The following is a 57,671-nucleotide window of genomic DNA, read 5'->3' as shown; positions in this document are numbered from 1 at the left end:
CGAGGAGATGTACACCGGGCACACCCTGGTGAAGGTCTTCGGACGGCAGGAGGAGTCCGCGAGGGACTTCGCCGAGCAGAACGACGCGCTGTACGAGGCGAGCTTCAAGGCGCAGTTCAACAGCGGGATCATGCAGCCGCTGATGATGTTCGTGTCGAACCTGAACTATGTGCTGATCGCCGTCGTCGGTGGTCTGCGGGTGGCGTCGGGTTCGCTGTCGATCGGTGACGTCCAGGCGTTCATCCAGTACTCGCGGCAGTTCTCGATGCCGCTGACGCAGGTCGCGTCGATGGCGAACCTGGTGCAGTCGGGCGTCGCGTCCGCCGAGCGGATCTTCGAGCTGCTGGACGCCGAGGAGCAGGACGCCGACCCCAGGGCGGGTGAGCGTCCGGCGGAACTGCTCGGCAGCGTCTCGCTGGAGAAGGTGTCGTTCCGCTACGACCCCGACAAGCCGCTCATCGAGGACCTGTCGCTGAATGTCGAGCCGGGCCACACGGTGGCGATCGTCGGCCCGACCGGCGCCGGCAAGACGACGCTGGTCAACCTGCTCATGCGCTTCTACGAGGTGACGGGCGGCCGGATCGCTCTCGACGGGGTCGACGTGGCGAAGATGTCGCGCGACGAGCTGCGGTCGGGGATCGGCATGGTCCTGCAGGACACCTGGCTGTTCGGCGGTTCGATCGCGGACAACATCGCGTACGGCGCTTCGCGCGAGGTCACCCGGGAGGAGATCGAGGAGGCGGCGAGGGCGGCCCACGCCGACCGCTTCATCCGTACCCTGCCGGGCGGTTACGACACGGTGATCGACGACGAGGGCTCCGGGGTCAGCGCGGGTGAGAAGCAGCTGATCACCATCGCGCGGGCGTTCCTGTCCGACCCGGTGATCCTGGTGCTCGACGAGGCGACGAGCTCCGTCGACACGCGTACCGAGGTGCTGATCCAGAAGGCGATGGCCCGGCTGGCGCACGGCCGTACGAGCTTTGTGATCGCGCACCGGCTCTCCACCATCCGGGACGCGGACGTCATCCTGGTCATGGAGAACGGGTCGATCGTCGAACAGGGCACGCACGAGGAGCTGTTGGAGGCGCAGGGGGCCTACGCCCGGCTGTACGCGGCGCAGTTCGCGCAGGCGGTCGCCGAGGTCGACTGATCCCTCGTGGAAGTCCTGTCGTCACACTGCCGTCGTCGCCCGAAGGGCGGCCGCTCGGCGCCCGGTGCGTGCCGGGCGCCGAGCGGCGTGATCCGAACGAGAGGCCCTACCGCCTCCCCCGCGACAGCCAGTGGGAGGGGCACTAGTCGAGGTAGCCGCGGAGCTGGTCGGCGAAGGCGTGGTCCCGCAGTTTGTTGAGGGTCTTGGATTCGATCTGGCGGATGCGCTCGCGCGTCACACCGAAGATCCGGCCTATCTCCTCAAGCGTGCGGGGCCGGCCGTCGTCCAGCCCGTAGCGCAGCTGGACGACCTTGCGCTCCCGCTCGTTCAGGGTGGAGAGCACCGCTTCGAGGTGCTCGCGCAGCAGCAGGAACGCGGCGGACTCCACGGGGGACGCCGCGTCGCCGTCCTCGATCAGGTCGCCGAGCGCGACGTCGTCCTCCTCGCCGACCGGTGCGTGCAGCGAGACGGGTTCCTGGGCGAGCCGCAGCACTTCGCCGACCCGTTCCGGCGTCAGGTCGAGCTGGGCGGCGACCTCTTCGGGTGTCGGCTCGTAACCACGCTCCTGGAGCATCCGGCGCTGGACCCGTACGACGCGGTTGATCAGCTCGACGACATGGACCGGAACCCTTATGGTCCGCGCCTGGTCGGCGAGGGCGCGGGACATGGCCTGCCGGATCCACCAGGTCGCGTACGTCGAGAACTTGTAGCCCCGGGCGTAGTCGAACTTCTCGACCGCCCTGATCAGTCCGAGGTTCCCCTCCTGGACCAGATCGAGCATGGTCAGCCCGCGGCCGACGTAGCGTTTGGCGACGGAGACGACGAGCCGCAGGTTCGCCTCGATCAGACGGCGCTTCGCCGTCCGGCCCATGACCACCAACCGGTCCAGATCGACGGCGAGTCGGGAGTCCGGGTCCGGGGTGCTCGCCAGCCGCTCCTCGGCGAACAGACCGGCTTCGACGCGGCGGGCGAGTTCCACCTCGTCGGCGGCGGTGAGCAGCGGGACGCGTCCGATCTCCCGCAGATACTGGCGGAAGAGGTCGGAGGACGGACCGCCGGTGTCGGGGCGCCCGCGCGGCTCCGGCGGTTCGGGCAGCTCCGCCTGCTCCTCCATGACGTCGGCTGCTTCGGGTGTTTCCGACAGCTCGGGCGGTTCGGGTGCCGGCGGGTCCACCGTGGCCTCCGGATGATGCATGGCCCGGTGCTGCGCGGGGACGGCCGAGACACGCTCGGTTGTGGTCACGGTCCGGGTCTGCACGGGGGCGACCTCCAGGTGATCGCTGCCGGATCGCGGGGGATGGGGGGCCCACCGTGCAGTGGGCGGACCGCGCTCCGATGACTCAGGCACCGCCATCCAGTGTGGGGGAAGACACATCACTGCCACGAGGGGCGTGCGCGGACTTTCTGAGTCCGGTCCGTGACCGGCCGGTTACCGGAGGGAGCCCTCGGGGGGCGGTCAGAGTGCGTCGGCGCCGTGATTGCGCAGGGACTGCGCGTACTGCTGCAGCACCCAGACCTCGTTCTGCGCGGCCGCCAGGTGATCCGGGGCGACATTGCTGCCCAGACGGGTCAGGCTGCCCTGGACGTCGTTGATCCGGCGGTCCACGGCGCGCAGCCGGACCTTGACCAGATGCTCGCCCGCGTACGCCTCGTCGATGGACTTACCGTGGAAGACCTCGACGGCAAGCTCGGTGACCAGCTTGCGCACGGTGTCATTGGGGGCGGCGTCGAGGACACCGACCAGATACTCGCGGTTGTCGGCGAGGCCCTGTTCGGCGCCGCCCGCCTCCGCGATGCACTGGCGCACCGCGGCGTACGGCGGGGCGGTGAACTCGTCGATCCCGTAGGCGTCGAAAGCCGGGGAGACCAGGGCGGGCTTCTGCAGGGCGAGCTTGAGGAGCTCCCGCTCGGTGCGGTGGGCGGGGCTGCGGAGATTGAGCGCGGGGCCCGAGGGGCCCGCGGGGACCTGGGCCTGCTGGTGCGGGGGGCCGCCGCGGGAGGGTGCGGGTGCGGGACCCCGGTCGCCGCGGTCGCGGGCCCAGCGGGCGAGCTGGGCGACGCGCTTGACGACGAACTGGGTGTCGAGAATGCCGAGCATCCCGGCCAGCTGGACGGCGACCTCGTGCTGGGAGGAGCTGTTCTTGATCCGGGCGACGACGGGCGCGGCCTCGTCGAGCGCGGCGCCGCGGCCCGCCGGGGTCTCCAGGTCGTACCGCCCGACGATCTGGCGGAGTGCGAACTCGAAGAGCGGGGTGCGGGGTTCGACGAGCTCGCGGACGGCCTCGTCGCCCTTGACGAGGCGCAGATCGCACGGGTCCATGTTGTCCGGGGCGATCGCGATGTACGTCTCCGCGGCGAACTTCTGGTCGTCCTCGAAGGCGCGCAGGGCGGCCTTCTGACCCGCCGCGTCACCGTCGAACGTGAAGATCACGCGGGCGCTGCCGTTGTCCATCAGGAGCCGGCGGAGGATCTTGATGTGGTCGCCGCCGAACGCCGTGCCGCAGGTGGCGATGGCGGTGGTGATCCCTGCGAGGTGGCAGGCCATGACGTCGGTGTAGCCCTCGACGACGACGGCCCGGCTGGACTTCGCGATGTCCTTCTTCGCGAGGTCGATCCCGTACAGCACCTGCGACTTCTTGTAGATCGCGGTCTCGGGGGTGTTGAGGTACTTGGGGCCGTTGTCGTCGTCGCGGAGCTTGCGGGCACCGAAGCCGACGACCTCGCCCGACGTGTCGCTGATCGGCCACATCAGCCGGCCGCGGAAGCGGTCGATGGGACCGCGGCGGCCGTCCTGGGAGAGGCCGGAGGTGATCAGCTCCCGGTCGCTGAACCCCTTGCCGCGGAGATAGCGGGTGAGGTGGTCCCAGCCGGCCGGGCTGTAGCCGACGCCGAAGTGGGCCGCGGCCGCCTGGTCGAAGCCGCGCTCGGCGAGGAACTTCCGGCCGATCTCCGCCTCGGGACCGTCCAGCTGCTCGACGTAGAACTGGGCGGCGATCTTGTGCGCCTCGACCAGCCGGATGCGCTCGCCACGCTGGTGGGAGGGGTTGTAGCCACCCTCCTCGTACCGCAGGGTGATGCCCGCCTTGGCGGCGAGGCGCTCGACCGTCTCGGAGAACGAGAGATGGTCGATCTTCATCACGAAGGCGATCGTGTCGCCGCCCTCCTGGCAGCCGAAGCAGTGGAAGAGACCCTTGCTCGGGCTGACCTGGAAGGAGGGGGACTTCTCGTCGTGGAACGGGCAGAGCCCCTTGAGGTTGCCTCCGCCCGCGTTCCTCAGCTGCAGGTACTCGGAAACGACGGCGTCGATCGGGACCGCGTCCCGGACCGCCTTCACATCGTCGTCATTGATCCTGCCTGCCACGGGTGAAGTCTACGGGTGGGCTCGGACAGGACGGGTCCGTGATCGGTGTCGCGGGCGCCGGGTGGGATCGTGTGCACACCCGCCCGGAACGGAACCACAGCTTCCGCAAAGGGCTCAGACCAGGGAATCCAGCGGTACCGACGGGTCCGCGAGCGCGTCCGCGTCGACCGGCCGGCCGGCCTTGATCAGCTCCTGCACGGTCTCGGTGACGTCCCACACATTGACGTTCATCCCGGCCAGCACCCTGCGGTCCTTCAGCCAGAACGCGATGAACTCCCGCTTGCCCGCGTCCCCGCGGATCACGACCTGGTCGTACGAGCCCGGCGGCGCCCAGCCCGAGTATTCGAGCCCCAGGTCGTACTGGTCGGAGAAGAAATACGGCAACCGGTCGTAGCTGACGTCCTGGCCGAGCATGGCGCGGGCCGCGGCCGGGCCGCTGTTCAGCGCGTTCGCCCAGTGGTCCACGCGCAGCCGGGTGCCGAGCAGCGGGTGCAGCGCATTGGCGACGTCCCCGGCCGCGTAGATGTGCGGGTCGGAGGTGCGCAGCGAGGCGTCGACGGCGATGCCGCCGCCGTCGCTGCGGGCCGCGATGTCGAGACCGGCGGCCTCGGCGAGGGCGGCGCGCGGGGCGGCGCCGATCGCGGCGAGCACGTCGTGGGCGGGGTGTTCCTCACCGTCGTCGGTTCGGGCGGCGAGAACCATCCCGTCCTGGCCGATGATCTCGGTGAGCTTGCGGCCGAAGTGGAAGCGGACGCCGTGGTCGCTGTGGAGCTCGGTGAAGACCTGGCCGAGCTCCGGGCCGATGACCCGGAACAGCGGGGTCGCCTCCGATTGGACGATGGTGACCTCCGCGCCGTATCCGCGGGCCGCCGCCGCGACCTCCAGGCCGATCCAGCCGGCTCCGGCGATCACCAGATGGCCGTTGTCGCGGCCGAGCGCGGACAGCACGTTCTTCAGCCGGTCGGCGTGCGCGAGGCGGCGCAGATGGTGGACGCCCGCCAGGTCCGTACCGGGAATGTCGAGGCGGCGCGGTTCGGCGCCGGTGGCGAGCAGCAGCTTGTCGTAGTGGATGACCGTGCCGTCTCCGAGCTCCACGGAGCGGGCGTCGCGGTCGAGGGCGGTGACGGGCGTGCCGAGGTGCAGCTCCACATCGGCGCCCGCGTACCAGGCCGCCTCGTGGACGAATACGCTCTCGCGTGTCTCCTTGTCGGCCAGATAGCCCTTGGAGAGGGGAGGCCGTTCGTACGGATGGTCACGCTCATCGCCGACCAGGATCACCCGGCCGCTGAACCCCTCCGACCGGAGTGTCTCTGCCGCCTTCGCTCCTGCCAGTCCTCCGCCGACGATGACGAACGTGCGATGTGCGTCGACCACTTGATGCCTCCTCGGTGCTTGCTGCGCGGCGCCGCCAACTGCGAGCGTCCCGCACGCAGCGTGATGGCGAAAGAGGGTGTACCCCGATCAGGTCACACCCAGTGGTCACAGGCCAGTCTGCCGACCGGGACCGGCACCACGCGGAGCAGGGCCCCCGGACGGAGCCGGCGACACCTGGATACGGGGCCGGAGTGGGCGGGTGGCATGGGGTGTGCTGTGAGACAGCTGCTTTCACGGCGGCCCGGCTCCCCTGCGCAGTGCGGTATGTGCTCCCAGCACATCACCTGTGGCATTGCTGTGCGTCATCGCCGCGCCCCACTGCCGCAGGACATGCCCGAGGGATGTGCATGCGGGGAGGCCCCGGGGCCGTGCCGATGTGGGCGCCCTCTCGCCGTGACCGCGGCACGCAGCGCCCCGTCCGCGCCCGCTGACCACGCCTGGTCGGGGCGGGCGGCGGCGGCGGCGCGGGCGCGCTCCCGGGGACGGACATCGGCGCGGCAGGCTCTCACCCCTCCCGCGACCACCGCCCCCGCGAGGTGAGCGAGGTGTTCAGGGAGCGGGCCGACGCATCGGTGAGGGCGGCGATCTGGTCGACCAGGACCCGCTTGCGCGCGCGGTCGTCGGGCGCGTGCTCGTACAGCGCGCGGAACTGCGGTTCCAGGCCCTCCGGGGCGCGCGCGGTCAGCGCCGCCGCCAGTTCGGCGATGACGATCCGCTGGTCGGCACGGATCGCCTCCTGTTCGGAGCGCTGCATCACATAGCGGTCGGCCACCGCCTTCAGGACCGCGCATTCGCTGCGCGCCTCGCGGGGGACGACGAGTTCGGCGGCGTACCGTCCGAGGCGGCCGTGCCCGTACGCCTGCCGGGTGGCGGTCTCGGCCGCGAGGCAGAACCTGCCGATCAGCTGACTCGTCGCGTCCTTCAGGCGGGCCTGGGCGACGGCCGATCCGTCGTAGCCGTGCGGCCACCACTCCTGGGCCATGAGCCGGTCGAGGGCGTCAGCCAGCTCCTGCGGGTCGGTGTCGGCCGGGACGTACCGACCGATCGCGACGTCCCAGATCTCGCGGCGCTCCAGCTCGGCAAAGAGGCAGTTGGGGTCGATGTGACCGGCGTGCAGCCCGTCCTCGAAGTCGTGCACCGAGTACGCGACGTCGTCGGACCAGTCCATCACCTGGGCCTCGAAGCACTTGCGGTGCCGCGGGGCGCCCTGGCGGGCCCAGCGGAAGACCGGCAGGTCGTCCTCGTAGACCCCGAATTTCGGCGAGCCGGGGTCGGTGGGGTGGGCGCCGCGCGGCCACGGGTACTTGGTGGCGGCGTCGAGCGCGGCCCTGGTCAGATTGAGCCCGACACTGACCAGCTCGCCGGTCCGCACATCGCGCACGAACCGCTTCGGTTCGAGGCGGGTCAGCAGCCGCAGCGACTGGGCGTTGCCCTCGAAGCCCCCGCAGTCCGAGGCGAAGTCGTTGAGCGCCTGCTCACCGTTGTGCCCGAACGGCGGGTGCCCCAAGTCGTGCGCCAGGCACGCCGTCTCGACCAGGTCGGGGTCGCAGCCGAGCGCGGCCCCGAGCTCCCGGCCGACCTGGGCGCACTCCAGGGAGTGGGTGAGTCTGGTCCGGGGGCTGGCGTCCCAGGCGAGGCTGCGGGTGCCGGGCGTGACGACCTGGGTCTTCCCGGCGAGTCTGCGCAGCGCGGCGGAGTGCAGCACGCGGGCGCGGTCCCGCTGGAAGGCGGTGCGACCGGGCCGTTTGTCGGGCTCGGTGTCCCAGCGCTCGGCGTCGGCAGCGCCGTAGGGCGCGGTGCCGTGGTCCTGTGTGCCCTGCGTACCGTCCATGGTTCCGACAGTAATCGGCCGGACCGACAAGACGGCTCAGGCGGACGCCTGAAGAGGCCCGTCCGCCGCGGATTCATGCGCCTCACGTGCGCCGGAACGTGCCTGGCCGGCCGGCGCCCGGTCGTACCGGTGCAGGGCGTAGGTTGCCGGGTCGTTGCGCGGGGTGACGGTCTTTGCCGCGGGCTCACGGAGCGGCCGGCGGCCCGAAGAGTCCCTCCAGAATGTGCGCGACCCCGTCCTCCTCGTTGGACACCGTGTGGGCGGGTGCGGCGGCGAGCACGGTCGGGTGGGCGTTGCCCATGGCGTAGCCGATGCCCGCCCAGTCGAGGACGGTCAGGTCGTTGGGCATGTCACCGAAGGCGATGACCTCCGTGGCGTCGATCCCGCGCCCGGCGCAGAGCTCGGCGAGGGTGCCCGCCTTGGTGACTCCGGACGCGCTGATCTCCAGGAGTCCGCGTCCGCCGGAGTGGGTGAACTGCACCTCGCGGCCCGCCGCGCCCGCCCCTTCGCGGGCGGCGGCCAGCAGGGTGTCCGCGTCGAGCCGGGCGGACCAGGCGAGGAGTTTGGTGACGGGCACGTCGGTGAGCCACAGGTCGGCGAGGGACGGTACGGGCAGTTCGGCGTCGATGTCCTCGGAGAGCCGCAGCCGGTACGCCGGTTCGTACAGCACCTGGTTGCCGGTCTCCAGGGCGAATCCCACCTCCGGCACGGCGGCGGCGACCTCTGTGGCCACGCGCCGGGCGACGGCGACGGACAGGGCGCGGGAGGAGACGACGGTACGCGTCCCGATGTCGTAGACGAGCGCGCCGTTGCTGCATACCGCCGTCCCCGCCAGCCCGGTCGCGTCGGCGAGCCGGTCGACGAACCTGGGCGGTCTGGCGGTGACGAGGACGACCTCCGCACCGGCGCTCTCGGCCGTGCGCAGGGCGCGGAGGGTGCGGGGCGAGAGGGTCCCGTCGCGCCGCAGGAGAGTGCCGTCGAGGTCGGAGGCGATCATCCGGGGAAGCAGCATCGGACGATGCTACTGGGCTGGATCCGTGCGTGGCGGGCGTACGGCACGCTCCGCCTCCGCATGCCACCAGCGCGGCGGCGAGGGCGAATTGGGCCGCGACCAGGGCTGATCCGGGTGAAGGCCGAGCGGGAGGAGAGCTGTTGCGCGGATGCGGACGGTGATCCAGCCGTGCCAGTGCCCGTCGGGACCGGGGCCGCAGGCCAGGTCGCACCGCACGTCGTCGAGCGGGAACGGCATCCAGTCGATGCCCCGGTCACGCAGTCAGGCGCGGACGGCGGCCGCCGGGTGCGGGCGGCCCTTCACGTTCTCGTACGCGGCGATGGTCACCCAGTCGTCGGAGTGTGTGCGGGCGCTCGGCAGGTTCATGGCTGCAATGATGCCCGGCATGTCGACGGATCGTCAGTGGTTCACCGTGCGTCGACGGCTCGTCGGCGAAGAAGTCCGCAGGGCGGAGAACCCTTGCGCCCAGATACTCGTCCGACCAGGTGACGCACCGACACCGACAAGGGGATCCGATGCGAGGGAAGCGGCCGCAATGGCTGGGGCGACTGTGGCCGCGCACGCGGCGTGGGCAGCGCCGGGCCGTGCAAGGGGTCATGATCGCCTGTGTGCTGGGGCTGGCACCCAGCACGTGGATGTACTCCGTGGCCGATGCCCGGGTCCGGACGACCGCGGACGCGCCCGCGCAGCAGGTCGCCGTGGTGTTCGGGGCCGGGCTGTGGGACGGGAAGCCGTCGCCGTATCTGGCGAACCGGCTGCGGGCCGCCGCCGAGCTGTACCGGGACGGCAAGGTGAAGGTCGTGCTCGTCACCGGGGACAACAGCCGGGAGGAGTACGACGAGCCGGACGCCATGCGGACGTTTCTCGTCGCGCACGGAGTGCCGGACCGGCGGATCGTCAGCGACTTCGCCGGGTTCGACACCTGGGACTCCTGCGTGCGGGCCAAGAAGATCTTCGGTGTAGACCGGGCCGTGCTGGTGAGCCAGGGGTTCCATATCCGGCGGGCGATCGCGCTGTGCCGCACCGCGGGGATCGATGCGTACGGCGTCGGGGTCGACGCCAAACACGATGTGACCTGGTACTACGGCGGGACGCGGGAGGTGTTCGCGGCGGGGAAGGCGGCGCTGGACGCGATGTTCAAGCCGGACCCGCGCTTCCTGGGGCCGAAGGAGCCCGGGGTCGGGGAGGCCCTGACGGCCGGGACACTCCCTCAGGGGTGATCACGGCGCGGGCGGGCGGTGGCGCCTGCCCGGATCACCGGGGCCCTCCGGCAGGACACCGTCTTCATGCCGTTCCACTGGGCGGGTGAGGGCCGGGCCAACACGCTGACGAACCCGGCGCTGGACCCGGTGTCGAGGATGCCGGAGTTCAAGGTGTGCGCGGTGCGGGTGGAGGCTGCCGGCGGGTGAGCCAGCTGCCTCCGGGGATGAGGGTGCCGTTGGAGCGGAGGGAGCGGGCGACGGGAGCGGCGGCGAGGTAGACCCAGGCGCGGGCGGTTCCGGTGCCGGGTGGCTTCCCGGCCGGGAGGCGGACTTCTCGGGCGACCCTCTCGTACAGGTTGCCCGGGTGTCCGGGACCGACGTACTCCTCCAGCCGGTCGAGCTGTACGAGCAGCTCGGCGTAGCTCGCGGGCGCGGCGGTCACCATCGTGCCGTGCACGGTGCCGTGGCCCTCGATCGCGTACGGGTAGCCGGGGCCGTCGTAAAGGAGGGCGCCCGGCAGCAGGGCGGGCTGTTCCGCGATCGCCCGGCCGCGGAGGAACAGGTCGTGGTTGGGTTCGCCGGGGAGCAGCGTTCCGTAAACGAAGAAGGGCAGTTCGGGGGCGGTCTGCGGCATGGTCAGAGGGCCGTGGCCGGGGCGGTCTGGGACGTCAGCCAGTTGAGGTAGCCGGCGCTTCCGCGTACCACCGGCATGGCGATGATCTCCGGGGTCTCGTAGTCGTGCGCCGCCCGGAGGTGCTCCTCCAGTTCGTCGTAGCGCTCGGCCGTCGTCTTGAACAGCACCTGCCACTCCTCGGTGGTCTCGATGGCGTTCTGCCACCGGTAGACAGAGGTGACGGGCGCGGAGATCTGCGCGCACGCGGCGAGCCGTGCCTCCACCGCACCCTGGGCCAGGGCGTTGGCCTTCTCCTCGCTGTCCGTGGTGGTCAGTACGGTCAGCCATCCCGGCGATGTCACCGTCGGCCTCCTCGGTTCTTCTCGGTTCTTCTGCCTGTCGGGCTTCCTTCTTCGTCGATTGTCCGGGTGCTCCGGCCCGCTGTCCTCCCGCCGATCCCCCGAGACGGTATGGACATGACGGGTCATGAGCCGGGCGCCCATTTTGTGAGCTCCTCCACATCTGATGCGAGCTCAGATCACCGTCATCGCCCCGCGCGCACCGAGGAGTCCGATGAGGGCGAAGGATCTGCACGGGGCGGGCAGCGCGGAGCAGAACACGGTGGCCGCGACCTGGTCCGCGGTCTCGGTCGGCTGACCGGGAGCAGGTCCCGGAAACACTCGCTCCGGGACCTGCGTCCGGCCGAGAAGGAATCAGCCTCCGTACGGGCGAACCGCCTTGGCGTCCCGCAGCGCACTCCCCCACCAGCTCAGCTGGTCGAGCAGAGTCTTCGCCGCCGCGTCGACGGCCACAGGGTCCTTGTACCGGCCCTCGTCGTCGAAGAGAGCGCCCGCGTTGTGGAACGACACGGTGTCGCGGAGGGAGACGGCGTGCAGCTCGGCGAAGACCTGGCGAAGATGTTCGACGGCCCGCAGACCGCCCGACACTCCCCCGTACGAGACGAAGGCGACGGGCTTGGCCTGCCATTCGGCGTGATGCCAGTCGATGAGGTTCTTCAGCGGGGCGGGGTACGAGTGGTTGTACTCGGGCGTGACCACGACAAAGGCATCGGCGGCGGCCAACCTGGGCGACACTCCCGCCAGTCGGGCCCGCACGTCCGGTCCCGGGCGGTAGGTGAGCGCGAACGGGAGATCGAGTTCGGCGACATCGATCAGGTCGGTCTCGATGCCCGGGTGACCGGCGGTGCGGGAGAGGAACCAGTCGGCGACGACCGGGGCGAAGCGGCCCTCGCGGTTGCTGGCAAGGATGACCGCGACCTTCAGGGGAGATGTGGTGAGTTCCATGCGGCGAGACTCGTATGTCAACCATGGTTGAGGTCAAGCGCCGCCGCTCACCTCCGGCGTACGGTGGAACACATGACGACCGCCGCGCCCCTGTACGTCGAGTTCAACGGACACGCAGCAACGGCGGCGGATCTCCGGATCCCCGCCTTCTCCAACTACGGTCACTTCACCGCCATGCAGGTCAGGGACGGGAAGGTACGCGGCCTCGCGCTCCACCTGGCCCGGCTGGACGCCGCCAACCGGGAACTCTTCGGCCATGGGCTCGACGGCGGCCGGGTGCGCGAGCTGATCCGGCACGCGCTGGACGGCGCCGGGGTACGGGACGCCTCGACCCGGGTGCACGCCTTCCTGCCGCCGGGCGACACCGGGACGACCGTCATGGTCACCGTGCGTGGACCGGCGCAGAAGTCCACCGACCCGCACTGCCTGATGTCCGTTCCGTATGTCCGCACCGTCCCGCACATCAAGCGCCCCGGCGAGTTCGGTCAGACCTATTACGGGCAGCTCGCCGCACGCTCGGGCTTCGACGAGGCGCTGCTGATCGCACCGGACGGGACGGTGACGGAAGGGGCGATCACCAACGTCGCCTTCTGGGACGGCACTTCGGTCGTCTGGCCCGACGCGCCCGCACTGCTCGGCATCACCATGGCCCTGCTGGAGCAGGAACTGCCGGGCGCCGGGCTGGAGTCCGTACGGCGCCCGGTGACGCTCGACGGGATCGGCGCCTACCGGTCGGCATTCCTCACCAACTCGCAGGGCATCGCTCCGATCCGGCGGATCGACGACACGGAGTTCGTGGTCGTCGAGGAACTCATGAAGCGGGTGGGGTCGGCGTACGAGGCTGCGCCCTGGGACACCGTCTGAGAGCCTGTCGGGTGACCTCTGATCGGGCGGCCACGCCCTGGCACGCACGCTTCCCGCGTTGCCGAAATGCCCTAGTAGCTCCGCTACGAGGACCTTCCAGCGCCTTGGAATCGCACGCACCAGACCGCGTCCGCTTTCCGATCGAAGGTCACCCGACAGGCTCTGAGAGGGGAGCATGGGGCCCATGCAGATCCACATCGAGGGCTCGGACCTCCCCGGCCGCACCTGCGGGCCCGGCAGTGACTTCCCCGGCGCCCGGAACATCCATGTCGGCGTACAGCGCAAGGACAGGCCCGGCGAGCTGCTGGGCCTGCACCCCGGCGACGCACCGTCGGCCGGATGGACACTGGACTGCACGGCCACCGCGACCGACGACGGCATCACGGTCACCGGGCCGTACGTGCAGAACCGGCTCGGCGGGCGCTTCGTCTATCTGTCCTGGGGCACCGTGGACGACCACGGCGTCTTCTCCATGTTCCGGCGGGCCAAGCTGATGTTCGGCGACATCGATCCGACCGTGCTCGAGGCCGCCGCGCGCTCCGGACATCTCACCGCACGCCTGCGCCTCTCCGACGCCGAGGGACAGCCTCTCTGCGCCCGTGTCCGACCGCCGGTCGTCACCTGGACCCCACTCGCCCCCGAGTGACGGGACGGGACCGCCCCCATCGGGCCCAGGGGGGTGGGTCCGATGGGGGCGGCGGCCTGGGGCGGCGGGGGAAAAGCCGTCGCGTGGGGGGTGTCATGCGTGTGCCCGGGGCCGGCGAGGTCATGCATGTGACGTACACCACCCATCCCTCGTGGCTCGTCACCCGATCAGCACGGTGTGTCGCGGGGCCGGCCTCCTGCCCTCCCATCCCCGCTGTGACCTGCACGCTTACCTCTCGACAAGGAGCCCGGCCCGGACCGGTCGGGTGAAAGCTGACCCGGTGTCAGCATGCATGGGTGGCGCGCCGCCCGTTAGCTCTGCAACAGGAGATACTCGCCAGCGCCTCTGCTCGGAGGAACCCCCATGCGCAGTCCTGCCCGCCTCGTGACCGGCACCGCCGCCGCAGCACTCACCGCTGCCACGCTCAGCCTGTCCACCGCCGCACCGTCCGCGTATGCAGGGGACGTCGGTCAGCTGGAGATATCCCCGGCGGACGCGGCTCCGGGCACCACGGTCACGGTGAACACCGCCGCTTGCGGGAACGACGCGAAGGCCGCCGGAGATGCGAACTCCCTGGAAGCGGGGGACTTCACGCTGGCGTCCACCACCCGCAAGGAGGTGGTGGTCGGCACGTTCACGGTGCCGAAGAAGACCCACGCCGGTCCGTACATCATCGATGTGTCCTGCGAGAACGGCAGAGAGGTCACCGGAAGGCTGCGGGTGAAGGCGGCTGACACCGCGAAGTACGCCGCCGCGGGTTCCCCCGCCGGCACCGTGGCGGACAACGGCTACGGCAACAACACGGGCGGCGGCAACTCGGTGCCTTCCCTCGACGGCCTGGCAGCCAGGGGCCAGAGCCTCCTCGGGAACCAGAACCCCTTCGGCATCGGCAACTCCACCGGGAACGCGAGCGGGCGCGACAACGGGAACGGCCGCAACATCGGAAACGGGAACGGGAACGGGAACGGGAACGGGAACGGCCTCGACACCGGAAACAGCCAAGGCCGCGACACCGGGAACGGGAACGGCCTCGACACCGGAAACAGCCAAGGCCGCGACACCGGGAACGGCCTCGACAGCTCCACCGTGCCCACCTCTCCCTCCGGGCACGTCAAAACTGGTGTAGGCGGCAGCATCCGCCCGGACACCTCCCAGATCGCGGCGGGTGCCGGCGTTCTCGCCGCGTCCGCCGTCGGCGGAGCCTGGCTCCTGCGTCGTCGGGCGAGCGGCACGCAGGCGGGCAGCTGACGGGGACGTACCCACGTCCCCGTACCGCCACGATTCCGTCCCGGTGGCCGCGCGCCACCGGGACGGGACCCCCACTTCCTTCCTCACGTCCTTCCCCGTCCCGGAGGACGACACCCCGGAGGACGACCGTGTTCCAGAAGGCCAAGGGCTGGCTGGTCGCCGTCGCAGCGCTGGTCGGCGTCTGGCTGATCCAGCACGGCGCCGGCACCGTGCTGGTACCGCCGCAGCCGACCACCGCCCAGGCCTTCGCCGCCGGTCCCGGAGTGCAGCCCGGCTCGCCCGTCGCCGCCCCGTTGCGGCCCTCGACGCCCGTCCGTCTCCGTATCCCCAGCATCAAGGTGGACGCCCCGATGATGCGGCTCGGGCTCGGCTCCGACGGCAGCCTCGACGTGCCGCCGGCCGAGAACCGCAACGTCGTCGGCTGGTACAAGGACGGCACCCCGCCCGGCGTCAAGGGCACCGCGCTCGTCGCCGGCCATGTCGACAACGCAAAGGGACGGTCCGTCTTCTATGACCTGGGGACCCTGGCCAAGGGCAGCACCGTCGAGGTGGTCCGGCAGGACGGGACCACCGCCGTCTTCTCGCTCGACGCCATCGAGGTGTACAAGAACAAGAACTTCCCCGACCGGCGGGTGTACGGCGCCTCGTCGTTCGCCTCGCTGCGGCTGATCACCTGCGGCGGCGGCTTCTCACGGGACACCGGCTACCAGGGCAACGTGGTCGCGTACGCGCACCTCACCGGGGTGCGCTGACGCCGGTCGCCGGTCCACTCCCTGTCGTGGAGGAGGCCCTCAGGCCCACTGGTCGAACGCCAGCTTCGCGACGAGTGAGAACACCACGACCAGCAGCACACCACGGACGAACTCGCTGCCCTTGCGCAGCGCCATCCGCGCACCGAGCAGCCCACCCGCCAGGTTGAACACCGCCATCAGCGCGGCCAGCTGCCACAGCACGCTGCCCTGGTAGGCGAACATCGCGAGGGCGCCGGCGTTGGTGCAGACGTTGACGATCTTGGCGGTGGCCGACGCCGTCACCAGGTCGAGGTGGAGCACGGCGGTCAGCGCGAGCACCAGGAACGTGCCGGTGCCCGGCCCGAACAGCCCGTCGTAGAAGCCGATGCCGCCGCCGACCAGAACGATCGCGGTGACGGTACGGGCCCGGGCGACCTTCCGGTCCGTGCCCCCGCCCGCCTCCTTGCCGAACTGCGGCCGCAGCATCACGAACGCCGCCACCGCCAGCAGCACCACCATGATCACCGGACGGAGCACGTCACTGCTGATCCCGGCGGCGAAGAAGGCACCGGTCATCGATCCGGCCAGCGCCATCAGCCCGATCCGCACCGCCGTCCCGACCTTCACCGGCGCCTTGCGCACGTACGTCACGGCGGCGCCCGAGGTACCGACGATGGCCACCGCCTTGTTGGTGCCGAGGACATACGCGGCCGGGACGTGCGGCAGACCGAGCAGCAGCGCGGGCAGCAGGAGCAGCCCGCCACCGCCCACCACCGCATCGATCCAGCCCGCGGCGGCAGCGGCGAGGCACAGGACAACGAGGGTGGTCAGGGTGATGTCGGGCATGCTCGCGACCCTATGGACGCGATACATGTCCCGTCCAACTGCTTCTGCGGGATTGCCGGAAAATTGAGCCAACTCTGAGCTTCCGGGGCTCCAAGGCCCTCACAGACCCTCTTCGGAGGCACTGAGCGCAAGGTTCCTCCCGGGAAACAGCGGGGATCCGGTCGGGCAACACCCGCCGCGCACGCTTCTCACCACGGTGGTCGGACTCGGCAACCGGGTCCTCGCCCAGCCCGCGTCCTGCGGTGCGCTGCCGACGCTGTACGCGGCCACCGCGCCCGGGGTGCGCCCCGACTCGTTCACCGGCCCGAAGCTGCTGGGCCGGCGGAGTGCGCCCGCCCCGTCCTGGCGGACGGGCTGGAGGCGGAACGATGTGGCGAGCGGAACGCCTGTGGGTGGCGTCCGAGCAGCTCACCGGGGTGACCTGGCCGGGCCTCACCCCCTGAGGCCCGGGGCGTTCCGACGCGTCAGCCCTGCTCCTGGACGGCGGCCGGGTCCATCCACATGACCTCCCAGATGTGGTGGTCCGGGTCCTGGAAAGACCGGCCGTACATGAACCCGTGGTCGATGGGCTCGTTGGCGGGCGAACCGCCGGAGGCAAGCGCCGTGTCGACCAGCTCGTCGACCTTCTCGCGGCTCTCGGCGCTCAGCGCGATGATCACCTCGGTGGACTTCGACGCGTCCACGACGTCCTTCTTGGTGAACTCCTTGAAGCGGGGCTCGGTGAGGAGCATGGCGAAGATCGTGTCACTGATGACGAGACACGCGGTGTTCTCGTCAGTGAACTGCGGGTTGCAGGAGAAGCCGAGCTTGGCGAAGAAGCCCTTCGTCGTCTCAAGGTCCTTGACCGGCAGGTTCACGAAGATCATCTGGTTCATGTCCACTCTTCTCCGCTCATCGGTGGCGCTCCCTTCGAGCGCTTCCGAGGGGTAGACGTCCGGCCGCCACCGAACTCATCGCCGACGGCGAAGAAATTTTCCGGAGTTCCCGTCGTCGGAGCCACGAACGTATCGAAGGACGGAGCAGGCAACGGATCGACCGGCCGGCGGATCACCGAGAAGCCGTCGGCCGACGCGCTCCGGGAACAGACCGGCCGGGACCGGGACGACTGGTTCTCCGTACTCGACGCCGAAACCGCTTGCGCGCTCCTTTTGTCTCCGCCCGGGATCCGGACATGACGAAGCGGCGGCACCCCCGCACAGGGTGCCGCCGCTTCAGGGTTGTCCGGGTGATCAGGTCAGCGGCTGTCGCTGCCCTTCGCCTCTGCCGCTGCCCGGCCCGCCTCCAGGCGCGCGACCGGGATCCGGAACGGCGAGCAGGAGACGTAGTCGAGGCCCACCTCGTGGAAGAAGTGCACCGACTCCGGGTCGCCGCCGTGCTCGCCGCAGACACCGAGCTTCAGGTCCGGGCGGGTGGCCCGGCCGGCCGCGACGGCGCTGCGGACCAGCGAACCGACGCCGTCCTTGTCGATCGTCTCGAACGGCGACACCCCGAAGATGCCCTTCTCCAGGTACGCGGTGAAGAACGAGGCCTCCACGTCGTCACGGGAGAAGCCCCACACCGTCTGGGTCAGGTCGTTCGTGCCGAAGGAGAAGAACTGCGCGGCCTCGGCGATCTGACCGGCGGTCAGCGCGGCGCGCGGCAGCTCGATCATCGTGCCGATCGTCAGCTTCAGCTCGGTGCCGGTGGCCGCCTCGACTTCGGCGATGACCTGGTCGGCCTCCTCGCGGACGATCTCCAGCTCCTGGACCGTGCCGACGAGCGGAATCATGATCTCGGCGCGCGGGTCGCCCTTGGCGTTCTTGCGGTGGGCGGCCGCCTCGGCGATCGCCCGCACCTGCATCGCGAACAGACCGGGGATGACCAGCCCGAGCCGTACGCCGCGCAGGCCGAGCATCGGGTTCTGCTCGTGCAGCTTGTGCACGGCCTGGAGCAGCCGCAGGTCGTTCTCGTTCGCGTCCTTGCGGGACTCGGCGAGCGCGACCCGCACCGACAGCTCGGTGATGTCGGGCAGGAACTCGTGCAGCGGCGGGTCGAGCAGCCGCACGGTGACGGGCAGCCCGTCCATCGACTCGAACAGCTCGATGAAGTCGGCCTTCTGGAGCGGAAGCAGCGCGGCAAGCGCGGCCTCGCGCTCGTCGTCGGTGTCCGCGAGGATGAGCTTCTCGACCATCTCGCGGCGCTCGCCGAGGAACATGTGCTCGGTGCGGCACAGGCCGATGCCCTGGGCGCCGAAGCGCCGCGCCCGCAGCGCGTCCTCGGCGTTGTCCGCGTTGGCCCGCACCCGCAGCCGGCGCACCCGGTCCGCGTACGCCATGATCCGGTGCACGGCGGCGACCAGCTCGTCGGCGTCGTCGGCGCCCGCGTGCATCCGGCCCTCGAAGTACTCGACGACCGGGGACGGCACGACGGGGACCTCACCGAGGTACACCTTGCCGGTGGAGCCGTCGACCGAGACGATGTCGCCCTCCTCGACGACGGTCCCGCCGACGGTCAGCCGGCGCCGCTTGGTGTCGACCTCGATCTCCTCGGCGCCGCAGACACAGGTCTTGCCCATGCCGCGGGCGACGACGGCGGCGTGCGAGGTCTTGCCGCCGCGCGAGGTCAGGATGCCCTCGGCGGCGATCATGCCGTCGAGGTCGTCGGGGTTGGTCTCGCGGCGGATCAGGATGACTTTCTCGCCCGACCGGGACCACTTGACCGCGGTGTACGAGTCGAAGACCGCCTTGCCGACCGCGGCGCCCGGCGACGCGGCGATGCCCCGGCCGAGCAGCACCGTCTTCGCGTCCGCGTCGAAGCGCGGGAACATCAGCTGCGCCAGCTGCGCGCCATTGACACGCTGGAGCGCCTCCGCCTCGTCGATGAGCCCCTGGTCGACGAGCTGCGTCGCGATGCGGAACGCGGCACCGGCGGTGCGCTTGCCGACCCGGGTCTGGAGCATCCACAGCTGGCCGCGCTCGATGGTGAACTCGATGTCGCACAGATCCTTGTAGTGCGTTTCGAGGGTCTGCATGATCTGCATCAGCTGGTCGTACGACTTCTTGTCGATCGACTCCAGATCGGCGAGCGGCACAGTGTTGCGGATGCCCGCGACGACGTCCTCGCCCTGCGCGTTCTGCAGGTAGTCGCCGTACACGCCCGCGTGGCCGCTGGCCGGGTCGCGGGTGAAGGCGACGCCCGTACCGGAGTCGGGACCGAGGTTGCCGAAGACCATCGAACAGATGTTGACGGCCGTGCCGAGGTCGCCGGGGATGCGCTCCTGGCGGCGGTAGAGCTTGGCGCGGTCGGTGTTCCACGAGTCGAAGACGGCTTTTATGGCCAGGTCCATCTGCTCGCGCGGGTCCTGCGGGAAGTCACGCCCGGCGTCGCGCGTGACGATCTTCTTGAACTGCTTGACCAGCTTCTTCAGGTCGGCCGCGTCGAGATCCACGTCGACGGTGACGCCCTTGGCCTCCTTCGCGGCCTCCAGCGCCTCCTCGAAGAGGTCGCCGTCGACGCCGAGGACGGTCTTGCCGAACATCTGGATCAGGCGGCGGTACGAGTCCCACGCGAACCGCTCGTCGCCGGCCTGGGCGGTGAGACCGACGACGGACTCGTCGGAGAGGCCGATGTTGAGAACCGTGTCCATCATGCCGGGCATCGAGAACTTCGCGCCGGAGCGGACGGAGACCAGCAGCGGGTCGTCGGCCTGGCCGAGCTTCTTGCCCATCCGCTTCTCCAGGGCGGCGAGGTGCGCACTCACCTCGTCGCGGAGCGCCGTCGGCTCCTCGCCGCTCTCGAGGTAGACCTTGCACGCCTCGGTGGTGATCGTGAAGCCCGGAGGGACGGGCAACCCGAGGTTCGTCATCTCGGCGAGGTTGGCCCCCTTGCCGCCGAGCAGGTCCTTCAGATCCTTGTTGCCCTCGGTGAAGTCATAAACGAACTTCTGACCCAGGAGCTCCGGCGTGGGTACGTGAGGATCTTTGTTTTCCGACACGGGTCTCGACTCCTAGAGGACTCGGGTGGCTGCCCTGACGGCGAGGAACATACCCAGATCGAAGGTGTCTGGGTACGTCCACTTGCGCGTCATGCGGCCTTAACCACTCGTCCGCCAGCAGATCGAAAGTTTCGTTTCAGACCCACGCATTGACATATTCATTCGCTTCTTGAACACATCACTACCCAAAGTTCCGAAGATGGCGAGAATTGCGCACGGTGTGTAGTGGATGTGTCGATCGATCAAAATAAAGTCGGATGGCACCGAGTGCCATCATTTGAGAAGTGCAGTTTTCAAAATCCCGCTCATTTGAGCAGTGCACCCCTCAGGGGTGGCGAGAATCACGCCCCGGCGGGGGCTCAGATGTCACTATCCGGACGCCTTCGGGGCCACGCATGGTCACACCCCGACCACAAGCGGCGAAAGAAGTGCGGACGCGGCATCCCTTTCGCACGCCGCGACGCCCCACGCCTTCCGGTCCACCCTCGATTCACCCCGGATTGACGCTCAGATGAGCGGGATGAATCAAGGGCACCCGGTGCCTCAGCCGCCCGAGGTGTCGAGCTCGGCGTCCGCGCTCACGCCCGAGCAGTCGTAGGGGTCCTTCAGCCAGCCGTCCGGCAGCACCACACGGTTGTTGCCGGACGTGCGCCCGCGCGGCCCGTCCGCCCCGTCCGGCCAGGCCTGGTCCAGGTCGAGCTCGTGCAGCTGCGCACCCAGCTCGTCCAGCGACGAGGTGACCGCCAGCTTCTTGCGCATCTCCGAGCCGACCGAGAAGCCCTTGAGATACCAGGCCACATGCTTACGGAAGTCGATCACGCCACGGGTCTCGTCGCCGATCCACTCCCCCAGCAGCGTCGCGTGCCGCAGCATCACCGTCGCGACCTCCCGGAGCGCCGGCGCCTGCCTCGCCTCCGTACCCTCGAAGGCGCTCACCAGGTCACCGAAGAGCCACGGGCGCCCCAGGCAGCCGCGGCCCACGACCACGCCGTCGCAGCCGGTCTCGCGCATCATCCGGCGGGCGTCGTCCGCACACCAGATGTCGCCGTTGCCGAGGACCGGGATCTCCGGGACGTGCTCCTTGAGGCGGGCGATCGCGTCCCAGTCGGCGGTGCCGCCGTAGTGCTGGGCGGCGGTCCTGCCGTGCAGGGCGACGGCCGTGACGCCCTCCTCCACCGCTATCCGGCCCGCGTCGAGGTAGGTGAGGTGGTCGTCGTTGATGCCCTTGCGCATCTTGATGGTGACCGGCAGGTCGCCCGCGTTGGATACGGCCTCGTTGAGGATCGCGCGCAGCAGCGGCCGCTTGAACGGGAGCGCGGAGCCGCCGCCCTTGCGGGTCACCTTGGGGACCGGGCAGCCGAAGTTCAGGTCGATGTGGTCGGCGAGGTTCTCGTCGACGATCATGCGGACGGCCTTGCCGACCGTGACCGGGTCCACTCCGTACAGCTGGATCGAGCGCGGGGTCTCGCTCGCGTCGAAGTGGATGAGCTGCATGGTCTTCTCGTTGCGCTCGACCAGCGCCCGCGTCGTGATCATCTCGCTGACGAACAGCCCCTTGCCGCCGGAGAACTCCCGGCACAGGGTGCGGAACGGAGCGTTGGTGATACCGGCCATGGGCGCGAGCACCACCGGCGGCTGCACCGTGTGCGGGCCGATCCGGAGCTGCGGGAGTGAGGGGGCGAGCGTGGTCATTGCCCCATTGTCGCGTACGGCGGAAGCTGCTTCGGCGGGCGCCGGGGCGAGAAGCGGGCAGCCGCACGGGAAGGTCGCTGGTCAACGCCCAGATCTCCCGGAACTCGCACGGTGGCGTGAGCCCGCGCACGGACGGGGCACGGGTACGGGAACGGGAACGGACGTGGGCCCGGATCACCAACGGTGATCCGGGCCCACAGTCGTACGGGCACCGAGAAGGCGTCAGCTCTGCGCCGCGGAGTCGCCCTCGCGGTTCGACGTCGCGGCGTCGGTGGACGCCGGGGCCTGCCCGGACCCGGCGCGCTCGCGCATCTTGCGCAGCAGCTCCTGCTTCCGGTCTTCCGCGGTCCTGCGGTCGGCGTTACGCGCGCTGCCCGCTCCCTGCTGATCGGCGCGGGACAGCTTCTTGCGCTGTCCGCCGACACCGAGAAGGTTGTTGCGGCTCTTGGCCACGGGGTTCTCCCATTCGTGGTGAGACGTCGTGAGACGTGAGGTCGTGAGCGACCTGGAATCGATCCGGTGGGCGGCGGGCGGTCGGGCCCGCCGCGCTCTCACTCGTAGATCTGGAAGAACGAAGACATGCCGGAACCGTACCCCGGCCGCACCGGGTGAGACACCCGGTTTTCGGCCTGCCCGCACGAAGCACCACAGAACAGTGGCAGAACCCCGCCATCGGCGCCGGGTTCGCCGCCGTGCCGGACCTGCTGCTGCGCGGTCTGCGCGCCTGACAGCCCCGCGCACCGGGGCAGGTCACACCGGGCGGCCGTCGCAACGAAGCCCCCGGTTCCGTACGTGGAACCGGGGGCTTCGCGGTGGAACCGTGATGCGTCAGCAGCCGAGCAGACGGGCGCCGAGGTAGGCCTGGATCTGGTCCAGCGAGACGCGCTCCTGCTTCATGGTGTCGCGCTCGCGCACCGTGACCGCGTTGTCGTCGAGGGTGTCGAAGTCGACGGTGACGCAGAACGGCGTACCGATCTCGTCCTGACGGCGGTAGCGGCGGCCGATGGCGCCCGCGTCGTCGAACTCGATGTTCCAGTTCTTCCGCAGGTCGGTGGCGAGGCCCTTGGCCTTCGGCGACAGCTGCGGGTTGCGAGAGAGCGGCAGCACCGCGACCTTGACCGGCGCGAGGCGCGGGTCGAGGCGCATCACGGTGCGCTTCTCCATGACGCCCTTGGCGTTGGGCGCCTCGTCCTCGATGTAGGCGTCGAGAAGGAAGGCGAGCATCGAACGGCCGACACCGGCCGCGGGCTCGATGACGTACGGAGTCCAGCGCTCGCCGGCCTCCTGGTCGAAGAACGACAGGTCCGTGCCGGAAGCGGCGGAGTGGGCCTTGAGGTCGTAGTCCGTGCGGTTGGCGACGCCCTCCAGCTCGCCCCACTCGCTGCCGCCGAAGCGGAAGCGGTACTCGATGTCAGCGGTGCGCTTGGAGTAGTGGGAGAGCTTCTCCCTCGGGTGCTCGAACCACCGCATGTTCTCCTCGCGCAGGCCCAGGTCCGTGTACCAGTTCCAGCGCTGCTCCATCCAGTACTCGTGCCACTGCTCGTCCTCGCCCGGCTTGACGAAGAACTCCATCTCCATCTGCTCGAACTCACGGGTGCGGAAGATGAAGTTGCCCGGAGTGATCTCGTTCCGGAAGGACTTGCCCATCTGCGCGATGCCGAACGGCGGCTTCTTGCGCGAGGTCTGCTGCACCTGACCGAAGTTGGTGAAGATGCCCTGCGCGGTCTCGGGGCGCAGGTAGGCGACCGAACCGGAGTCCTGGGTCGGGCCGAGGTGCGTGGAGAGCAGACCCGAGAACTGCTTGGGCTCGGTGAAGGTGCCCTTGTTGCCGCAGTTGGGGCAGTTGAGGTCGGCGAGGCCGTTGACCGGCGGCTTGCCGTGCTTCTCCTCGTACGCCTCTTCCAGGTGGTCCGCGCGGAAGCGCTTGTGACAGGAGGTGCACTCGGTCAGCGGGTCGGTGAACGTGGCGACGTGGCCGGAGGCGACCCAGACCTCGGGGGCGAGGACGACCGACGAGTCGAGACCGACCACGTCCTCGCGCGAAGTGACCATGTAGCGCCACCACTGGCGCTTGAGGTTCTCCTTCATCTCCACGCCCAGCGGCCCGTAGTCCCAGGCGGCCTTCTGGCCACCGTAGATCTCACTGCAGGGGTAGACGAAGCCACGGCGCTTGCTCAGGCTGACGATGGAGTCGATCTTGTCGGCGGCCACGGTGCTCTCTTCATTACGACGACGAAATTGGACAGGGGTGGCGCGAAGCGCCTCGGTGGGGGGTGGTGGTCGGGAGACGGGCGGGCGAATGCTTCAGATTACCGGCGGGCGGGCCCTCCGGATCAAATCGGTGCGCGGACGGCTCACCCGGTGGCCATCCCAACCGGCTTGTTGACAATCGTTTCCAGTTTTGTTGAAAATGACTGTCATGAACATACGCCGCCTCATACCCACCGCTGCCGTCGCCGGAGCAGTCGTCCTCGGGCTCACGGCCCTCTCCGCCTGCTCCCCGTCGGACGCCGCCGGCCTCAAGGCCGGCGACAAGCTGAATGTGGTGGCGTCGTTCTATCCCATGCAGTTCCTTGCCGAGGAGATCGGCGGGACCCACGTCTCGGTCAGCACGCTGACCAAGCCGGGCGTCGAGCCGCATGACCTGGAGCTCAGTCCGCGGCAGATCGGCGGACTCGGCGACGCCGACTACATCCTCTACCTCAAGGGTATCCAGCCCGCCGTCGACGACGCGATCAAGCTGTCCGGGTCGACCCACAGCGTCGACGCTGCGAAGCTGACCACCCTGGAGGACCACGGCACCGAGACCGGCGGCGACGAGCACGGCCACGAGCACAAGGGCGACGGCGCCGGGGCCGACCCGCACATCTGGCTGGACCCGGTGAAGTACGCCGAGGTCGCCAAGGGCGTCGGCGCGTCCCTGGAGAAGACCGACCCCGGCCACGCCGCGGACTACCGCAAGAACACGGACGCCCTGGTCAAGAGGCTCGACGCGCTGAACACGGCGTACGAGACGGGGCTGAGGAACACCGCCACCAAGACGTTCATCACCACCCACTCCGCCTTCGGCTACCTCGCCGAGCGCTACGGCCTGGTCCAGGAGGGCATCGCCGGCATCGACCCCGAGGCCGAGCCCAGCCCCGCCCGGATCCAGGAGATCCACACCATCGCGGAGAAGACCAAGGCCACCACGGTCTTCTTCGAGACCCTCGCCAGCGACAAGACCGCGAAGACCGTCGCGGCGGACACCGGCCTGAGGACCGATGTCCTCGACCCGCTCGAGGGAATCACGAACAAGTCCAAGGGCGCTGACTACTTCGAGGTCATGCAGTCCAACCTCGCCGCCCTCCAGAAGGCGCTCGGCGCGAAGTGACCCTCGTAACACCCGCCACAGCAGCATCGGAGGCGCTCATGCCCGAGCCCGAGAGCACCCAGCCCGACCCCGTGATAGCCCTGCGCGGAGCCACCGCGACCCTCGGCGCGCGCCCCGTGCTGCGCGGCGTCGACCTCACCGTGCACCGCGGCGAGGTCGCCGCGCTGCTCGGCGCCAACGGCTCCGGCAAGTCCACGGCCGTCCGGTCCGTCATCGGCCAGGTCCCGCTCACCGGCGGCTCGGTCGAGCTGTTCGGCACCCCCCTGCGCCGCTTCCGCAGCTGGGCACGGATCGGCTACGTACCGCAGCGCACCACGGCGGCCAGCGGGGTTCCCGCCACCATCCGCGAGGTCGTCTCCGCGGGGCGGCTGTCCCGTACGAAGCTGGGGCTGCTCCGCAAGGCGGACCGGGCCGCAGTCGACCGCGCCATCGCCCTCGTCGGCCTCGCCGACCGGGCCGGGGACTCGGTGAGCGCGCTCTCCGGCGGTCAGCACCAGCGGGTGCTGATCGCGCGGGCACTCGCAGCCGAGCCCGAGCTGCTGATCATGGACGAGCCCATGGCCGGCGTCGACCTGGCCAGCCAGGAGATCCTCGCCGAGACGCTGCGCGAGCAGGTGGCGGCCGGCACCACCGTGCTGCTCGTCCTGCACGAGCTGGGCCCGCTGGAACCCCTCATCGACCGCGCGATCGTCCTCCGCGAGGGCTGTGTGATGCACGACGGGCCGCCCCCGAAGGCCGTCGGCCAGCACGCGCTGCCCGGCCACGACCATGTACACCCCCATGCGGCTTCCGAGCCCGTCCGGACGGGACTGCTGACCTGATCATGGAATTTCTCCAGCCCCCCTTCATGCAGCGGGCCCTGCTCGCCGCCGTACTGGTCGGCGTCATCGCCCCCGCCGTCGGCATCTACCTCGTGCAGCGCCGCCAGGCCCTGATGGGCGACGGCATCGGCCACATCGCGATGACCGGTGTCGGTCTCGGCTTCCTGCTCTCCACCAGCCCGGTCTGGATGGCCACGGCCGTCGCCGTCGTCGGCTCGATCGTCATGGAACTGGTCCGCTGGTACGGACGCACGCGCGGCGACATCGCGCTGGCCATGCTCTTCTACGGCGGTATGGCGGGCGGTGTGCTGCTGATCAATCTCTCCGACACCGGCTCCAACGCCAACCTCACCTCGTACCTCTTCGGCTCCCTCTCCACGGTCTCGTCCGAGGACATCACCGCGATCTGCCTGCTCGCCGCCTTCGTGCTGCTGGTGACGCTGGGGCTGCGGCGGCAGCTGTTCGCGGTCAGTCAGGACGAGGAGTTCGCGCGGGTCACCGGACTGCCGGTGCGCGCACTCAATCTGCTGATCGCGGTCACCGCGGCGGTGACCGTCACCGTGGCGATGCGGGTCGTCGGTCTGCTGCTGGTCAGCGCGCTGATGGTGGTCCCGGTCGCCGCGGCGCAGCAGATCTCGAAGTCCTTCAAGGTGACGTTCGTGCTGTCCGTCGTCATCGGTACGGCGGTGACCCTGGCCGGCACCGTGACCTCCTACTACCAGGACGTACCGCCCGGCGCGACCATCGTGCTGCTGGCCATCGGCGTCTTCGTCGTGCTGACCCTGCTCGCCACGCCGCTGGCCAGAAGGCGCGCCCGCAGCAGCGATGCGGTCTCGGCGGAGTGCACCCTGGAAGGGGAGACTCCGGAAATACCGGCTGCCCGCCCGGCCACGAACGGCGTCCGGGTCTGACCCCGGCGCCCGGGCGGGCTGGCACAATGGCCCGACACATGTACGGGCGACGTGAGGAGGCACCTGTGGCGACGGCGCCGATCAGTGGAACGAACGCAGCCCCGGTACGCGGCCGGTCGACCCGGCAGCGGGCCGCGGTGGCGGCGGCGCTCGACGAGGTGGACGAGTTCCGCAGCGCCCAGGAGCTGCACGACGTACTCAAGCACCGCGGTGACTCGGTCGGACTGACCACCGTCTACCGCACCCTGCAGTCCCTCGCCGACGCGGGCGAGGTGGACGTTCTGCGCACGACGGACGGTGAGTCCGTCTACCGGCGCTGCTCGACCGGCGAGCACCACCACCATCTGGTGTGCCGGGTCTGCGGCAAGGCGGTCGAGGTCGAGGGTCCCGCGGTGGAGCAGTGGGCGGAGACGATCGCCGCGCAGCACGGGTATGTGAACGTGGCCCACACGGTGGAAATCTTCGGGACGTGCGCGGAGTGCGCGACGGCGACGGGGAGCTGAACGGGACCGGCGGTACGCGGGACCGGCGGGCGGTGCTCGAAGGAGCGCCGCCCACCCGTGCGTCGTGGTGACGGCCGCCGGTGCGTGAGGCGGTGGCCGCCGGTGCGTCGCCACCGAGCGGCGTGGTCGCGCCCTTGCCGGTGACCACCACAGTGCGGTTCTTCTTGTCCACAGAAACCTGTCTCCAACGTCTGAACCGGAATTGCGCGGCCCCGGGTCCGCTCCGGCTCTCTCTGTTTCTCACTGCGTCTTGGGGCGATCGAACAGTCATGGATGGCGGATGAGCGTGGTTTCCATGCCCCCTTCCCCGACTGCTCCGACGGCAGATACCACGGCGCGTTCAACGGCCGATCCCATGGCTGATGCCGCATCTGATTCCGTGGCCGCCTCCGTGCCTCTGAACGTGTGGAGCGGAATGGGGCGTCCCCCCTGGGCGTGTGCCCATTGGTGCGGAATTCCGCCCTCCCGGTCCTGGGCGGTGGCGATTTTCCGGGATATGCGTACGGCCGTCGCCAGCAAGGGGCCGACGCATCGCGGTCCGCCGGCCCCGGCGGGATCCGTCACCAGGGACAGGGACGCGATGACGGCTCCGTCGCGGTCCCGCAGCGGGGCGGCGACCGCGAAGGTGCACCGCTCCGTCCGGAAGTCGCCTGCGGCGTAGCCCGAGCGCCTGACCTGGCTGACGATCCTGCGCAGGACCAGGGGGTCGGGCACTGCCCCTGCCGTGTGCCGGGTCGGCGTGCGGGCCAGGATGTCCTCCTGCGCGTCGGGGCTCGCGTAGGCGAGCAGGACGTTTCCCGAGGCCGTGGTGTGCAGGGGGAACCGGTCGCCGACGGTCATCGGTGCCACGCGCACCGGACCGCCCCAGCCGAGACTCTCCAGCCAGATCCCCTCGGCGCCGTCGCGGACCGAGAGATTCACCGTTGCTTTCGTCTTCTCGTGGAGTCGCAGCATGTGCGGCAGCGCCGCGGCGCGCAGCGCGCGGTGCCGCGGCGCATGCGCGGCCAGTTCCCACAGCCTCAGCCCTATGGTGTATCTGCCCCCTTCCCCCCGCTCCAGCACCCTCAGGGAGACGAGCTTGGTCGCCATGCGGTGTGCCGTCGCCACGGGAAGGCCGGAGAGGCGGCTGATATCGCTCACCGACAGCGAGTGGTCCCGACCGCTGAAGACACCGAGAACACTGAAGGCGCGCTCGACAACCGAGCGGCTTTCCGTGGTGTTGCGGATTTCCATCCGTAGGCCTCGCTTTCGCCTGCTGCATCTTGATGCACTGCGATCCCCCGATGAAGCGAGCAAGATCTTCACAGGTAGGGAGCAATTGCGAAGGTCGCTTCGATGACACCGAGGAAGCCAGTGCCCGAACAACCACGTCACCCGCCCGCCGGCGGCGACGGCATGAGCGCCGTCGCGCGACGGGCGGGTGATCGCCAGGGGCCGGTCGTCTCCGGACCAGCCGTCACCCCGGTTGCCGCACGGGCCGCGTGACGGGGCATCGGAACCCGGCCACGCGGCCGTGCCGGGTCACTGCGGCGGCAGGTCGCGGCGCGGGTGCCGGGGGCGCAGGGAGGGGTCGACCGCGGGGATGCCCACTCTGAAGAAGACCAGCGGGCGTTCGCCGTCCTCGGCCCCGCACAGGGCGGCCAGGTCCCCGACCGTGTGCGGACAGTCGATGACATGGCTCTGGGGGTGGACGTAGATCCCCTGCCGGAAGAGGTCCAGCCAGAGGCGGGTGACCAGACGCCCGGCCGTCACCTCCTGGGCCGGGTCTTCGCCCTTGCCCAGGATCACCAGGACGACGCCGTCACCGGCGGTCGCGCCGGAGGAGAGCGGGGTGAGGAGACGCGGCAGCCCCAGCGGGCGCAGCGCCCGGTAGACGGCCGGGGAGAAGAGCAGCCCCATGAGGAAGCGCTCCACCCGGTTCAGTACCAGCGTGACGTCGTTCAGACCGTCGCGGTGGTACTTGGGGTGACGGGGGCTCAGCCGGGTCCATGCCATGAGTTCGGCGGCGATTGCGGGGTCGCCGAAGAACCAGTGGTAGGCGCGGACGAGCAGCGGCCTGGCCGCGGCCGTGCTGATCGCGGCCACTCGGAAGCCTGCCGTGCGGGCGGTTTCCCGCGCGGCCTCGATCGCCTCCGGGTCGATCTGCTGCGGGGTCCAGGCGCCGCGCCAGACCCGGCGGCCGGCGATGTCGGACGCCCGGAAGCCGGTGTCGTAGGGGCACTCGGCCGGCCGCAGCCGTCCCACGCGCCGGGCCGTGGTGTCGAGGTCGAGCTCGAAGCCGACGGCGATGCCCTTCTCGGCCGCGGCGATGAGCAGGCTCTCCACGTACGTGCCCAGCGACAGCCGCAGGTCGCGGTGGGCCGGGTCGCTCGGCCCCAGCGCGTCCTCGGCGCGCCAGCCGACCTCGACGTGGTCGGTGCCGTGGCGGAGCTCCCAGGGCTGGGTGTTGTGCGCGTTCGCCGCCCGGGAGGCCTGGGTGGCGACCTCGCTCAGCCGGTCCAGGAACGTGGTCGCCTTCTCGGGACTCGTCATGCTCTGGCCCCGTCCATGTGACGCCGCTCCTCGGCCGCGGCGGTGTCCGCCCCGGTGGTCGGGCCGGTGGCGGGGGCCGTTTCCCCGGCCGACTCCCGGATGCCGAAGCGGCCGTGGACGCTCCGCAGCCAGGAGGGGGCCCACCAGCTGATGCGGCCGGTGACCCGCAGCGACGCCGGTACGAGCGCGCCGCGCACCAGGACGGCGTCGATGAGGATCGCCAGGCCGGTTGCGGCACCGTACAGCTTGATCAGGGAGACGCCGGAGGTGAGCATCGCGAAGAAGGAGACCGCGAGGATGGCCGCGGCCGCGGTGATCACCGGCCCGCTCGCGCCGAGGCCGTCGCGGACGGCGGTGGCCAGGTCGCCGGTGCGCTCGTAGTGCTCCTTGATCCGGGAGATCAGGAAGACTTCGTAGTCCATCGACAGTCCGAAGGCGATGCAGAAGACCAGGACCGGCATGGAGACCGCCAGCGGCGAGGGGGTGAAGCCGAGGGCGTCGGAGAGGTTGCCGTCCTGGAAGATCCAGACCGTCACGCCGAGGATCGAGACCAGGCTGAGCAGGTTGAGCAGCAGTGCCCTGACCGGCTGGACCACGCTGCCGGTGAGCAGGAACAGGAACAGGAGGCTGAAGACCACGATCAGGACGAGGGCGATCGGCAGCTTGTCGGCGATGGACTGGTTGATGTCGGTGACCTGGGCCGCCTGGCCGCCGACGAGCACGCGGTTGCCGGCCGGGGGGTCGAGGTCCCGTACGTCGCGGGCTAGTTGGGATCCCTCGGAGGAGTACGGGGCCACGTCCGTCTGGACCTGGAGCCAGGTCGCAGTGCCGTTGTCGTAACGGGCCGCCTGGGCCGCCGGCATGGGAGCGGCCCTGGCGCCCTTCTCGAAGACGCCCGCGGCGCTGACGACCTTGGTCACCTCGTCCGTCCGGGACAGGGCGGTGGCATACGTCGCGAGGTCGGCGTCGGTGCCCTTCCAGTTCCGGGCGACCACGTTGAGCGCGTGCTCGTCGCCGGTGCCGAAGTCCTTGCGCAGCGCCTCGGCCACGACCCGGCTCTCGCTGCCCTTCGGCAGCACCCGCTCGTCGGGGACGCCGAACTGCGAGTGGCCGAAGGGCAGTGCGATGCCGATCAGCAGGATGACGACGGGCGCGGCGAGCAGCAGCGGCCGGCGGAACGCGAGACCGGCGATGCGGCCCCAGGTGGTGTTCGCGGCGGGGCGGGGCGCGGTCCGCCGGGCCCAGCCCAGGGCGTCGATCCTGTCGCCGAGCAGGATGAGGGCCGGCGGCAGCAGCAGGAGGGCGCCACCGACGGACAGCAGGACCACCGAGATGCCGGCGAAGGCGAAGGAGCGCAGGAAGTACTGGTCGAAGACCAGCAGCGTGGCGAGGGCGGCACCGACGACGCCACCGCTGACGAACACGGTGCGGCCCGCGGTCGCGCGGGTGACGCGGAGGGCGTCGGCGTTGCTGCGGCCGGCGGCGCGTTCCTCGCGGTAGCGGGTGACGATCAGCAGGCTGTAGTCGACCGCGAGACCGAGGCCGAGCGCGGTGACGAGGTTCACCCCGAAGACCGAGACGTCGGTGAACCGGGAGAGGACGTTGAGAATGCCCATGGAGCCGACCACGGTGAGCAGCGCGAGCAGCAGCGGGAGCAGCGCCGCGATCACGCCGCGGAACACGAGAACGAGCAGCAGCAGCGTCAGCGGGATCGCGATGCTCTCCGCGGCGACGATGTCCTTCTCGATCTGTGTGTTCATGTCGTTGTTGACGGCGTTGATGCCGCCGAAGGACACCGCCACGTCGCCGTCCGGGTCGGACAGGTCCTCGTGGAGCTTCTTGGTGGTCTTGAGGCTTTCGTTCTCGTCACCGTTGACCCGGACCAGGACCAGTCCCGCGTCGTCGGTGCGCAGCGACGGGTCGGGGGTGGCGAAGTACGAGGCCACGATCCGGGCGCCGGAGCCGTCGCCGATCGTCTTGGTGACCCGGCGGGCGGCAGCGCGCGCTTCGGCGCTGTCGACCCCGCCCTTGGCGTCCTTGATCATGACCACCATGTTGGGCTGGCTCTCCGGGAAGGAGTGCTCCAGCGCCGAGGCGGCGGCCACGGAGTCGGAGGCGGGGTTGTCGAACCCGCCGGACTTGAGGTTTTCGAGTACTCCTGCGCCGGCCGCGCCGGTGATGATCAGGAACAGCAGCCCTGCGAGCAGGGTGAACCACGGGCCGCGTCGGCTCTGCCGACCGCTTTCGGGTGGCACCGAAGTGGTCACCATGGGAGGTCCTTTCGTTCTTCTCTGACGGTTCGTCCGATGCGTGTCCGGGCTCTGCCGAGCGCTGTCGGGCCTCATCGGTACTGGGGGGATGCGGAGGTACTGGGCGTTGCGTCGAGGAGCACGGCTCGTCCTCCGCAGGACACGCCTGTCGATGGACCGACCCGAGTCAGAATGATGCTCCCATTCGAGAGCACCGATCTGAATATGAATCAGTGTTGCCATTAAGTGAACACTGGTCCAAGAGCAATGCTCCGACCGTGGACCAGTGATCCAACCAGCGACCGCGGGGCAAACTTGAGGCCACGAGCGAGATCCGAGGAGCCGGAGAAAGGGCCCGCGCCGAGGCCGGCGCGGCCATCAAGGAGGAGGCCAGGCGCCGGCTCGCGGCGGAGGGGGCTGCGCGGCCGTCCCTGCGGGCGGTGGCCCGCGAGCTGGGCATGGCACCGTCGGTTGCCTACCGCTACTTCCCGAATCGCGGCGATCTCCTCACGGCCCTCACCGTCGACGCGTACGACGCCCTCGGCGCCGCCGCCGAGGCCGCGCTCGCGGAAGCCGGGACGGCGCGGCGATACCGTACGGACACCCGCGGGACACACGCGACGGCAGATCGACACCCCGCCCTTTAAGCCATGTTCATTCCGCTGAGTGAAAAGGTGCGCCGCCGCCCCTCCCCGCCTGCAGAACCCTGAAAGCGCGGCGCGAAGTTGACGCATGAACAGATCATGACGCTCCATCACCACGGCTGCCGGGGCTGTTCGTTTCACGAAATTCCCGGCACGATCTGTCATTTCGTGTACTTCTGACGCTGCGTCATGCAATCCGTCAATATCGGATCGGGGTATCAGCAGCTGTGACTGGTATAGCCATCGTCGGCATGTCGTGCCGCTTTCCCGGCGCCGGGAACCTCAACGAGTTCTGGCAGATGACCCTCAACGCCGAGCCGCAGTTCGCAGGGGTGCCCGAATCGCGCTGGGATCACTCCAAGTACCACAGACCAGGCGATTTCCGGGAGCCGCACAGTACGTACACCGACCGGGTGGCCTTCCTCCCCGCCATCGACCGGTTCGCCCCGTCCCACTACGGCGTGCCACCGCGCCGGGCGAGGGCCATGGACCCCCAGCAACGCCTCTTCGTCGACCTCGCCCGGGAGGCCCTGCAGGACGCCGGCTGGGAGCGGGGCTCCTTCGACCGCGCGACGACCGGCGTGTTCGCCGGGGTGTCCTCGATCGACTACCGCGACGCGGCCTTCGCACGGATCAACGCCAGGCTCCTCGCGGACGGTTCGTTTCACGTCGGCGAGGACGACCCCGAGCTCCTGGCCGGCCTGGAAAAGGCCGCCGGGTCGGCGGTCGTGCCCGTGGGACCGTTCTCCATCGCCGGTGTCATCGGCAACATGGTGCCGGCCGCCGTGAGCGAGGTGTTCGACCTCGGCGGTCCCTCGTACGCCGTCGACGCGGCCTGCTCGTCGGCGCTGGTGGCACTGGACACGGCGGTACGGAGCCTGCGGTCGGGCGGGTGCTCGGTGGCTCTCGTCGGCGGGGTCTTCCTCAACCTCACACCCAACGCGCTGATCGGCTTCTCCCGGGCCGGCGCGCTCTCCCGGGACGGCGCGTGCCGGCCGTTCGACGAGCGGGCGGACGGCTTCGTGCTCGGTGAGGGCGGCGGTGTGCTGGTGCTCCGCCCGCTGGCGGACGCCCTGGCAGCCGGCGACCGCGTATACGCCGTCGTGAACGGCGTCGGCACCGCCAACGACGGGCGCGGCGGCGGCCCGATGACGCCGCAGGCCCAGGGGCAGCTGGCCGCGCTGCGCGCCGCCTACCGGGACGCCGGAGTGGCCCCCGGGGCGATCGACCTGCTGGAGGCCCACGGCACCGGCACGCCGGTCGGCGACCGCACCGAGATGGAGGCGATACGCCTGCTGCGCGACGAGGCGGGCCAGACCCGGCCCTGCTACGTCTCCTCGTCCAAGGCCCTCATCGGCCACACCCTCTCCGCGGCCGGCGCGGCGGGCCTCGTACGGGCCGCCCTGGCCCTGCACCACGGTGTCGTACCGCCGCAGCCCGCCGAGCACCGCGCCAGCCCCGAGCTGCGGCTCGACGAGTCGGGGCTGCGCCTGGCCACCGCGCCGCAGGAGTGGCCGCGGGGCGAGCTGCGCCGGGCCGGGGTCAGCTCGTTCGGCTTCGGCGGCACGAACGTCCACGCCGTCCTCGAAGGCGCGCCGCTCCCGCAGTCCGGGGCCGATCCCGCCCCGGAGCGGCCCGAACGGGAGGACGAGCCGTGTCTGTTCCTCCTGTCCGCCGGTTCGATGCCTCAACTGGCCCGGCACGCCCGGGAGATCCGGGACGCCGTCATCGCGTCCGCCGCGCGGCCCGCCGCGGTGGCCCGCACCCTGGCCGGCCGCGAGCTGCTCACCGCCCGGCTGTCGTTCGCCGCCGCCACGCGCCAGGAGCTCCTCGACCGGCTCGACCTGGCCGCCCGGCGGCTGGACGAGGGCGCCATCGGCGAGCTGGCCCCCGGCGTCCACGCCGCGGCCAAGCCGCTGCCCGAGGCGGAGCGGAAGATCGCCTTCGCCTTCCCCGGGCAGGGGGCGCAGCAGCCGGGGATGCTCGCCGACCTGGTCCGGCGCTTCCCGGCGTCGGCCAGGCGCGCCGAGGAACTGACCGCCCTGACCGCCGAGGCGTCGGCGGAGCTCCCCGCGCGACTGCCCGACCTGCTCTGGGCGCAGCACGGGCCCGACGACGCCGAGGCGATGGCGGCCCTCACGGTCACGGACCTGTGCCAGCCCGCGCTCGGCATCACCGCAGTCGCCACCACCGAGCTGCTGGCCGCCTGCGGCATCGTCCCCTCCCTCACCGTCGGGCACAGCGTCGGCGAGTTCCCGGCGGCGGCCGCGGCCGGCGCGATCGCGGCGGACGAGACGGTCCGGTTCATGGCCCGGCGGGGCGCGGCACTCGCCGCCGCCGTACCGGCCGGAACCGGCGTGATGCTCGCCGTTCAGGCGACGCACGAGAAGGCGGAGAAGCTCGCTGCCGACGTGGACGGGGTCTGGCCCGCCTGCTACAACCACGAGCACCAGCTGGTGTTCAGCGGCGGCGAGGCGGCCGTGGAGCGGCTGCGCGAGCGCTGCGCGGAACGCGGCGTGGCCGCGGTGCGGCTGCGGGTGTCGCACGCCTTCCACTCGCCGCTGGTGGCCGCGGCCGACGAGGCGGTGACCCATCACATCGCGGCCCTGCCGCTCGTGGCGCCCGCCCGTACCTTCGTCTCCGGCGTCGGCGGCCGGGTGTGCGACCGGCCGGAGGAGATCCGGGACCTGTGGAGCCGGCACAACAGCGTCCCCGTCCGCTTCAGCGAGGCCGTCACGTCGGTGGCGGACGCCGGGGCCCGTTTCCTGGTGCAGCTCTACGGCGGCGACTCGCTGCTGCGGATGGCTCGGCGCACCCCCGGTGCCAAGGTGCTGGACGTCCTGCCGCTCACCACGAGCCGGCCGGACGGCGCGCGGGCCTTCCTGACGGCGCTGGGCAGGCTCGCCGTGGCGGGTGCGCCGGTGGATCCCGCCCCGCTCTTCCCGGCGGACGCCCCGCCGCTGCTGTCGCTTCCGCCGTCACCCCTGGAGACCTCGTCCTTCACGATCCTCAAGGGGACGGGCCGGAAGGAGACCACCGACGCCCGGCGCCCCGGCACCCCGGCCCCTGCCGCCCTGACCGCCTCTGTCGCCCCTGCCGCCTCCGTGGCCTCTGCGGCCGCCGTCACGGCCCCGGCTCCGGTCGTCGTCGCGTCCACGGCCGCCGTGCCGTACGGCTCCACGATCGACCACACGTCCGCCGCCTCCACCCACTCGAACGGTGAATCGAGCATGAGCAGCCTTATCTCGTTCCTCCACGCCCAGGTCGATCTGCTGCAGGCGGTCGGCGCCGTCGCGGTCGACGGCCCGGTACCGAACGATGCGCCGGCGACCGTGACCGCGGCTGCGCGTCCGGTCCCCGTCCCGGTGCCACCGGCCGACGTCCTCACGGCCGACGCCCCGGCGGTCGCGACCGCTGACCCGGCAGACGTGGTGGCGTCCCGTGTGCTCTCCGCGATAGCCAAGGTCAGCGCGTACTCCGAGGACTTCCTGCAGCCGGAGCACGTGTTCGCCACCGACCTCGGCTTCGACTCGATCATGCTCGCCGAGCTCGCCGCGGGCCTGCGCAGGCAGTGGCCGGACATCGACGTGCGGGCCTCGGACGTGGTGAGGATCAGCACCGTCGGCGAGCTGATCACGACGGTCCAGGAGCTCCTCGGCACCGCCCCCACCACCCCCGCCCCGATGCCGGTACCCACCGAGGTCCCCGCCGTACCCTCCGTGCCCGCGCCCCGCACCGAGGCCGTCCCCGCGCCGGACCGCACCGCGACCGGTGATGTCAGGGCCCTGCCCGAAGTCGTCGCCACGCTCGAACGCTCACGCATGTACGAGCGCTTCGGCGTCCGCAACCCCTACTACCTTCCGCACGAGGGCACGATCCGGGACGTCACCCGGGTCGAGGGCACCGAGCTGATCTCGTTCTCCAGCTACAACTACCTGGGCCTGTCCGGCCACCCGACCGTCGTCAAGGCCGTGACCAAGGCGGTCAAGCAGTACGGCAGCTCGGTCTCGGCCGCCCGCATCCTGTCCGGCAACCGTCCGCTGCACGAGGAACTCGACCGGGGCCTCGCCCGCCTCGTCGGCGCCCAGGACGCGGTCACGCTGGTCAGCGGCCATGCCACCAACGTCACCGTCATCGGTCACCTGGTGGGCCCCGAGGACCTGATCCTGCACGACGCGCTCGCGCACGACAGCATCATCCAGGGCTGCCGTCTGTCGGGGGCGAGCCGCCAGCCGTTCCCGCACAACGACATCGCCGCCCTGGACCGGATCCTGCACCAGGTGCGCGACCGCTACCGCCGGGTGCTGATCGTGGTCGAGGGCGTGTACAGCATGGACGGCGACATCGCCGACCTGCCCGCCCTGATCTCCGTCAAGCAGCGGCACGCGGCGCTGTTGATGGTGGACGAGGCCCACAGCATCGGCGTGCTGGGCAAGACCGGTGGCGGCATCGGCCGGCACTGGGGCGTCGACGCCGACGACGTCGACGTGTGGATGGGCACCCTGTCCAAGTCACTGGCGAGCTGCGGCGGTTACGTGGCCGGCCGGCACGAGCTGATCGAGCACTTCCGCTACACCCTCCCCGGCTTCATCTACAGCGCCGGCCTCACCCCGCCGAACACCGCCGCCTCCCTGGCCGCGCTGCGGGTGATCCAGGAGGAGCCCGAGCGACTCGACCGGCTCCACCAGCGCTCGGCCCTGTTCCTGCGGCTCTCCGCGGCGGCCGGGATCGTCGTCGGTACCAGCGGGGGCACGCCGGTCGTGCCGTGCATCACGGGCGACTCGGAGAAGGCCCTCAAGCTCGCCGACCGGCTCTACCGGCGTGGCATCAGCGCCAACCCGATCCTGCACCCGGCGGTCGAGGAACGGCTGGCCCGGCTCCGGTTCTTCATCACCTCCGAGCACACCGAGGAGCAGATCGAGTACACGGTGAAGGTCATGGCCGAGGAGCTGGCGAAGCTCGCCTGACCCGTCGGCATCCCGACCCCGTCGGCGTCCTGAACCGTCGGCGTCCTCGTCGGCGCACGGAGCGGGCGGACCGAGGCACCCGGGTGCCTCGGTCCGCCTCCCCGGGTCAGACCGCCGTGTCGGGGCCCGCGTCCTTGCCCCGCATGGCGAGGAGTTCCTCGTTCGGGACGGCGCCACCGAAGCGGCGGTCCCGCTGGGCGTACTCCAGGCAGGCCCGCCACAGGTCACGGCGGTCGAAGTCCGGCCACAGCACATCCTGGAAGACCATCTCGGCGTACGCGCTCTGCCAGAGCAGGTAGTTGGAGGTGCGCTGCTCGCCGCTGGGGCGCAGGAAGAGGTCGACGTCCGGCATGTCCGGGTAGTAGATGTACTTCGCGAAGGTCTTCTCGTTGACCTTCGCGGGGTCCAGCTTTCCGGCCGCGACGTCCTCCGCGATGCGCTGCGCGGCGTCGGCGATCTCGGCCCGGCCGCCGTAGTTGACGCAGAAGTACAGCGTCATCCTGTCGTTGTCCTTGGTCTGCTCCTGGGCGACCTGGAGCTCCTGGACGACGGACTTCCACAGCTTCGGCATCCGGCCCACCCAGCGGATGCGGATGCCCAGTTCGTCCATCTCGTCGCGGCGGCGGCGGATGACGTCCCGGTTGAAGTTCATCAGGAACTTCACTTCTTCCGGGGAGCGCTTCCAGTTCTCGGTGGAGAAGGCGTACAGGGAGAGGTTCTTGACGCCCATCTCGATGCAGCCCTTGAGGACGTCCATGACGACACCCTCGCCGACCCTGTGGCCCTCGGTGCGCGGGAGACCCCGCTCCTTGGCCCAGCGGCCGTTCCCGTCCATGACGACGGCGACGTGTTTGGGCACCAGCTCGCCGGGGATCTTCGGGGGCGTGGCCCCGGAGGGGTGCGGCTCGGGGGTCTTGTAGTCGCGCCGGTTACGGCCGCCGAGGATCCCGCGTACTGCCATGAGCTGTCTCGTCTCCCTGTGCCTGCTGTGCCTGTGTTACTTCTCTACGTATCGCAGCGAGCGCAGTCCGCGCTCCAGATGCCAGTGCAGATAGGCGGACACCAGCCCGCTCCCCTCCCTGACATGCCGCGCCTCGCACGCGTCGGCCGTCTCCCAGTCACCGGTGAGCAGCGCGCTCAGCAGGGCGACGGCCTCAGCTGAGGGTACGACGCTGCCGGGCACCCGGCAGTCGCCGCATATGACGCCGCCCGCCGCGACGGAGAAGAACCGGTTCGGACCGGGCATTCCGCACCTCGCGCAGTCCTCGAAGCTGGGTGCGTAGCCGTTGACCGCGAGGGAACGCAGCAGGAAGGCGTCGAGGATCAGGTTCGGGGCGTGCTCCCCGCGGGCGAGGGTGCGGAGCCCTCCGACGAGCAGCAGGTACTGCTGGACCGCGGGCTCGCCCTCGTGGTCGGTGAAGCGCTCGGCGGTCTCCAGCATCGCGGTGCCCGCGGTGTACCGGGCGTAGTCGGTGACGATGCCGCCCCCGTACGGTGCGATGGTCTCGCTCTGGGTGCAGAGAGGCAGTCCGCGGCCGATCAGCTCGCTGCCGCGGGCGAAGAACTGCACGTCCACATGGGAGAACGGTTCGAGGCGGGCGCCGAACTTGGACTTCGTACGCCGCACCCCGCGCGCGACGGCCCGCACCCGGCCGTGGCCGCGGGTCAGGATCGTGATGATCCGGTCGGCCTCGCCCAGTTTCTGCGTGCGCAGCACCACGCCGTCGTCCCGGAACAAGCTCATGCGCCCATTGTCCTGTACTCGGCCAGCAGAGCGGGCCCGCCCCGGAAGACCGCCCGCGACGGGCGCCCCGGTTCAGCTTCCGTCGGCCGGGCCGCCGGCCGGTACCGCGAGCCCCGACTCGTACGCCACGATGACCAGCTGCGCCCGGTCCCGGGCGCCCAGCTTGCCCATGATCCGGCTGACGTGGGTCTTGGCGGTGAGCGGGCTGAGGCCCAGGGTGCCGGCGATCTCGGTGTTGTTGAGTCCGCGCGCGACCAGGCCGAGCACCTGCCGTTCCCGGTCCGAGAGGCAGTCCGGACCGCCCGGGGCGCCCCGGAACGGCAGCTCGGGCCCGCGCAGCACACGGGAGATCAGCCGGGCGGTCGGGCCGGGCGAGAGCAGGGCCTCGCCCGCCGACACCGTTCTGATCGCCGCGAGGAGTTCGGCGGGCCTGGTGTCCTTGACCAGGAAGCCCGAGGCGCCCGCGCGCAGCGCCTCGACGACATGCTCGTCGGTGTCGTACGTGGTCAGGACCAGCACCTTCACCCCGGCGAGCTCCCCGTCGGCGGCGATCAGCCGGGTCGCCTCGATGCCGTCGAGCTCCGGCATGCGGATGTCCATGACGACGATGTCGGGCCGGTGCGTGCGGGCCAGGCCGACCGCTTCGAGGCCGGTGCCCGCCTGTGCCACGACCTCCATGTCGGACGCCGACTCGACGAGCATCGCGAACGCCGCCCGGACAAGGGTCTGGTCGTCGGCGAGCAGTACGCGGATCATGGTGCGGTCTCCCCCTCGTGGCAGGGCAGCACCGCCGCGACCTCGAAGCCCCCGGCCGGGCCCGGCCCGGCCGTCAGCGTGCCGCCGGTGCTGCGTGCGCGTTCGCGCATCCCGACTATGCCGAACCCGGGTGCCGAGCCGTTCGCCCGGGGTCCCGCGCCGTCGTCGGTGACCTTGACGCTCAGTGCGCCGCGGCCGTCCGGTTCGACGGCCACCCTGATCCGTACCTCGGGTCCGGCATGGCGCAGCGCGTTGGTCAGCGACTCCTGCACGATCCGGTACGCGGCCGCGCCGGTCGCCGGGGCCACCCTGCTGCCCGGTGTGCGGACGGCCAGGTCGACCCGGGCCCCGGCGGCCTCCGCGGCTCGCACGAGACCGGGCAGCGCCACCAGGTCCGGCAGCGGTCCGTCCGCCTCGTGTCCGTCGCCGCGCAGCACCTGCAGGGTGGTGCGCAGTTCGGCGCGTGCCTCCCGGCAGGTGTCGGCGATGTCCTCCAGCGACCGGGCGACCGCCTGCCGGTCGAGCCGGTCGGGGTCGACGGTCAGGATGTGCGAGGCCACCGAGGTCTGGACGCCGATCAGGGTGATGCTGTGGGCCAGCAGGTCGTGCAGGTCGCGGGCGATCCGCAGCCGCTCCTCGGCGACCCGGCGCCGGGCCTCCTCCTCCCGGGTCCGTTCGGCGCGTTCGGCGCGCTCCAGCACGGAAGCGACGTACTGGCGGTAGATGCGCACATCGACGCCGCAGAACAGCACGGCGATGATCCACCCGGAGATCCGCAGCAGCTGCAGGCCTTCATGGGCGTTGATGGTGAGCACCACCGTCACCATGACGGAGAGCACGCCGATCCCGGTCAGCAGCGTGCGCAGGGGCCGTCCGGTCACCGCCACCGTGTAGAGGGCGATCCAGGTCTGCGGCATCGGTGCCGAGTGCGCGTTGTCGAGCGCGTGGTACAGCACCAGGATCGGGATCATGGCGACAAGGACGAGCAGTGGGCTGCGCCGCCGCCACACGATCGGTACGGCGCTCGCGACCAGCAGCACCCAGCCGAGCCCGTCCGGCGTCCGCGCCTGGTCGGTGGTGAGGGCGAGGACGGCGGAGAGCGCACCGGCGCCCCCCGCGACGAGGGCGTCGGTGCGCGTCTTGTGCGGTGCGTGCAGGGGATCGCGGTTGACGACCGCCAGGATGCGTTCACGTCGGCGCGTGGGTCGGGACACGCCGCCATCCTCCGGTACGCGCACGGGCACCGTCACCGGTTCCGTACGAGTTCGGGCTCGCGCGGCCCGGGGGCGGCGGGCGTCCGGCTGAGCTTCCCCGGCCACCAGATGGTGCGCTGGAGTGCCACGCTCGCCGAGGTCACCAGGTAGGTGCGGACGAGGAAGGTGTCGAGGAGGACACCGACCGCGATGACGAAGCCCATCTCGACCAGGCTGACCATCGGCATGTTCGTCAGGACGGCGAAGGTGGCCGCGAGCACCAGTCCGGCCGAGGCGATCACACCGCCGGTGGTGCGCAGGGCCGTGAGTGCGGCAGCGGTCGGCTCGGCGCCGGAGAGCGCCTCCTCGCGGACCCGGTGCATCAGGAAGATGCCGTAGTCGACGCCGAGCGCCACCAGGAAGACGAAGGAAAGCAGCGGCAGTCCGGGATCGGTGCCCTTCAGTCCGAGGACCGGTTCGAAGACCAGCCCGCCGATGCCGAGGGCGGCGCCCCAGACGGCGACGACCGCGGCGACGAGCAGCAGCGGGGCGACGAGGCTGCGCAGCAGGGCGATCAGGATCAGCAGGACGGAGAGGAGGACGAGCGGGACGACGATCTTCAGGTCCCGGGCGTCGGCCGTCTCCAGGTCCATCTGCTGGGCGCTGGGACCGCCGACATGGCTGCCGTGCAGTCCGTCGCGCAGGGCCTTGATGGTGGCCTGTTCGCCCGCGGACTCGGGGGCGTCGGTGGCGGCGACGGAGAGTTCGGTCCAGCCGCCGCCGCTGCGGCCGCGTTCGACGGCGGCGACACCGTCGGTGGCGCGGGCCTTCGCCATGGTCTCGGCCACCCGGTCGGTGGGGGCGATCACGGTGATCGGCTGGGTGGACCGCGCGGGGTAGGCGGCGGCGAGTGTCTCCATCGCGGAGATCGAGTCCGGCTTGCTGGTGAAGGAGTCCTCCTGCTTCAGGTCTCCGGGCATGTTGAACGCGCCGAGCGCCAGCGCCCCCAGCAGCACACCGCCGCAGGCGAGTACGGCGACGGGCCGGCGTCCGGCCGAGCTGCCCATCGCGGCGAACAGTGAACGTCGTTGCCCGGGCGTGCTGCCGTACGCGGGGACGAGCGGCCAGAACACCCGGCGGCCGAGCAGGACAAGGAGCGCGGGCAGCAGCGTCAGCATGGCGAGCAGCGCACAGAGCACGCCGACAGCGGCGATGGGGCCCATGCCGCGGCTGCTGGTGAGGTCGGCGGCGAGCAGGCACAGGAGGCCCGCGGCGACGGTGCCGGAGGAGGCGAGGACAGCGGGTCCGCAGCCGCGCAGGGCGGCGGTCATGGCGTCGTACGGCCTTGCGGCGCGGCTCAGTTCCTCGCGGTAGCGGGAGACGAGCAGCAGCGCGTAGTCGGTGCCCGCACCGAAGACGAGGATGGTCATCACGGCGGAGCTCTGGCCGGTGACGGTGACGTCGAAGCCCCGGTTGAGCCCGTAGACGACGGCCATGGACAGCGCGTCGGCGACGCCCGCGACGAGGAGCGGCACCAGCCACAGCAGCGGACTGCGGTAGATGACGATCAGCAGGATCGCCACGACGGCGACGGTCGTGTAGAGCAGCGGTCCGCCCAGCGACGTGTAGACCTCCTGGGAGTCGACGACCAGCGCCCCAGGGCCGCCCACCTCGACGCTCAGCCCGCCGCCGCCCTTCGCGACGTCGCGCACCTCGTCGACGAACGTCTTCCTGGCCTCGTCGTCCTGACCGGGCTCGGTCGAGGAGACCGGGTACATCAGTGTCGTACCGTCCTTGGCGGGGACGCCCCTGGGGGTGCCGGTCAGTGTGTGGCCGCCCGCGAGCGCGGTGGCCTGCCGGTCCGCCGTGGCCCGGTCGGCGGCGGTCAGACCGCCGTCGCGGTGGTAGACGAGGACGAGATCGGTGGACTCCCCGCCGGGCAGCGCGTCCTGGATCTTCGCCACCTGCGTGGAGTCGGCGCTCGCCGGCAGGTAGTCGACGGCCCGGTTGGTCTGTACGCCGGCGAGCTTGCCCGCCAGGGGCCCGGCGAGCGCGATCACGGCGACCCAGACCGCGAGGACCGCCCAGGGCAGCATGCGTTTCCGGCTGCCCGCCCGGGGCGGTGTGCCGCTGTCTTCTGTTACGGCCCTCATCACGGGCCCCCCTTCGGCCGGTTGTCCGGTACGTGTCCAGACTCCCGGCCGCCGGGGGCCGATTCGTCGCGCTGGGGGCCGACTTCGCGGCTACGCCCGGGGTGGGCGAAGGGGCGCCCGTACTCCTGCGGGAGTACGGGCACGGTGCGCAGCGGTGTATGTCACGAGGGGGTGCGCGCCGCCGCGGCGAGCAGCCGGGCCGTGTCCTCCGGGCAGAGCTGCAGCGCGGCGCCGACCGTGGTCAGCACCTCGCGCTCCGCCGGGCCGTACGGGCCGTCGGCGAGCGCGATCCTGGCGCCCTGCAGGAGGATCGACTCGCGTCCGCCGGGCGCCAGGTGCGGGGCGAGGGGTTCCAGCGCCTCGTGGAGCTCGATGGCGAGGGCGGCGCCGCACGCCTCGGCGGCGGCGTCGAACGCGGAGCCGTGTCCGATGTCGGCGGCGAGGACCTCGACGACCGTCGAGAGCTGGTCCTCGGTGCAGTCGTCGATCCCGGCACCGCGCACGGTGGCCACCGCCGTCTCCAACGCGGTGCGGGAGGCGGTACCACCGGCGGCGAGGACGCCGAGCGCGACGATGTGGACGGCGTCCCGGAGCATCGCGGAGAACCGGGTGGTGGTGGGGTGGTCGAGCGCGTCGGTGCCGAAGTGGGTCCGGCAGGCGGCGCATTCGACGACGGGGCCCACGGCGCCGCGGCGCAGCAGCGGCACGCCGAGCACGGCGAAGCGGCGACGGCCGGTGAGACGGCGGTAGTTGCGGTCGCCGCCGCAGCCGGGGCAGAAGAACTCGCCGTCACCGACGGCGTCCCAGACGGTGCGGATGCCGCAGATACGCAGCTTTATGGCGCGTTGTCCCAGGGCTGACCGCACGTCGCACACCTCCGTAACGCTCCGGCAACATTGCCGTGTTGACGTGATGTTAACCACAGTCGCGATGTGACGTCAGCACCTCGCTCGTCACAACCGTCGGGAGATGGCCGAACCCCGCCCCCTGGAGCGGGTGGGCGGGGTCCGTCGGCCCTTTCGGGCGCGGGGTCAGCGGGTCGCGCGGTTGACCGCGGAGACGACCGCCTTCAGCGAGGCCCGTGTGGTGTTGGCGTCGATGCCGATGCCCCACAGGACCTTTCCGTCGATCGCGCACTCGATGTACGAGGCGGCCTGGGCGCTCGCGCCCTCGCTCATGGTGTGCTCGGTGTAGTCCAGCAGGCGGGCGTCGATGCCGATGGCCTGCAGCGCTTCGAAGAACGCGGAGATCGGACCGTTGCCGGTACCGGTCAGCACGGTGTCCGCGCCGTCCACGGTCGCGTCGACGGTGATCGTGTCCTGGCCGTCGGAACCGGTCGTGGTCTGACCGGAGCGGATCTGTACGCGCCCCCAGGCGTTCTCCGGATTGGGCAGGTACTCGTCCTGGAACGTGGACCAGATCTGCGTCGGCGTGACCTCGCCGCCCTCGGCGTCGGTCTTGGCTTGAATGATCCGGGAGAACTCGATCTGCATCCGGCGCGGCAGGTCCAGCTTGTGGTCGTTCTTCAGGACGTAGGCGATTCCGCCCTTGCCCGACTGCGAGTTGACCCGGATGACCGCCTCGTACGAGCGGCCGACGTCCTTCGGGTCGATCGGCAGGTACGGCACCGCCCACTCGATGTCGTCGACGGTCTTGCCCTGGGCGGCCGCGTCGGCCTCCATGGCGTCGAAACCCTTCTTGATGGCGTCCTGGTGGGAGCCGGAGAAGGCGGTGTAGACCAGGTCGCCCGCGTAGGGGTGGCGCGGGTGGACCTCCATCTGATTGCAGTACTCGCTGGTGCGGCGGATCTCGTCGATCTGCGAGAAGTCGATCTGCGGGTCGACGCCCTGCGAGAACAGGTTCATGCCCAGCGTCACCAGGTCGACGTTGCCGGTGCGCTCGCCCTGGCCGAACAGGCAGCCTTCGATCCGGTCCGCACCGGCCATGATCGCCAGCTCGGCGGCGGCGACGGCGGTGCCGCGGTCGTTGTGCGGGTGGACCGACAGGCAGACGTGCTCGCGGCGCGACAGGTTGCGCGACATCCACTCGAACCGGTCCGCGTGCGTGGACGGCGTCGAACGCTCCACGGTGGCAGGCAGGTTGAGGATGATCTCGCGGCCCTCCTCGGGCTGCCAGACGTCACAGACGGCCTCGCAGACCTCCAGGGCGAAGTCCAGCTCGGTGTCGGTGAAGATCTCCGGGCTGTACTGGTAACCGAAGATCGTCTCGTCGCCGAGGATCTTCTCCGCGTACTCCATGACCAGTCGGGTGCCGTCCACCGCGATCTGCTTGACCTGCTCCTTCGAACCGCGGAAGACCACGCGGCGGAAGGTGGGAGCGGTGGCGTTGTACAGGTGCACCGTGGCGCGCCGCGCACCGACCAGTGATTCGACAGTTCGCTCGATCAGCTCTTCGCGGGCCTGGGTCAGGACGGAGATCGTCACGTCCTCGGGGATCGCACCCTCTTCGATGATGGAGCGCACGAACGCGAAGTCGGTCTCGCCGGAGGACGGGAAGCCGACCTCGATCTCCTTGTACCCCATGCGTACGAGCAGGTCGAACATCTCACGCTTGCGGGCCGGGGACATCGGGTCGATCAGTGCCTGGTTGCCGTCACGCAGGTCGGTGGACAGCCAGCGGGGCGCCACGGTGATCCGGTTGTCCGGCCAGGTGCGGTCGGGGATCTCGACGGCCTCGTACCGGCCGTACTTGTGGACCGGCATCCCGGACGGCTTCTGCAGCTGAGTGGCGTTGGTGATCGGCGTGGGCCGGCCGACGGCGTTCTCGGCGGGGGTCTGAGCGGGATTCGCGACGGTCATGACGTACGGCTCCTCGGGGTCCAGCGGTGGGACGGCCGACTGTGTCGCTGCAACACCAGACTCCGCGGGGAGGGGGTCGGCCTACGACTACAGGCCCTCGCCGCGGCAGCTAAGAAGAAGCAGCCCGAAACGCATGATGCGACGAGACTAACCGAGAGGCGCCCGAGACGTCGGTCGTGTATCAGTATGCGGGACCGGACGTCGGTAACGGGTAAACAGTGATCAATCACTCCATTTGTCCAATCCTCATGGCAAACAGTGACATCACGATGACGCAGTGCCACAGTCGAACCCATGCAGCCTCGACCTCAGCACGGGTTCCAGCCCGTCTTCTGCACGATCGTGCCGCCCCACGTACTCGACAAGCTGTCACAAGCCGACGACCCCGATCTGGCCGGTCCGGCCCGCCGCACCCTGGAGGGCGACGCCGCCCGGCGCACCCGCCGCCAGATGGCCACCCTCGTCACCCCCGCACCCGGCCCCGCGACGACCGACCAGCTGTCCGACAAGCCTGAGCGCACGCTCTACGACTGCCGCCACGGCACGCAGCTGCCGGGCTTCAAGGTCCGCGGCGAGGGCGAGGAGCCGACGAGGGACGCGAGCGTCAACCGCGCGTTCGCGGGACTCGGCGCCACCTTCGAACTGCTGCTCACGGCGTACGGCCGCCATTCGATCGACGGCAACGGGCTGCCGCTGATCGGCTCCGTCCACTACGACGAGAAGTACAACAACGCCTTCTTCGACGGCGAGCAGATGGTCTTCGGCGACGGGGACGGGGAGATCTTCCTCGACTTCACCGTCGCCATCGATGTGATCGCCCACGAGCTGACGCACGGGCTGACCCAGTACACGGCCAACCTGAGCTATTTCGGCCAGTCCGGCGCGCTCAACGAGTCCATGTCGGACGTCTTCGGTTCCCTGGTGAAGCAGTACTCACTGGGCCAGACCGCCGACCGGGCGGACTGGCTGATCGGCGCAGGCCTGCTGGCCCCACGGGTGCGGGGCGAGGCGCTGCGCTCGATGAAGGCGCCCGGTACGGCGTACGACGACGATGTGCTCGGCAAGGACCCGCAGCCCGCGTCGATGGAGGACTACATCCACACCACCGAAGACAATGGCGGTGTACACCTCAACTCCGGCATCCCGAACCGCGCCTTCTACCTGTTGGCCACGGCACTCGGCGGCAACGCGTGGGAGCGGGCGGGACAGCTCTGGTTCGACGTCCTCACGGGCCGCCGCCTGGCCGCAGACGCGGAGTTCACGGACTTCGCCCGCCTGACGGTCGAGGCGGCGCGGGACCGCTTCGGCGAGGGCGACGAGTTGGAAGCGGTACGGAAGGCATGGTCGGAGGTGGGCGTGCCGTCCGCGTAGGCCCGGTCACGGTTCCTGTCCTCGATCGCCGGGGCCCGGCCAAAAACAGGCCTCTCCGGCGATTCAGGCCTCTCCGGCGATTGAGGAGCGGGGTCCTGGGCAGAGCCCCGGAAACAACGCGAGAGGAGCCCGACCATGCGGATCCAGGTCACCCGCACCGGCGGCTTCACCGGCATCGCCCGCCACCGCGAGATCGACACCTCGGACCTCACCGACGCGGCGGAGTGGGAAGCCCTGGCCGAATCCGCACTCGCGGCGGGCCGCGGCACCCCACCGCCCGGGGTGCCGGACGGCTTCCGGTACCGGATCACGGTCGACGACCGCACCGCGCACTGCGCGGATCCGCACCTGACCGACGCCCAGCGCGCACTGATCTCACGCGTCCTCAAGGAGGGCGCGTGAGATCGACGCACGGCTGACCCGCCTACGGACTCCGCCGGCGCTCAGAACCCCAGCTTGCGCAGCTGCTTCGGAACCCACCTCTACGGCCACCCTCGCGCCCCTCGGCCCCAGGGGGCCTCAACGGCTTCGGGCGACTGCGCCGGTGCTCAGAACCCCAGCTTGCGCAGTTGCTTCGGATCGCGCTGCCAGTCCTTGGCGACCTTCACATGCAGGTCCAGGAAGACCGGCGTGCCGAGCAGCGCCTCGATGTGCTTGCGCGACTTCGTGCCGACCTCTTTCAGCCGCTTGCCCTTCGGGCCGATGATGATGCCCTTCTGGCTGGGCCGCTCGATGTACACGTTCGCGTGAATGTCGAGCAGCGGCTTGTCCGCGGGCCGGTCCTCGCGCGGCAGCATCTCCTCGACGACGACCGCGATCGAGTGCGGCAGCTCGTCGCGTACGCCTTCGAGCGCGGCCTCCCGGATCAGTTCCGCGACCATCACCATCTCGGGCTCGTCGGTGAGGTCGCCCTCCGGGTAGAGCGCCGGGCTTTCGGGGAGCAGCGGCGCGATCAGGTCAGCGAGAAGGTCGACCTGGCTGTCCTTCACCGCGGAGACCGGAATGATCTCCGCCCATTCGAAGCCGAGCTCCTCGCCGAGACGGGAGACGGCGATCAGCTGTTCGGCGAGCTGCTTGGAGTCGACCAGGTCGGTCTTGGTGATGATCGCGATCTTCGGGGTCTTCTTGATGCCCGCGAGTTCCTTCACGATGAACTTGTCGCCGGGGCCGAGCTTCTGGTCGGCGGGCAGGCAGAAACCGATGACGTCGACCTCGGCCCAGGTGGTCCGCACGACGTCGTTCAGCCGCTCGCCGAGCAGCGTGCGCGGCTTGTGGAGGCCGGGGGTGTCGACCAGGATCAGCTGTGCGTCCTCGCGGTGCACGATGCCGCGCACCGTGTGGCGGGTCGTCTGGGGCCGGTTGGAGGTGATCGCCACCTTCTGGCCGACCAGAGCGTTCGTAAGGGTGGACTTGCCCGCGTTGGGGCGGCCCACGAAGCAGGCGAAGCCGGCCCGGTGGGGGGCGTTGTTCTCAGCCTGCTGCGCAGCAGCTTCTGGGTTCGGTCGAGCGCTCATGGCGCCCATTGTCCCCGATCCCGGCGGCCCCGCCGCACAGCGGGCGGCCTGCTGTCGTCTCAGGCCCTGCGGATGCGGCTCCGCCGGGCCCGTATCCACATCCCCGTACCGCCGCCGACGATCACCAGCAGGACCGCGGCCATCAGCCAGGGCAGTGCGATGTACCGGGCGGCGGCGGACTCATGGGTGTCGCGGGCGCTCGCGGTCAGTTCGATCTCGCCCCATTCCAGCTGCGGCGCGTCGGCCCACTGCTCGGTCAGCCGGACCTCCTGGCGGGGCAGCAGCTCGGACGGGATCTTCTTCAGGTCGCGGGCGAGCAGAGTGCGGCCGAAGAGCCCCTGGGCCTTGAGGGCGACCTTGGGGTTGAGGGTGACGTTCCCGCGGTTGTGGAGGGTGTACGAGATGACGGCCCGGCTCTCTCCGGTGCCCGGGACGAGCGGCTGGGTGTGCTTGACGGTGACGTCGTCGACGGACAGCGCGGGCATCGCCGGCCCGTTCACCCGGAGATAGATCCGGGCGCCGACCGCTTTCCGGATGCCGACGGCGACGGCTCCCCGGTCGGCGGGGTCGATGCGTTCGTCGAGGGCGACGAGGGCGCCCGGGTGGTCGCCGGGCTCGGCGGTCTCCGGGAGGGTGATGGTGACCGGCACGGTGACGGAGCCGTGCGGTTTCACGGTGACCTTGTCGCGGCCGGTCCTCGCCCAGGCGCCGATGGAACGCTGCTTCTCGTCCGGGGAGCGGACGGCGAACCCGCCGTCGCGTTCGGTGTTGTAGGCGTCGGCGGCATACAGCCGGAAGGTCAGCGGCTCGGCGGTCTTGTTGGTGACAGTGACCTTGTCGGTGAGGGTGGCGCCGGGGTCGGCGGAGAGATAGAAGTACGGGCGCTGCCCGTACTTCGTGGTGGCGGGGTAGACGGACCAGCCGCCGTTGTCGGCGGCATGGCCCGCGGGTGCGCCGCACAGCAGCAGGACGGCGGCCAGGAGGAGTACGTACAGCTTGCGCACGGTGCGGAACCCCCAGGGTGCTCGGTACGGACGGGGTGGGCCGGCCGGGTTCGCCGCCCGGCCCACCGGTCGGTCGGGGACCGACGCTCAGGTGGACGCTCAGGTGAGGGTGAGCGTCAGCACGCCGGAGTACGTGCCGGTCGCGGTGTACGCCGGTACGTCCAGGGCGAGCCGGGCGTCGACGGTGAACTCACCGCCGGTGAACGCCCCGTTCGGGGTGGACGCCAGGGTGGCGCCCGCACTGCCGACCGAACCCTCGGAACCTGCGGCGCAGGTGCTCGGGCTCCCGGGCTTTGTCGCGCAGACCGGGGTCCAGCCGAGCGCGGAGGCACCGATCCTCGCACCACCGGGGCCGCTGAAGTCGGTGACCTTGCCGGTCAGGGACCAGCCCGCGGGCCCGCCGCGGAAGTCCTGGACCGTCACCGTCTGCAGGGAGCCGCGGGAGGCACCGCCCGTGCCGAAGTCGACCGCCGACATCTCGACGGTGTCGCCGGCCTGGGTCATGGACAGGGTGCCCGCCCTGACGGACGAGGTGAGTCGCTGGCTGTCGCCGGGGATCTCCCCGCCGCCGGTGACGGTGTACGCCTGCGGGCCCGCGCCCTTGTCCGCGTCCCAGCCGGAGCCCTCGTACGCGACGATGCCGGTGGTCGCCGGATCGTTGACGGTGAGCTGTCCGGTGAAACCGCCGCGGCTGTCGGCCGTCACCGTGACCTTGTCCGCGGTCTGGGTGCCACCGGCCCGGCCCGCCAGGGTGACGGTCGCGCCCGCGGTGAACTTCGATCCGGTCACGGTGACCGGGTCGCCCGCCTTGCCGGAGGCGAATGGTCGGATGCGTGGTCGGACGCATGGAGCCCCCTCCTGCGGGACGCGGCGCAGAGGCTCTTCTGCGCCGGCAGGGGGCCATTGATGACTCCGGCCGAAAAGAAGTCAATGGCAGCGAAATGCCACAACTGATGGGCCATCATATGTTGTCAGGATCCCTGCTCCAGGGATCCTGACGACATCCGAGGTCAGCCGGCCGTCACACTGACCCGCACCGCGCCGTCCGGTCCGGCCAGCAGCACCGGGGTCTGCGGCCCGCCGAGGTCCCGTACCGCCGCGCGGTCCGCGTCCGACGGGGTCTCCACCTCGGAGACGATCGCGGCCGCCTCCAGAGAAGTGGCGCCGCTGGCCACCGCCATCGCGACGGCGGTCTGCAGGGCGCTCAGCTTCAGCGACTCCAGCTGTACGGTGCCCGCGACATACGTCCGTCCGGTCTCGTCCCGTACGGCCGCGCCCTCCGGCACACCGTTGCGGGCGCGGGCGCTGCGCGCCAGCGTGACGATCTTGCGGTCCTCGGGGCCGAGGTCGGTGCTCTCAGTCATGTGCCGAGCATACGAAGCGGACGGCCGGGACCGGCACGCGGGCGGTCGCCCGATCACCCGCCGCAGCCGGCCCCTGCGGCGGTGGAGGCCCGGGTCCGGAGCGGCGCCCCGGCCCCGGGCCCGCTCTACCCCCGGTCCAGCCGCAGCCGCTCCGCCCGCGGCAACCCCGCCACCACCAAGTCGTACGAGTCCTCGATCAGCTCCCGCAGCAGCCGCCCCGGCACCCCCGACACCGTCACCGTGTTCCAGTGCCGTTTGTTCATGTGCCACCCCGGGGCGATCGCCGCGTGCTCCTCCCGCAGCCGCAGCGCGTCATCCGGATCGCACTTCAGATTGACCGTGAGCGGCCGTGCGTCCAGCGTGCTGAGCGCGAACATCTTGCCGAGCACCTTGAAGACCGAGGTCTCCGGTCTGAACGGAAACTCCTCGACGCTCGCGTTGAACTCCAGGCAGAACGCCCTCAACTCCTGCGGGGTCATTCCGCTGCTGCCTCCTCCGGCGCCACCGGCTCCACCAGTACCGTGACGATCTTGTTCCGGCGCCCCGCCGGGGACTCCGCGGTCAGCCGCAGCCGACGCCCGTCGGGCAGATCGACGACCGAGGAAGCCCCGGCGATCGGCACCCGGCCGAGCGCCTTCGCCAGGAGTCCGCCGACCGTCTCCACGTCCTCGTCGTCGAAGGCGTCGACCCCGAACAGGTCGCCCAGGTCGCCGATGTCGAGCCGGGCGGTCACCCGGAAGCAGCCGTTCTCCAGCTCCTGGACGGGCGGGAGCTCACGGTCGTACTCGTCGGTGATCTCACCGACGATCTCCTCCAGGATGTCCTCGATGGTGACGATGCCCGCCGTGCCGCCGTACTCGTCGATGACGACGGCGACGTGGCTGCGGTCCTGCTGCATCTCGCGCAGCAGATCACCGGCGTTCTTGGTGTCCGGCACGAACGCCGCGGGACGCATCGCCGTGGAGACCGGATCGGCCTCCGACTCCCGGTTGATGTGCGTCTTGCGGACCAGGTCCTTGAGGTAGACGATCCCGACGATGTCGTCCTCGTTCTCCCCGGTGACCGGGATCCGGGAGAACCCGGAGCGCAGGGCCAGGGTCAGCGCCTGCCGGATCGTCTTGTACCGCTCGATGCAGACCAGGTCCGTCCGCGGCACCATCACCTCGCGCACCAGCGTGTCGCCGAGCTCGAAGACGGAGTGCACCATGCGCCGCTCCTCGTCCTCGATCAGCGACTCCTGCTCGGCGAGGTCGACCATCGCCCGCAGTTCCGCCTCGCTGGCGAACGGGCCCTTGCGGAACCCCTTGCCGGGGGTGAGCGCGTTGCCGAGGAGAATCAGCAGCTGCGGGATCGGGCCCATGATCCTGGCGAGCGGCAGCAGCACGTACGCCGCGGCCGTCGCCGTGTTCAGCGGGTGCTGCCGCCCGATGGTGCGCGGCGATACGCCGATGGCGACGTACGACACGAGGACCATCACACCCATCGCGACGGCCAGTGCCTCCCAGGTCTCCGGGAACTCCTTCAGGCAGACGTACGTGACGAGCACGCCGGCCGACATCTCGCAGGCGACCCGCACGAGCAGGGCGACATTGAGATAGCGGGTCGGGTCAGCCGCGACCTGTTCCAGCTTGTCGCTGCCACGCCGCCCCGAGCGCACCGCCTCGGCCGCCCGGAAGCTCGACGTGCGGGCGATGCCCGCCTCGGCGCAGGCCGCCAGCCAGCCGAACACGACCAGCAGAACGGCACCCAGGACGAGGGGGACGCTCACGAGACGGTGGGGGCGGGCGACGGACCGGTCAGGCCGTGCTCGGCGCGCCAGCCGTCCACGATCGCCGCCTGGAGACCGAACATCTCGGCCTTCTCGTCCGGCTCCTCGTGGTCGTACCCCAGCAGATGCAGCACCCCGTGGACGGTGAGGAGCTGGAGCTCCTCGTCCATGGAGTGCCGGGTCTCCGCGTCCTCGCCCTGCTTCTTCGCGACCTCCGGGCAGAGCACGATGTCACCGAGGAGCCCCTGCGGGGGCTCCTCGTCGTCCTTCGACGGCGGACGCAGTTCGTCCATCGGGAAGGACATGACATCCGTCGGACCCGGCAGGTCCATCCACTGGATGTGGAGCTGCTCCATGGCATCGGTGTCCACCACGATCACCGAGAGTTCGGAGAGCGGGTGGATCCGCATCCGTGCGAGCGCATAGCGGGCGATGTCGAGGATCGCCTGCTCGTCGACCTCGGTTCCGGACTCGTTGTTGACGTCGATCGACATGGTGCGCTGCGACTACTTCCCGTTGTGGCTGTCTCGGTTGTCGTACTTCTCGTACGCGTCGACGATACGGCCGACCAGCTTGTGCCGGACGACATCCTGGGAGGTGAGCCGGGAGAAGTGCACGTCCGGCACGCCTTCCAGGATGTCCTGGACCTGGCGCAGACCGCTCCTGGTGCCGTTCGGCAGGTCGACCTGGGTGATGTCACCGGTGACGACGATCTTCGAGTCGAAGCCGAGCCGGGTCAGGAACATCTTCATCTGCTCGGCGCTGGTGTTCTGCGCCTCATCGAGAATGATGAACGCGTCATTGAGGGTGTTGTGCGTCAGCAGGTAGTCCTGGGTGACGTACAGCGAGTCCTCCGCCGCCACCTGGATGCACACGGCCTCCTCGCGGCCGGCGGGCTCGATGCTGTCGATGAAGCGCATGGGCCGACCGCCGCCCCCGGCCGCGTGGTACGTGTCGCGCTTGCGGGCGAGCCGGAAGGGCTCGATGCCCTCGGGGAGACGGATGTCGACAATGTGCGCGTCGTAGCGGTGCTGGACCTCACGGCCCTTGGCGCGACCCGGTGTCCGGCCCTCTGCTGCCCGACGGCGGGTGTACGCGACACCGCCGAGCGACTGCACGAGAGAGATCACGTCATCACGGAGCACGATCGATGTCGTTGTGTACTGAACGCGGCACGTGCGGTCCGCCTGAACAACGGGTCCGCCGTCGGCGTCGAGGAGACCCTGGAGCACTCCCAGCCGCACCTCGGCGGAGTTGTACAGATAATTGTCCGGAACGAACTTGGAGTGCGAACGGGTGCCCAGGATGTCCAGCTCACGCAGGATTCGGGTGACCGGGTTCGCCAGGGTGACCACGTCGCCGGCCGACTTCACCCGGTTCAGGACGTAGTCGGGCCCCCCCTTGTGCCGCACGACAATGCCGGCGAGTGAGGCTTCCAGAGCCAGGGCCAGTTCCGGATCCTCCGTCGCGAAGGAGGGCGTGGTGGAGCCGGTGAGACAGCCGTCGCCGAGCAGAAGCCCAAGGGCGTAGGGATCCATCGGAACTTCGCGCTCTGGGAAACACACCGGTGCCGTTAGCAGCGGCAGCTCGTAGCGGCGGGCGTGAGCCGCACGCAGGTTCCCGATCATCTCCTGGGTCTCCAGGACCCGCCACGGCTTGTTGCGGCGCTTGTCCGAGGCCGTCCTCACCGTCCACAGATGCTCGCCGCAGCACAGGGTCCAGGAACCGTCCTGGGCGGTGACCCGGTAGATGTCCTTCTCGCCCTGCGGATACACACCGAGGACCGGCGTCGGTTCGCCATTCGAACCGACGACCAGGTCACCGACCCGGAGGTCGCCGATGGGACGCCAGCCGTCCGGAGTCAGGACGTTCGTGAAAACAGGTTGTGCCCGTCCACGCATGTAAGCCAGCGGCGCCACCTCGATCGTGCCCGCCGCCATCAGCCGCGGGATCGAGTCGGGGTCGAGCATGTCGTGCAGCGCGTCGTAGAGCGGGCGCAGATACGGGTCGATCTTGTCGAAGAGCGTGCCGGGCAGGAACCCGAGCCGCTCGCCCGCCTCGACGGCGGGCCTGGTCAGGATGATCCGGTTGACCTGCTTGGACTGCAGGGCCTGGACCGCCTTCGCCATGGCGAGATACGTCTTGCCGGTACCGGCGGGTCCGATGCTGAAGACGATCGTGTGCTTGTCGATGGCGTCGACGTAGCGCTTCTGATTGAGCGTCTTGGGGCGGATCGTGCGACCGCGGTTGGAGAGGATGTTCTGAGTGAGCACCTCGGCGGGCGTCTCGCCCTGCGGCTCCCCCTGCCCGTTGCCACTCGCCCGGAGCATGGCGATCGACCGTTCCACTGCGTCCTCCGTCATCGGCTGCCCGGTGCGGAGCACGAGCATCATCTCGTCGAACAAGCGCTGGATCAGGGCGACATCGGCTGCGTCACCCGTGGCTCGGATTTCGTTGCCCCGGACATGGATATCGACCGCCGGGAAAGCCGATTCGATCACGCGCAGCAGCGAGTCGCCCGATCCGAGGAGCATCACCATGGGGTGTGCGGCCGGGATCATGATCTGGGCACGCGCCTGCGGCTGTGTGGGTGTCTGAGTCATGGGCCGGCCCTCGGGCCTGCACATACCTCCCGTTGCAGGGTTCTCGCCGCTCGACAACCTCTGGAACCAAGCCTACGACTCCGCACGGACAACACCGAGGGCTTTTTTCGCACACGATGCGAACATCTGTGCCCGCGTCACGCGGGGTGGCGGAAGCCGATCGTCGGTACGGCCCGGCGCAGCGGCCACGGCCGGGCGGTGGCGGGAAGCAGATGCTCCAGGAACGCGTACCGCTGGAGGGCCGCCGGATCCTGCCCGTCACAGGTGCGGACCCGCTGCCACCAGGCGGCGATCTCCGCCCAGCCCGGCGCCGACAGGGACCCGCCGAACTCCTGGACGGAGAGCGCCGCGGTCAGTCCGGCGAAGGCCAGCCGGTCGGCCAGCGGCCAGTCCGCCAGGGTGCCGGTGACGAATCCGGCGACGAAGACATCGCCCGCGCCGGTCGGGTCGAGGGCCTCGACCTCGATCGCGGGCACCTCGGCGGTGACACCGGTCGCCGCGTCCACCGCGTAGGCGCCCTCCGCGCCCAGGGTGACGACGGCGAGCGGCACCCGTTCGGCGAGGGCGCGGGCGGCGGCACGGGGGCAGTCGGTACGGGTGTAGCGCATCGCCTCCTCCGCGTTGGGCAGGAACGCCTGGCAGTGCCGCAGGTCGGGCAGCGCGTCCAGGTCCCAGCGGCCGGTCTCGTCCCAGCCGACGTCGGCGAAGATCCGGGCCCCGTGCCGGGCCGCGGCGGCGACCCACGGCTCGCTGCGGCCGGGGGTCAGCGAGGCGACGGCGGCGCGGGCGCGCGGCGGGCAGCGCGGGAAGGCCCGGTCCGCGTGCGAGGGGGCGGCGGGTGGCGGAGCCTCGTGTCCGTGCGAGACCATCGTCCGCTCGCCCTCGTACGCCATGGAGACGGTCACCGGCGAGTGCCAGCCGGGGACGGTGTGCGACATCGAGAGGTCGATGCCCTCGCCCTGTTCAAGGGCGTCCCAGCAGTACTCCCCGTAGTGGTCGTCGCCGAACGCGGCGGCGAGCGAGGTGTGCAGTCCGAGCCGGGCCAGTGCGGTGGCCATGTTGGCGACGCCGCCTGGGCTGGAGCCCATGCCGCGCGCCCAGGACTCGGTGCCGCGGACCGGGGCGCTGTCCAGGCCGGTGAAGACGATGTCGAGGAAGACCGTGCCGGTGAGGAACACATCGCAGTCCGGGTCCTGCGGGGCACGCAGCCCGTCCAGTGGGTCGATGCCTGGATTGTCTGTGCTCACCTTGCACTCCCCGGTCGTGGCAGATCCGGCCAGTGTGCCCGATCCCCCCGGCATCCGGGGGTGGGTCCGCGCCATCGCACCGGGCGGGCGTGAGCCGGACCGGTGCCCGATCCGCCCGGGTCTGCGCATACCAACACTGACCTGCGTAAACATGCGCTGCTACCCGCTTCATGAGGTGGCAAACACCAGTGTGGTCCAGATCACTCACGGGTGACTTTCGGTCGACTGTGCGCACTTGATAGAAATTGGCCCGCACGCACCGTCGCCGATCGATACCGACGAGTGCCA

At 70.4% G+C, this 57,671-nt stretch carries 46 protein-coding genes and 4 pseudogenes (1 of these 50 cut by a window edge); 17 read left to right on the top strand and 33 right to left on the bottom strand.

What is annotated here, in order from left to right; all coding sequences use genetic code 11:
- Nucleotides 1–1,150, top strand: the 3' portion of a protein-coding gene (locus ACGFSA_RS04000; protein ID WP_393299282.1) for an ABC transporter ATP-binding protein. It extends 776 nt beyond the left edge of the window; the window shows 1,150 of its 1,926 coding nt (coding positions 777–1,926); its start codon lies off the left edge, out of view; its stop codon occupies nucleotides 1,148–1,150.
- A gap of 142 nt (nucleotides 1,151–1,292) precedes the next feature.
- On the opposite strand, the gene ACGFSA_RS03995 is transcribed toward ACGFSA_RS04000, so the two are convergent.
- The 5 genes from ACGFSA_RS03995 to ACGFSA_RS03975 form a co-directional block, all read right to left on the bottom strand.
- Entirely contained in the window at nucleotides 1,293–2,408 is a 1,116-nt protein-coding gene (locus ACGFSA_RS03995; RefSeq protein ID WP_393299279.1) for an RNA polymerase sigma factor, read from the bottom strand.
- A 198-nt stretch (nucleotides 2,409–2,606) separates the two neighbouring features.
- On the bottom strand, nucleotides 2,607–4,511 hold the full coding sequence (dnaG, locus tag ACGFSA_RS03990) for a DNA primase (protein ID WP_393299276.1): 1,905 nt from the start codon (nucleotides 4,509–4,511) through the stop codon (nucleotides 2,607–2,609).
- A gap of 114 nt (nucleotides 4,512–4,625) precedes the next feature.
- The gene (locus tag ACGFSA_RS03985) at nucleotides 4,626–5,885 is read right to left on the bottom strand and encodes an NAD(P)/FAD-dependent oxidoreductase (RefSeq protein ID WP_393299273.1); all 1,260 of its coding nucleotides are present in this window, start codon (nucleotides 5,883–5,885) and stop codon (nucleotides 4,626–4,628) included.
- Nucleotides 5,886–6,390: 505 nt separating this feature from the next.
- Entirely contained in the window at nucleotides 6,391–7,716 is a 1,326-nt protein-coding gene (locus ACGFSA_RS03980; protein ID WP_393299270.1) for a deoxyguanosinetriphosphate triphosphohydrolase, read from the bottom strand.
- A gap of 184 nt (nucleotides 7,717–7,900) precedes the next feature.
- A complete protein-coding gene (locus ACGFSA_RS03975) occupies nucleotides 7,901–8,713 on the bottom strand; it encodes a Cof-type HAD-IIB family hydrolase (protein ID WP_393299475.1) in 813 nt (270 codons plus the stop codon).
- A gap of 530 nt (nucleotides 8,714–9,243) precedes the next feature.
- Here ACGFSA_RS03975 and ACGFSA_RS03970 point away from each other — a divergent pair.
- The gene (locus ACGFSA_RS03970; protein WP_393299267.1) at nucleotides 9,244–9,948 is read left to right on the top strand and encodes a vancomycin high temperature exclusion protein; all 705 of its coding nucleotides are present in this window, start codon (nucleotides 9,244–9,246) and stop codon (nucleotides 9,946–9,948) included.
- Nucleotides 9,949–10,137: pseudogene (locus ACGFSA_RS03965) on the top strand (molybdopterin dinucleotide binding domain-containing protein); the annotation flags it as partial.
- Here the strand turns inward: ACGFSA_RS03965 and ACGFSA_RS03960 are convergent.
- Both ACGFSA_RS03960 and cutA read right to left on the bottom strand, forming a co-directional pair.
- Nucleotides 10,097–10,564, bottom strand: a complete 468-nt coding sequence (locus ACGFSA_RS03960; protein ID WP_393299264.1) for a gamma-glutamylcyclotransferase family protein — start codon at nucleotides 10,562–10,564, stop codon at nucleotides 10,097–10,099. The pseudogene ACGFSA_RS03965 and the gene ACGFSA_RS03960 overlap by 41 nt on opposite strands.
- Before the next feature lie 2 nt (nucleotides 10,565–10,566).
- On the bottom strand, nucleotides 10,567–10,905 hold the full coding sequence (gene cutA, locus ACGFSA_RS03955) for a divalent-cation tolerance protein CutA (RefSeq protein ID WP_393299261.1): 339 nt from the start codon (nucleotides 10,903–10,905) through the stop codon (nucleotides 10,567–10,569).
- Between the two features lie 163 nt (nucleotides 10,906–11,068).
- On the opposite strand from cutA, the gene ACGFSA_RS03950 reads away from it, so the two are divergent.
- Nucleotides 11,069–11,200 (top strand): hypothetical protein, encoded by a 132-nt coding sequence (locus ACGFSA_RS03950; protein ID WP_393299258.1) that lies wholly within the window; start codon nucleotides 11,069–11,071, stop codon nucleotides 11,198–11,200.
- 56 nt (nucleotides 11,201–11,256) lie between these two features.
- Here the strand turns inward: ACGFSA_RS03950 and ACGFSA_RS03945 are convergent, their stop codons facing one another.
- Complete coding sequence (locus tag ACGFSA_RS03945; RefSeq protein ID WP_393299255.1) at nucleotides 11,257–11,847, bottom strand: NADPH-dependent FMN reductase; 591 nt, start codon at nucleotides 11,845–11,847, stop codon at nucleotides 11,257–11,259.
- 72 nt (nucleotides 11,848–11,919) lie between these two features.
- Here ACGFSA_RS03945 and ACGFSA_RS03940 point away from each other — a divergent pair, with 72 nt between their 5' ends.
- From ACGFSA_RS03940 to ACGFSA_RS03925, 4 genes are all read left to right on the top strand, one after another.
- Complete coding sequence (locus ACGFSA_RS03940) at nucleotides 11,920–12,711, top strand: aminotransferase class IV family protein (protein WP_393299252.1); 792 nt, start codon at nucleotides 11,920–11,922, stop codon at nucleotides 12,709–12,711.
- A 184-nt stretch (nucleotides 12,712–12,895) separates the two neighbouring features.
- On the top strand, nucleotides 12,896–13,357 hold the full coding sequence (locus ACGFSA_RS03935; protein WP_393299249.1) for a DUF5990 family protein: 462 nt from the start codon (nucleotides 12,896–12,898) through the stop codon (nucleotides 13,355–13,357).
- A gap of 363 nt (nucleotides 13,358–13,720) precedes the next feature.
- Complete coding sequence (locus ACGFSA_RS03930) at nucleotides 13,721–14,605, top strand: hypothetical protein (protein WP_393299246.1); 885 nt, start codon at nucleotides 13,721–13,723, stop codon at nucleotides 14,603–14,605.
- Nucleotides 14,606–14,733: 128 nt separating this feature from the next.
- Entirely contained in the window at nucleotides 14,734–15,357 is a 624-nt protein-coding gene (locus ACGFSA_RS03925; protein WP_393299243.1) for a class F sortase, read from the top strand.
- Between the two features lie 39 nt (nucleotides 15,358–15,396).
- Here ACGFSA_RS03925 and ACGFSA_RS03920 read toward each other — a convergent pair whose 3' ends face one another.
- Entirely contained in the window at nucleotides 15,397–16,182 is a 786-nt protein-coding gene (locus ACGFSA_RS03920) for a sulfite exporter TauE/SafE family protein (RefSeq protein WP_393299240.1), read from the bottom strand.
- 202 nt (nucleotides 16,183–16,384) lie between these two features.
- Here ACGFSA_RS03920 and ACGFSA_RS03915 point away from each other — a divergent pair.
- A pseudogene (locus ACGFSA_RS03915) lies at nucleotides 16,385–16,625 on the top strand (short-chain dehydrogenase); the annotation flags it as partial.
- Nucleotides 16,626–16,646: 21 nt separating this feature from the next.
- Here ACGFSA_RS03915 and ACGFSA_RS03910 read toward each other — a convergent pair.
- The 5 genes from ACGFSA_RS03910 to ACGFSA_RS03890 form a co-directional block, all read right to left on the bottom strand.
- A complete protein-coding gene (locus tag ACGFSA_RS03910; RefSeq protein WP_393299237.1) occupies nucleotides 16,647–17,057 on the bottom strand; it encodes a VOC family protein in 411 nt (136 codons plus the stop codon).
- A 359-nt stretch (nucleotides 17,058–17,416) separates the two neighbouring features.
- Entirely contained in the window at nucleotides 17,417–20,155 is a 2,739-nt protein-coding gene (gene ppdK, locus ACGFSA_RS03905; RefSeq protein ID WP_393299234.1) for a pyruvate, phosphate dikinase, read from the bottom strand.
- A 543-nt stretch (nucleotides 20,156–20,698) separates the two neighbouring features.
- Nucleotides 20,699–21,847: a tRNA dihydrouridine synthase DusB gene (gene dusB, locus ACGFSA_RS03900; RefSeq protein ID WP_393299232.1), complete on the bottom strand. Its 1,149-nt coding sequence runs from the start codon at nucleotides 21,845–21,847 to the stop codon at nucleotides 20,699–20,701.
- Between the two features lie 222 nt (nucleotides 21,848–22,069).
- Complete coding sequence (locus ACGFSA_RS03895) at nucleotides 22,070–22,300, bottom strand: DUF6243 family protein (protein ID WP_393299229.1); 231 nt, start codon at nucleotides 22,298–22,300, stop codon at nucleotides 22,070–22,072.
- Nucleotides 22,301–22,675: 375 nt separating this feature from the next.
- Entirely contained in the window at nucleotides 22,676–24,058 is a 1,383-nt protein-coding gene (locus ACGFSA_RS03890; protein WP_384136712.1) for a glycine--tRNA ligase, read from the bottom strand.
- A gap of 208 nt (nucleotides 24,059–24,266) precedes the next feature.
- On the opposite strand from ACGFSA_RS03890, the gene ACGFSA_RS03885 reads away from it, so the two are divergent.
- The 4 genes from ACGFSA_RS03885 (at nucleotide 24,267) to ACGFSA_RS03870 (ending at nucleotide 27,455) form a co-directional block, all read left to right on the top strand.
- Nucleotides 24,267–25,220, top strand: a complete 954-nt coding sequence (locus ACGFSA_RS03885; RefSeq protein WP_393299224.1) for a metal ABC transporter substrate-binding protein — start codon at nucleotides 24,267–24,269, stop codon at nucleotides 25,218–25,220.
- Nucleotides 25,221–25,258: 38 nt separating this feature from the next.
- Nucleotides 25,259–26,041 carry a metal ABC transporter ATP-binding protein gene (locus ACGFSA_RS03880; RefSeq protein ID WP_393299221.1) on the top strand — a complete coding sequence of 261 codons (783 nt, stop codon included), beginning with the start codon at nucleotides 25,259–25,261 and terminating at the stop codon, nucleotides 26,039–26,041.
- 2 nt (nucleotides 26,042–26,043) lie between these two features.
- A complete protein-coding gene (locus ACGFSA_RS03875; protein ID WP_393299217.1) occupies nucleotides 26,044–26,952 on the top strand; it encodes a metal ABC transporter permease in 909 nt (302 codons plus the stop codon).
- A 65-nt stretch (nucleotides 26,953–27,017) separates the two neighbouring features.
- On the top strand, nucleotides 27,018–27,455 hold the full coding sequence (locus ACGFSA_RS03870) for a Fur family transcriptional regulator (protein ID WP_393299214.1): 438 nt from the start codon (nucleotides 27,018–27,020) through the stop codon (nucleotides 27,453–27,455).
- A gap of 267 nt (nucleotides 27,456–27,722) precedes the next feature.
- Here ACGFSA_RS03870 and ACGFSA_RS03865 read toward each other — a convergent pair whose 3' ends face one another.
- From ACGFSA_RS03865 to ACGFSA_RS03855, 3 genes are all read right to left on the bottom strand, one after another.
- A complete protein-coding gene (locus ACGFSA_RS03865) occupies nucleotides 27,723–28,688 on the bottom strand; it encodes an IclR family transcriptional regulator (protein WP_393299211.1) in 966 nt (321 codons plus the stop codon).
- Between the two features lie 288 nt (nucleotides 28,689–28,976).
- A complete protein-coding gene (locus tag ACGFSA_RS03860; RefSeq protein ID WP_393299208.1) occupies nucleotides 28,977–29,987 on the bottom strand; it encodes a hypothetical protein in 1,011 nt (336 codons plus the stop codon).
- Nucleotides 29,984–32,257 (bottom strand): MMPL family transporter, encoded by a 2,274-nt coding sequence (locus tag ACGFSA_RS03855; RefSeq protein WP_393299205.1) that lies wholly within the window; start codon nucleotides 32,255–32,257, stop codon nucleotides 29,984–29,986. Before ACGFSA_RS03855 ends, ACGFSA_RS03860 begins: the two co-directional genes overlap by 4 nt.
- A 311-nt stretch (nucleotides 32,258–32,568) precedes the next feature.
- Between ACGFSA_RS03855 and ACGFSA_RS03850 the strand changes: the two are divergent.
- Nucleotides 32,569–32,814: pseudogene (locus ACGFSA_RS03850) on the top strand (TetR family transcriptional regulator); the annotation flags it as partial.
- Between the two features lie 293 nt (nucleotides 32,815–33,107).
- On the top strand, nucleotides 33,108–37,847 hold the full coding sequence (locus tag ACGFSA_RS03845) for an aminotransferase class I/II-fold pyridoxal phosphate-dependent enzyme (protein WP_393299202.1): 4,740 nt from the start codon (nucleotides 33,108–33,110) through the stop codon (nucleotides 37,845–37,847).
- A 106-nt stretch (nucleotides 37,848–37,953) separates the two neighbouring features.
- Here ACGFSA_RS03845 and ACGFSA_RS03840 read toward each other — a convergent pair whose 3' ends face one another.
- The 7 genes from ACGFSA_RS03840 to leuA form a co-directional block, all read right to left on the bottom strand.
- Complete coding sequence (locus tag ACGFSA_RS03840) at nucleotides 37,954–38,808, bottom strand: isoprenyl transferase (protein WP_393299199.1); 855 nt, start codon at nucleotides 38,806–38,808, stop codon at nucleotides 37,954–37,956.
- 36 nt (nucleotides 38,809–38,844) lie between these two features.
- On the bottom strand, nucleotides 38,845–39,591 hold the full coding sequence (gene recO, locus ACGFSA_RS03835) for a DNA repair protein RecO (protein ID WP_037698093.1): 747 nt from the start codon (nucleotides 39,589–39,591) through the stop codon (nucleotides 38,845–38,847).
- Nucleotides 39,592–39,663: 72 nt separating this feature from the next.
- The gene (locus tag ACGFSA_RS03830) at nucleotides 39,664–40,347 is read right to left on the bottom strand and encodes a response regulator (RefSeq protein WP_393299195.1); all 684 of its coding nucleotides are present in this window, start codon (nucleotides 40,345–40,347) and stop codon (nucleotides 39,664–39,666) included.
- Entirely contained in the window at nucleotides 40,344–41,561 is a 1,218-nt protein-coding gene (locus tag ACGFSA_RS03825) for a sensor histidine kinase (protein ID WP_393299192.1), read from the bottom strand. The genes ACGFSA_RS03830 and ACGFSA_RS03825 overlap by 4 nt, the downstream gene beginning before the upstream one ends.
- Nucleotides 41,562–41,593: 32 nt before the next feature.
- Entirely contained in the window at nucleotides 41,594–43,693 is a 2,100-nt protein-coding gene (locus ACGFSA_RS03820) for an MMPL family transporter (protein WP_393299189.1), read from the bottom strand.
- 161 nt (nucleotides 43,694–43,854) lie between these two features.
- Nucleotides 43,855–44,559, bottom strand: a complete 705-nt coding sequence (locus ACGFSA_RS03815) for a TerB family tellurite resistance protein (RefSeq protein ID WP_393299186.1) — start codon at nucleotides 44,557–44,559, stop codon at nucleotides 43,855–43,857.
- A 165-nt stretch (nucleotides 44,560–44,724) separates the two neighbouring features.
- Nucleotides 44,725–46,512 (bottom strand): 2-isopropylmalate synthase, encoded by a 1,788-nt coding sequence (gene leuA / locus ACGFSA_RS03810; RefSeq protein ID WP_393299183.1) that lies wholly within the window; start codon nucleotides 46,510–46,512, stop codon nucleotides 44,725–44,727.
- Nucleotides 46,513–46,806: 294 nt separating this feature from the next.
- On the opposite strand from leuA, the gene ACGFSA_RS03805 reads away from it, so the two are divergent.
- A complete protein-coding gene (locus ACGFSA_RS03805; protein ID WP_393299180.1) occupies nucleotides 46,807–47,883 on the top strand; it encodes a M4 family metallopeptidase in 1,077 nt (358 codons plus the stop codon).
- A 135-nt stretch (nucleotides 47,884–48,018) separates the two neighbouring features.
- Nucleotides 48,019–48,285 carry a protealysin inhibitor emfourin gene (locus ACGFSA_RS03800; protein ID WP_393299178.1) on the top strand — a complete coding sequence of 89 codons (267 nt, stop codon included), beginning with the start codon at nucleotides 48,019–48,021 and terminating at the stop codon, nucleotides 48,283–48,285.
- Between the two features lie 146 nt (nucleotides 48,286–48,431).
- Here ACGFSA_RS03800 and era read toward each other — a convergent pair whose 3' ends face one another.
- From era to ACGFSA_RS03755, 9 genes and pseudogenes are all read right to left on the bottom strand, one after another.
- A complete protein-coding gene (gene era, locus ACGFSA_RS03795; RefSeq protein ID WP_393299175.1) occupies nucleotides 48,432–49,406 on the bottom strand; it encodes a GTPase Era in 975 nt (324 codons plus the stop codon).
- Nucleotides 49,407–49,456: 50 nt separating this feature from the next.
- Entirely contained in the window at nucleotides 49,457–50,401 is a 945-nt protein-coding gene (locus ACGFSA_RS03790; protein ID WP_393299172.1) for a WxL protein peptidoglycan domain-containing protein, read from the bottom strand.
- Between the two features lie 99 nt (nucleotides 50,402–50,500).
- Nucleotides 50,501–51,220, bottom strand: a pseudogene (locus ACGFSA_RS03785) (beta-xylosidase); the annotation flags it as partial.
- Nucleotides 51,221–51,411: 191 nt separating this feature from the next.
- Nucleotides 51,412–51,765, bottom strand: a complete 354-nt coding sequence (locus tag ACGFSA_RS03780) for a cytidine deaminase (protein ID WP_393299169.1) — start codon at nucleotides 51,763–51,765, stop codon at nucleotides 51,412–51,414.
- 125 nt (nucleotides 51,766–51,890) lie between these two features.
- Nucleotides 51,891–52,244, bottom strand: a complete 354-nt coding sequence (locus tag ACGFSA_RS03775; protein WP_393299166.1) for an MmcQ/YjbR family DNA-binding protein — start codon at nucleotides 52,242–52,244, stop codon at nucleotides 51,891–51,893.
- Nucleotides 52,241–53,533, bottom strand: a complete 1,293-nt coding sequence (locus tag ACGFSA_RS03770) for a hemolysin family protein (protein ID WP_393299163.1) — start codon at nucleotides 53,531–53,533, stop codon at nucleotides 52,241–52,243. Before ACGFSA_RS03770 ends, ACGFSA_RS03775 begins: the two co-directional genes overlap by 4 nt.
- On the bottom strand, nucleotides 53,530–54,027 hold the full coding sequence (gene ybeY / locus ACGFSA_RS03765) for an rRNA maturation RNase YbeY (protein WP_356481747.1): 498 nt from the start codon (nucleotides 54,025–54,027) through the stop codon (nucleotides 53,530–53,532). Before ybeY ends, ACGFSA_RS03770 begins: the two co-directional genes overlap by 4 nt.
- Before the next feature lie 12 nt (nucleotides 54,028–54,039).
- The gene (locus tag ACGFSA_RS03760) at nucleotides 54,040–56,136 is read right to left on the bottom strand and encodes a PhoH family protein (protein ID WP_393299159.1); all 2,097 of its coding nucleotides are present in this window, start codon (nucleotides 56,134–56,136) and stop codon (nucleotides 54,040–54,042) included.
- 137 nt (nucleotides 56,137–56,273) lie between these two features.
- Nucleotides 56,274–57,383 carry a carbohydrate kinase family protein gene (locus ACGFSA_RS03755; RefSeq protein ID WP_393299156.1) on the bottom strand — a complete coding sequence of 370 codons (1,110 nt, stop codon included), beginning with the start codon at nucleotides 57,381–57,383 and terminating at the stop codon, nucleotides 56,274–56,276.
- Nucleotides 57,384–57,671 lie beyond the last annotated feature (288 nt).

This window comes from Streptomyces sp. NPDC048496 (assembly GCF_043200055.1).
GTDB lineage: Bacteria > Actinomycetota > Actinomycetes > Streptomycetales > Streptomycetaceae > Streptomyces.
This window is presented reverse-complemented; position numbering and strand designations above follow the sequence as displayed.

Excerpts from the sequence above, each read along its gene's own strand:
- ACGFSA_RS03980 (WP_393299270.1), bottom strand. The coding sequence starts at position 7,716 with ATGGACGGTACGCAGGGCACACAGGACCACGGCACCGCGCCCTACGGC.
- ACGFSA_RS03975 (WP_393299475.1), bottom strand. The coding sequence starts at position 8,713 with ATGATCGCCTCCGACCTCGACGGCACTCTCCTGCGGCGCGACGGGACC.
- ACGFSA_RS03970 (WP_393299267.1), top strand. The coding sequence starts at position 9,244 with ATGCGAGGGAAGCGGCCGCAATGGCTGGGGCGACTGTGGCCGCGCACG.
- ACGFSA_RS03960 (WP_393299264.1), bottom strand. The coding sequence starts at position 10,564 with ATGCCGCAGACCGCCCCCGAACTGCCCTTCTTCGTTTACGGAACGCTG.
- ACGFSA_RS03950 (WP_393299258.1), top strand. The coding sequence starts at position 11,069 with ATGCGAGCTCAGATCACCGTCATCGCCCCGCGCGCACCGAGGAGTCCG.
- ACGFSA_RS03945 (WP_393299255.1), bottom strand. The coding sequence starts at position 11,847 with ATGGAACTCACCACATCTCCCCTGAAGGTCGCGGTCATCCTTGCCAGC.
- ACGFSA_RS03940 (WP_393299252.1), top strand. The coding sequence starts at position 11,920 with ATGACGACCGCCGCGCCCCTGTACGTCGAGTTCAACGGACACGCAGCA.
- ACGFSA_RS03935 (WP_393299249.1), top strand. The coding sequence starts at position 12,896 with ATGCAGATCCACATCGAGGGCTCGGACCTCCCCGGCCGCACCTGCGGG.
- ACGFSA_RS03930 (WP_393299246.1), top strand. The coding sequence starts at position 13,721 with ATGCGCAGTCCTGCCCGCCTCGTGACCGGCACCGCCGCCGCAGCACTC.
- ACGFSA_RS03920 (WP_393299240.1), bottom strand. The coding sequence starts at position 16,182 with ATGCCCGACATCACCCTGACCACCCTCGTTGTCCTGTGCCTCGCCGCT.
- ACGFSA_RS03910 (WP_393299237.1), bottom strand. The coding sequence starts at position 17,057 with ATGAACCAGATGATCTTCGTGAACCTGCCGGTCAAGGACCTTGAGACG.
- dusB (WP_393299232.1), bottom strand. The coding sequence starts at position 21,847 with ATGACCACGCTCGCCCCCTCACTCCCGCAGCTCCGGATCGGCCCGCAC.
- ACGFSA_RS03885 (WP_393299224.1), top strand. The coding sequence starts at position 24,267 with ATGAACATACGCCGCCTCATACCCACCGCTGCCGTCGCCGGAGCAGTC.
- ACGFSA_RS03880 (WP_393299221.1), top strand. The coding sequence starts at position 25,259 with ATGCCCGAGCCCGAGAGCACCCAGCCCGACCCCGTGATAGCCCTGCGC.
- ACGFSA_RS03875 (WP_393299217.1), top strand. The coding sequence starts at position 26,044 with ATGGAATTTCTCCAGCCCCCCTTCATGCAGCGGGCCCTGCTCGCCGCC.
- ACGFSA_RS03865 (WP_393299211.1), bottom strand. The coding sequence starts at position 28,688 with ATGGAAATCCGCAACACCACGGAAAGCCGCTCGGTTGTCGAGCGCGCC.
- ACGFSA_RS03860 (WP_393299208.1), bottom strand. The coding sequence starts at position 29,987 with ATGACGAGTCCCGAGAAGGCGACCACGTTCCTGGACCGGCTGAGCGAG.
- ACGFSA_RS03855 (WP_393299205.1), bottom strand. The coding sequence starts at position 32,257 with ATGGTGACCACTTCGGTGCCACCCGAAAGCGGTCGGCAGAGCCGACGC.
- ACGFSA_RS03840 (WP_393299199.1), bottom strand. The coding sequence starts at position 38,808 with ATGGCAGTACGCGGGATCCTCGGCGGCCGTAACCGGCGCGACTACAAG.
- recO (WP_037698093.1), bottom strand. The coding sequence starts at position 39,591 with ATGAGCTTGTTCCGGGACGACGGCGTGGTGCTGCGCACGCAGAAACTG.
- ACGFSA_RS03830 (WP_393299195.1), bottom strand. The coding sequence starts at position 40,347 with ATGATCCGCGTACTGCTCGCCGACGACCAGACCCTTGTCCGGGCGGCG.
- ACGFSA_RS03820 (WP_393299189.1), bottom strand. The coding sequence starts at position 43,693 with ATGAGGGCCGTAACAGAAGACAGCGGCACACCGCCCCGGGCGGGCAGC.
- leuA (WP_393299183.1), bottom strand. The coding sequence starts at position 46,512 with ATGACCGTCGCGAATCCCGCTCAGACCCCCGCCGAGAACGCCGTCGGC.
- ACGFSA_RS03805 (WP_393299180.1), top strand. The coding sequence starts at position 46,807 with ATGCAGCCTCGACCTCAGCACGGGTTCCAGCCCGTCTTCTGCACGATC.
- ACGFSA_RS03800 (WP_393299178.1), top strand. The coding sequence starts at position 48,019 with ATGCGGATCCAGGTCACCCGCACCGGCGGCTTCACCGGCATCGCCCGC.
- era (WP_393299175.1), bottom strand. The coding sequence starts at position 49,406 with ATGGGCGCCATGAGCGCTCGACCGAACCCAGAAGCTGCTGCGCAGCAG.
- ACGFSA_RS03780 (WP_393299169.1), bottom strand. The coding sequence starts at position 51,765 with ATGACTGAGAGCACCGACCTCGGCCCCGAGGACCGCAAGATCGTCACG.
- ACGFSA_RS03775 (WP_393299166.1), bottom strand. The coding sequence starts at position 52,244 with ATGACCCCGCAGGAGTTGAGGGCGTTCTGCCTGGAGTTCAACGCGAGC.
- ybeY (WP_356481747.1), bottom strand. The coding sequence starts at position 54,027 with ATGTCGATCGACGTCAACAACGAGTCCGGAACCGAGGTCGACGAGCAG.
- ACGFSA_RS03760 (WP_393299159.1), bottom strand. The coding sequence starts at position 56,136 with ATGACTCAGACACCCACACAGCCGCAGGCGCGTGCCCAGATCATGATC.